Source organism: Granulicella cerasi, from assembly GCF_025685575.1.
Classification (GTDB): domain Bacteria; phylum Acidobacteriota; class Terriglobia; order Terriglobales; family Acidobacteriaceae; genus Granulicella; species Granulicella cerasi.
This window is the reverse complement of the sequence record NZ_JAGSYD010000002.1, coordinates 861621-919060: the sequence shown is the minus strand read 5'-3', so window position 1 is coordinate 919060 and position 57440 is coordinate 861621. Positions and strand designations below refer to the sequence as shown.

The window sequence follows — 57440 nt, the reverse complement described above, 5'->3', positions numbered from 1 at the left end:
TGCATCGGGTGCCATCCAGGTGGGTGTGCGATCTTGCCAGTCTGGATGCGAGCAGCGCTTCCAGCGTACAGCAGATGCGGTGAAAAGGTTGTCCTGGAGTTTGAGAGGCCGGTCGGCGGGGAAAGGTTGCCCGGTCGCTCGGGGCCAGCTAGCTGCCGATGAATCTGGCGTAGAGCGAGCGGGCCAGGGCGGTGTCCGTGGTGCCCTGAATGAGCGCACGACCGTCGGGGAACACGGTCAAGGTGTATTCCCCGTAGCTGAAACGCAGCAGCAGATCGTTAGAACGCACAGGGCCGAGCGGCTTCAGGCGTTCGGCGAGCGAGGCCAGCTCCAGCGGGCGGTGGTGCTCGTGGATCTGTACGGAGTTGCGCCCGCAGAGCGTGATGTGGGGGCGCGATTCGCCCGCCAGATAGCGGAAGTCGCGCGCGGCGCAGATCTCGCAGCTCGTGCGGGGCCTGGTTGTCTTCACCTCGGCGAAGTCGCCGGTCCAAAGGTCGTAGGAAACCAGCGTGCGGCGCATGAGCTGCGGCTGGCCGGTGAGAAACTTCAGCGCCTCGGTGGTTTGCAGGCTGGCGGCGAGGTTCACCGCAGTGGAGAGGATGCCGGCGGTGTCGCAGGTCTCGACTGGACCGGTGGGTGGGGCGGGGAAGATGCAGGCGAGGCAGGCGGTCGGCTCATAGGGTGCGGCTTGGTCGGCCTCGCGGCGCGGCAGGATGTTCATCGTCGCCGCATAACCGCCGACGGCGGCGGCGTAGATCCACGGCTTACCGGTGGAGACCGCGTAGTCGTTGAGCAGGTAGCGCGTTTCGAAGTTGTCCGTGCAGTCGAGCACGAGGTCGGCGTCGCGCAGCAGTTCGTCGATATTGCCCGGCACGAGATCGGCGACGTGCGCTATGACTTTGCAGTCGGAGTTGATGCCTGCGAGCTTCCGTTGCGCGGCGATCGCCTTGGGCAGCGCATCGCGTGCGTCTTCCTCATCGAAGAGAACCTGCCGCTGCAGGTTCGAGGGCTCAACGAAGTCGCGATCGATGAGGGTGAGCTGGCCGACGCCTGCGCGGGCGAGCAGTTGTGCGGTGGCCGCACCGGTCGCGCCGACGCCGATCACCGCGGCGCGGGCTTCGCGCAATCGCTGCTGGCCGCCCTGGCCGATGCCCGGGAAGAGAATCTGTCGGGAGTAGCGGTCTTGCAGGTCGTTGGCGGGCGAGGCAGGCATCTTCTTCAGTATACGAACCGTCCGGTGATCGCTGTCCGTGGAAGGAAGTGCGTTGGCTTGGCAGCCCGAGGAAAAAAAGTTGCATCCATACAGAGAACTATTGGTGGAGAGTTTCGCTACCTGCGTCAGCGCACTTGAATATCGGGTCGGGTAGCTTCACGACGTGATCTTTGCTACCGTGCGATCTGGTTCTATTGCCGCAGAGAAGGGAAACGGAAGAGCGGGTGCAGCAAGTGGGTCGAGTCGGGTATCGCGCAAGCGAGAGTGGACGTGTGGGCGAAGCGATGCGCTGGGTCGCATTCGCTGCCGTAATCGCGTGGCTGCTCGTTGCTGCGGTTCAGGCCTCGGCGCAGCAGACGGGCGTGGTGCCCTCAACTCCTTCCGCTGACCCGAACCCTCCTGCTGTGCCGAACGCACAGACCTCGCCGCAAGTACCTGCGCAAGTGCCGCAGGCGGACGTCACGACTCCTACGCAGAGTGATGCTTCCACGAAGAACGTAGGTAGCAACGGAGCGATCACCAACGTGCTTCCTGCACTGGACCACAGCGTCTGGTCGCAGGGCGGCAAGCGCGTCTCGGCGATCCAGTTCGATGGTGTTTCCTTCAGCGAGGCCGACAAGATTCGCGGTGAGCTGAAGCAGAAGCCCGGAACGACTCTGAACCCCGACGATGTGCGTACAGACCTTCGTCTGCTCTTCCGCTCGGGGCGCTACCGCGACATCAATGCGAACGCGAAGCAGAACGCGGACGGCTCAATCACGCTCATCTATACGGGCACGGCGCGCTACTACGTCGGTCGCGTCGAGGTGAACGGTATCTCTTCCGAGCGTCTTGCGTCGCTCGAGACTTTCGCGACGAAGCTCGATCCCGGCACGGCCTACACCGAGTCTCAGATTCCTGCGGCGGTGAACAGCATCATGGCGTCGCTGGCGGAGAACGGATACTTCGAGCCGCTGGTGGATGTCCGCACCACGACGGACGATGTCGGCGCGCAGGTGAATGCGACCTTCGTCGTCAATGTGGGGCCGCAGGCGCGCGTAGGTAAGGTTGCCGTGGATGGCAACGACCCTGGCATCAGCGTGGAGGATTTCCGCAAGAAGGGTTCGCTGAACTGCGGCCGCCTCTCGCGGCTCTTCAACCATGCCTGCACGCCCAAGGTGACGCGCGATACCGCGAGCACAGCCCTGAGCGGTGTGCGCGGCTATTACCAGAAGCGTGACCGCCTGGAAGGCACGATCAGCCTGCAGAAGCAGGATTACGTGGCGGCTCGCAAGCAGCTGGACTTTACCTTCCTCGCCAACCAGGGGCCGTCGGTGAAGGTCGTGATCAACGGCGCGAAGATCTCTAACTCGCGCAAGAAGCTGCTGGTGCCGATCTACGAGGAAGGCGCCGTCGATATCGATCTGCTGAATGAAGGCGCCTTCAACATCCGCGACTATATGCAGCAGCAGGGTTACTTCAACGCGCGCGATGAAGTGAAGCGCACCCAGAACGGTCCCAACGCTGAGACTGTGCAGTATGACGTGGACAAAGGTCAGAAGCATAAGGTCATCGACGTCAGCATCAAGGGCAACAAGTACTTCAGCATGGACACGATTCAGGAGCGTCTGCGCGTGAAGAAGGGCGATCTGTATCAGCGTTCCGGTGTGTATTCGACACAGCTGGTGAATGCCGATGTCGCTTCGATCGAATCGCTCTATCGGGCCAGCGGATTTACGCGCGTCAAGGTGAGTTCATCCGTCGCCGAACGGGACAAGGACCCCGCGGGAAATGCGTTGAAGATCGCAACGATCAAGGTGCTCTTCACGGTGGTTGAAGGCGATCAGCAGAAGTTCGGCGAAGTGAAGCTCGCGGGCGTCGACGCTTCGCGCGAGAAGGTCGTGCATTCGCTGTTGAGCACGGAAGAAGGCCAGCCGTTCTCGCTGATCACGCTCTCCGGCGATCGCGATGCGATCCTCAGTTACTACCTCGCGAATGGCTTCGAGCACGCGCGCATCGAGTTCGATCAACAGCCGCAGGCGGACGATCCTACTGCGACCGATGTGACGATGAACGTCACGGAAGGTCGTCAGGTGTTCATCGACAAGGTGCTGCTTTCAGGCCGTCGTTACACCAAGCAGTCGCTCGTGGACAAGCAGGTGCTGGTGCATGAAGGCCAGCCCCTCGATCAGTCCGCGTTGTTGCAGACGCAGCGCAACCTCTACAACCTCGCGCTCTTCAACGAAGTGAATGCGGCCGTGCAGAACCCGACCGGCCGCGCGCCGGAGAAGAACGTGCTGATTCAGCTGACCGAAGCCAAACGATGGGATGTGACGTACGGCTTCGGCTTCGAAGCGCAGACGGGCACTCCGCAGTTCGGCCCCACGCAGACAGGCCGTCGCGTAACGGCGGCGCAGAACGGCCAGGCCGGCGTCAGCCCGCGAGTGTCTGCCGACATCTCACGCATCAACCTGTTCGGCACGCAGAAGTCGCTCACGTTGCATACGACCTACGGCCTGCTGGAAAAGGTCGCCACGCTAAGCCTGAACAATCCGCAGTTTCTGGGCAAGCCGACTTTGACCGCGTCCGTAAGCGGCGGCTACTCCAACGTGCAGAACATCACGACCTTCCAGGCCTCGACGCTGCAGGGTGACTTCCGCGTGTCTCAGAAGTACGGCAAGGCAGACACGTTTATCTACGACTTCCAATATCGCCGTACGTCGGTGAACTCGAACAGTCTCGAGATCACGCCGAACCTTGTGGGACAGTTTGCGCAGCCTGTAACGGTAGGCGGCCCCGGCTTCACGTACTTCCACGACACGCGAGACCCCAGCCCGCTCGACGCGCAGAAGGGCGTGTACTACTCGGTGCAGGAGTTCTTCTCCTACGGATACTTTGGCGCGGAGTCGAACTTCAGCCGCACGGACCTGTCGCACTCGAGCTACTACACCTTCGGGAAGCACAAGTACACGATCGCTCGAAACACGCGCGTGGCTTTTGAGAATTACTTCGGTGGCTCGAGCGGAGTCAGCGATCTCTCGCAGATCAACCAGATTGCGAATTGCAGCGGTGATCAGTCCGACGCGAACAGCCTGCTGAATCGGAACGCAACCTGCAACCCGATTCCGCTGCCAGAGCGTCTTTATGCCGGCGGCGCCACATCCCATCGTGGCTTCGGCATCAATCAAGCGGGCCCGCGCGACCTCACTACCGGTTATCCGGTCGGCGGTTCCGGCGCCGTAGTGAACAGCATCGAACTGCGTATGCCGCCACCGACGCTGCCGTTCGTGGGACAGAGTGTTTCCTTCGTGCTCTTCCACGATATGGGCAACGTCTTCCGCAGCCCGCGGGACATGTTCTCGAGCATCAAGAACTTCCATCAGCCGAACGAGTCCACCTGCTCGGACCTGAGCCTGCCTGCAGGCGCGCCCGCACGTCAGCCCGGTGAATCCAACACGGACTACTACGGCCAGTTCGCGGGCAACTGCTCGTTCAACTATTACTCGCACGCGGTCGGTCTCGGCGCGCGCTACAAGACGCCCGTCGGCCCCATCCGTCTGGACTTCAGCTACAACCTGAATCCGCCGGTGTATCCGGTCTTTACGGATTACACGACGAACGGGCCGTACGTCGGTCACGGCAGCCACTTCAACTTCTTCTTTTCGATTGGTCAGGCGTTCTAGCGGCATGATGAAGCGACTCTTCCAACTCGATCGAATCACCGTCGCAGCGCTGCTCCCGCTGGCTCTTTGCGTGGGCTTCCACTCGTTCGCGGCGAACGCCCAGGGCGATCGGACGCAGGACAAACCGACCGTGAAGCAGGATGCGGCGCCGGAGATGCCGACCTCGCCGGGCGAGACGATCGACCGCGTGGTGGCGATCGTGAACAACGATCTCGTGCTGGACTCCGATGTGGATGAGGAGCGTCGCTTCTCGGCCTTTCTCACTGTTCGCGAGCCAGACAACGCCACGCGCGAGCGCATCATTCAGCGACTCATCAATCGTGAGCTGATCCTGCAACAGGCAAAGCTGCAGGCAGACATCGACATCAGCGATGACGACGTGAAGAAGAGCCTTGACGAGGTCCGCAAGAGCCTTCCCGCATGTAAGCAATACGCTTGCGAGACGCAGGCCGGGTGGGACCGCTTCCTTGCCAAGAATGGCTTCAATGAGGCTGACTTCACCACGCTCTGGAAGGAGCGGATGCAAGTGCTTGCCTTCGTGGAAGAGCGCTTCAAGCAGGGCATCCGCATCTCCGACACTGATATCGCGAACTACTACAACAACACCTTCGCGCCGCAGTATCGCAAGACCGGTGGCACGCCTCCGAAGCTCGCCGCTGTGCATGATCGCATTGCCGAAGTGCTACTGGAGCAGCAGGTCTCGGCGCTGCTCGGCGACTGGCTGAAGAGCTTGCGTGCGCAAGGACAAGTGGTTGTGGTTCACCCAGGGGAGGCCGCGCCATGAGCGACGATAAGAACCTGTCGCAGGGTACGCCCTCGTCTGTAAACACACCGCGCGTCGTGAAGCGGCGCCGTTGGCTGCGCTGGCTCGGATGGAGCTTCGCTTCGTTCGTGGTGCTCATCGCACTGCTGATCGGCGGGCTCAGCTGGTACACCACGACGGACGACTTCCAGCGCCGTGTCGGCAAAGAAGTGAAGTCGGTGCTCGAAGACGCTACCGGCGGACGCGTCGACATCGGCCACATTGCGTTCAGCCTGTGGCATCTCGCTATCGAGGTGGATGGGCTCGTCATTCACGGCAAGGAAGCGCCGACCGAGCTGCCGTATCTCTCTGCGGCGAAGATTTTCCTGCGCGTCAAGATCAATACCTTCCTCTCGCACACCGTGGGCAAGGGGCCGCAGTCGCACGTCGGTCTCAGCTTCCTGCGCGTCGAGCAGCCGAAGTTCCACCTGATCATCGACAAGGATGGCAACACCAACCAGCCGGTGCCCAAGACGCCTTCGACGAGCACGGAGCCGGTGCAGGACACGCTGCTTGATCTGCAGGCCGGCCAGGTTGAACTTGCCGACGGCCTCGCGGTCGTGAACGATAAGGCGATCCCGTTTGATATGGCGGCGCAGAACCTCAACGCCGAGGTTCACTACATCAGCAAGGACGATCGTTACGGCGCGACCGTGGATCTCGCCAACCTGCGCACGAAGATGGGTCCGCAGCCTGAGGTTTCATCGAAGCTGCATCTGACCGCGCAGATCGGCCGCGACATGATGTCGCTTGACAGCTTCGACTACCAGACCGGCGAGAAGACGCACCTCAGTGCCAATGCGAAGGTGACACACTTCGCTAAGCCAGAATGGCAGGTGGATCTCGGTGGCGCGCTTGAGCTGAAGCAACTCGGTTATCTCGTGAACCTCGAAGGCTTCAAAGCGGGCCTTGTGAACCTCGATGTTCATGGTCGCAACTGCGTGGTGGAGCCGCAGGTCGCGCAGCAGAACCCCCACTTCTGGCAACGTCACAAGAAGAAGCCGCTCCCGCCGGACATGAAGATGCTGCCGCCAGATCCCGATTGCAAAGCGGGCTATTTGCTGGCGGGCAACATCAAGGCGCACGGCGTCACCTACAACATTCCGAACGTGCGCGCGCATGACGTCGACCTTGCAGCACAGTTGCGTGTGACGCCCACCGAACTACTCTTCACAAGCATCACGAGCACGCTGCCTGGCGGCGGTCGTATCGGCGGTGATCTGAAGATTGAGAACTGGCTCGGCGAAGTGCCGAGCGACGCACCGAACGCTTCATCGACGGCCGTGGCTGCCGCGCAGACAGCGAACACTGCAGCGAAGGGCATCAACGCCAAGGCTCCGATCCAGTCGTTGAACATGACCGATGTGCCTGTGAACCATGCACACGCGTATCTCACCGTGACAGTGGCGGACATCTCGCTGCGCACCATCATGGAGATCACCGCGCCGGAACACTATGGCGACCTCGGCTTCGACACGTCGATCACGGGGCCTGTGAAGGTGGAGTGGGGTGGCCCGGTCAAGAACATCTCCGACTCCGTGCAGGTGCAGGCAGACCTCAAGCTGAAGCCGACGGGCCAGCGTGGGCGTGGATACCCGTCGAACATTCCGCTGAGCGGAGCCATTATTGGACACTACGACGGCGCAACCGAGGTCGTGCGTGTACAGACGCTGAACATCCAAACTCCGGCGACGACGCTCGATGCCAGCGGCATTCTCGGCGTCGCGGCGGGTGATCCGCAGACCAATCTGCGCGTCAATCTTGCTGCACACGATCTGGGCGAGTTCGACCAACTGTTCAAGACGCTCGGCCTCGATGCCAATGGCAAGAAGGGTACTGCGGCGATTCCTGTGGTGTTGCATGGTGCGTTGAACTTCAACGGCACCGCGCGCGGAGCGATCGCGAACCTCGACGTAAAGGGGCATCTCGACGCGGATAATCTTGCGGTGAAGATGGGGTCGCAGGCGGATGTCCACATTGACTCCGTGGTGGCGGATGCGGAGTACTCGCCGAACGCCGGACTTGCTGTGGCGACATCGACGATCAAGCGCGGTACGGCGGTCCTCAACGTTACGGGCAAGGTCTTCCCGCATCGCATCGTCTCCCGTCGCGGCGGGGTGACGTACGCGTGGGACAACCACATGACCGTCGACGCTGGCGTTAAGCTGGCCAACGCTCAGGTGGCGGACCTGCTCGACATGGCTGGCCAAAAGAGTGCCGTGCCGGTGACCGGAACGATCAACGTGGATGCGCATGTAGCCGGGCAGTTGGATAACTTCCACGGCGGCGGTAACGTTCGCGTGACGGATGGCGCAGCTTATGGAGAGAATTTCCAGCAGGTGAGCGTGGACCTCGCCATGCAGGGCCAGGAGGTTGACGCTACGAACCTGCTGGTGCAAGCGCACGGAATGCAAGTTACCGGTTCGGGCGGCTATAACCTGCAGTCCAAGCACATCAAGGCGGACCTCAACGGCAATAACATCACGCTGTCGAAGCTCGATACTGTGAAGGCCGCGAATGCGAATGTCGACGGTGTCGTGACACTACACGCACAGGTGGATGGCACGCCGACAGAGCCGAATCTTAAGGCGCAGGTGAAGGTCGCCAACATCACAGTGCAGGGCCAGCAGATCGGCCAGCTTGATCTGAATGCATCCAGCGCGGGCTCGCTCGTGAGCTATTCGCTGAACGCGAATGCGCTCGGCTCGCAGTTGAATGCGACCGGCAAGACTTCGCTGCTGGGTGAATACCAGACAGACGCCAAGCTGACGGTGGCGAACGTCGATGTTGCCAACATCATCAACGCGTTCTCGCCGGGATCGATCAAGGCGTCGTCGAAGATCAACGGCTATGTTACCGTGTCGGGGCCTGCGAAGAACCCGATGAAGCTCGCGGGCAACGCTGAGTTCACGCAGTTCTCTGTAACGCTGCAGGGCATTGAACTGAAGACTGCCGAGCCGCTTCGCCTCTCGTTGAGGAACGGCGTTGCGTCGCTGGATCAACTCCATATCGTCGGCCAGGATACAGACTTGCAGGCGTCGGGCACCGCGCAGGTCTTCGGTGACAACGACCCCAACGGCGGCAAGATCGACCTGAAGTCGAGCGGCTCGATCAACATGGGCATCGTGCATCTCATCGATGCGGATTATGTGACCTCGGGCAAGGTGTCCTTCGAGGTTGCAGCAGATGGTCGCATGAAGAAGCCCGGGCTCACAGGCCACGTGAAGTTCGACAACGTGGCCGCTGCGATGGCGGGTGTCCCGAATGGCCTGAGCCAGATGAACGGCACGATGGTCTTCACCGAAGGCCGCCTCGATGTGGAGAACCTCACCGCGGTGAGTGGCGGCGGCAAGATCACGCTGGGCGGTTCGATCCTTTATCAGAAGGGCCTCTTTGCGGACCTTACTGCGAAGGCGGACACCGTGCGTATTCGCTACGGCGGACTAAGCGCTACGGCGAATGCCGACCTGAAGCTGCAGGGCGGACCGAATGCACTGATCCTGCGCGGCAATGTGCTGATCACGCGCTTCAACGTAGGTGCTGACGTGGACTTCGCGGCGTTCTCCGGTACAGGTGGCGTGCAGTTGCCGCCGGATCCGACCGCCGCGTCGAACAAGCTGCGACTCGATGTTCACATTCAGAGTTCGCCACAGCTCGACTTCCAGAACTCTTACGCGAAGCTCGCGGGTTCGGTGGACCTGACGGTTCGCGGAACCGCTGCTGTGCCAAGCGTGCTTGGACGCATCACGATCACCGATGGATCGGCGACCTTCGCTGGCACGAGGTATCAACTTGATCGCGGAGTCATCTACTTCTCGAACCCCGTGCGCATTGATCCGACGATTGACCTCGATGTGTCGACCCGTGTCGAGAATTACGACATCACCATCGGCGTGCACGGAACGACGAGCAACTTGCAGCCGACGTATCGCTCCTCGCCGCCGCTGACGCAGCAGGACATCTTCAGCTTGCTGGCGCTGGGCCGTACGCAGGAAGAATCATCGCTCTACTCGCAGCAGCAGACGCAGTCGGGTACTGATCCGACAACGAACTCACTGCTCGGTGGCGCGCTGAACGCGACGGTTTCGAGCCGTGTGAACAAGCTCTTCGGCGGTGGCTCGGTGAAGATCGATCCGGCGTTCATGGGCACGCTTGGTAACTCTGCGGCGCGCATCACGGTGGTAGAGCCGATCACGAAGCAGATTACGCTGACCTTCGCGACGAACGTCAACCAGAGCGCTCAACAACTCATACAGGTGCAGTACCAGGTGAACGATAACGTCTCCATCGTCGCAACGCGCGACGAGTCGGGCGTCTTCTCGATCGTCTACAAGATCCGCAAGCGGTACAGATAAGCGGGGCACAGCTTCTACAATAGGAAGTGATGGAATCTGTGCTTCGCAATACGCGGGTAACGCTCGAAATGATCAAGTGGGAACACTCGATCTTCGCGTTGCCCTTCGCTCTTACGGCAACCGTGCTCGCGGCCGATGGCTGGCCGTCGCTGCGTGTGCTGCTGCTCATCGTGTGGTGTATGGTGATGGCGCGCTCAGCAGCGATGGGCTTCAACCGCTGGGCCGATGCAGAGCTCGACGCTGAGAACCCGCGCACGAAGATCCGCGCGATCCCCGCCGGACAACTCTCCAAAAGCTTTGTGCTTGCGTTCACCATAGTGGCCGCCGCGCTCTTCGTGCTGGGGGCCGCTCTGCTGAACCACCTCACGCTGCTGCTCTCGCCTGTGGCGCTGCTGGTAGTGCTGGCCTACAGCTACATGAAGCGCATCACGCGATGGTCGCACGTGGTGCTGGGTCTTGCTCTCGGTATCGCACCGGCCGCCGCATGGATCGCTGTGCGCGGTTCGCTTGACCCGCGCATCATCCTGCTGACGGCGATTGTCTTGCTTTGGGTCGGCGGCTTCGACGTGCTCTACGCCTGCCAGGACTTCGAGCATGATCGCGGCGCGGGGCTCAACAGCATTCCCGCAGCGTTCGGCCTCGAAGGCGCATTCTGGATCGCGCGTGTCATGCATCTCGGAATGGCTGCGCTGCTCTTCGTCATGTGGCACGCCTTTGCGCTGGGACCGATCGCGCTTGCGGGCGATGTCGCGGTGATCCTCCTACTCGCCTATGAGCACTCGATCATCTCACCGCGAGATCTGCGCCGGATGAACGCCGCATTCTTCACGCTGAATGGTGTGATCTCGATGGTCTTCTTCGTGGCTGTCGCTGTGGACGTCTTCGTTCGTCGCCTGCATCGATAAATTCGAGCATAAGAGAAACGGCCTGACGCTCGCGCGGCAGGCCGTTTCTTTTTCTACTGGAAAGCTTATGCGGCCCTATCGTCGCCCTTCACTGCATGGAGGACAGAGTCCTTCACATTCTGCGCCGTGGAGGTGATCTTCTCGCGGATGTCATGGCCGTGCTGTTCGGCTTCGCCTGCATGGCGAGCCTTGTAGTCGTCCACCTTGTCCTGCGTGGCTTCCTTAACGCCGCCCCATGCCTGTTCTGCGTGGCCCTTCACTTCCTGTGCCGCGCCTTCGTTGGCAACCTTCTGGTTGTCAGTGCCCTCGCCGAAGGCCTGCTTCACCTTGCCTGCGACTTCGTCGAACTTGCCCTTTACAGTGCTATCCGAAATGCTCATGACCCGACTCCTTCCAGTGCTCTGAAGTTTGAAGCGCCGCGACAACGCACTCTGCTGCCGCGGCGCTGTTGAGGAGCGTTCCCAGTCCAAGACAGGCAACGCTCGCGTAAGCCTTTTAGATTCCTCGACGACCCGAAAGCAGGTTGAAGATCAGCACGATGATCGCGAGGATGAGCAGCAGATGGATCCAGCTGCCGAGAACGTGAAAGCCGACGAAGCCGAGAAGCCAAAGAACGACGAGGATGATCGTGATTGTCCAAAGCATAAGTGTTCTCCTAATGTCGCGCGTTGTTGGCCCTGTAGCTCGCGCTTTGAAATTTGTCCGCCGTGTGCGCTTGCTCCGCGCATTGGCGTTCGCTATGGTAAGTTGCCGATAGCAGGTGCGAGGTTGTCCTTGTAGCGCAAGGATTTCTTTGCGTTTTGGAGAGAAGAAAAAGAGTGAGTGCTGGGCAACTAAAACGCGTCGCCATACAGGGCGAATTAGGCTCGAACAGCCACATGGCAACGCTGACGATGTTGGGCTCTGACGTCGAGGTAGTGCCGTGCCAGGTCTCGGCAGATGTGATCGCCGCTGTACTGCAGGGTGACGTCGACGGGGCGGTGCTGCCGATCGAGAATAGCCTGCATGGTTCGGTCGCCGAACACTATGATCTCTTCCTCACGCATCCTGTGCGGCCTGACCGCGAAATCTCGATGCGCATCGTGCATAACCTGATCGCTGCGCCGGGTGTGAAGCTCGAAGACATTCACACCATCCTCTCGCATCCCGTAGCGCTCTCGCAGTGCCGTCGCTTTCTTTCTGAGCAGAAGCAGGCGCGCGCCGCTTCGTTCTATGACACCGCCGGCAGCGTGAAGCATGTGATGGAGCAGGGGCTTCTCGATACCGCGGGCATTGCTCCCGCACTGGCCGCTCAGGTCTACGACGCAGAGATTCTCGTGCCCGGCGTGGAAGATCACGCAGAGAACTACACGCGTTTTCATCTGGTGCGTCGTGCAGAAGATGAAGTGCTGCTTGATGGCGAAGCGAACAAGGTGACTGCGGCTTTTGCGATTGAGCATCGTCCCGGTTCGCTGGTCGATGCTTTGCAGGGACTTGCGGCGACGGGTGCGAACCTGACGAAGATCGAGTCGCGCCCGGTGCCTGGCAAGCCGTGGGAGTACGTCTTCTACGTGGACTTCCGCTTTGATGGCGCTGACGTTGCGGAAGCCGCGCTGGCTTCGCTGCGTGAGCATTCGGCCATGGTCAAGGAGATCGGCCGCTATCGAGCGGCCGAGTCCTAGCAGGCGCGTGGGGATGGCCAAGACCTGCCACCCTCCCCGAGGACAGGCCTTGGCCACGGACGGCAGCACGACGCAAAAGCTTAGAACGCCGTGTGCACGATGTTGTGAACGACCAGACCGACCACGGCGATGGTCGTGAGCGCAGCGACTCCACCCACGCCACGGCAGTACGTGGTCACGCGGTCAACGCGACGCACAATCTCTGCCTGTTCCTGGTGGTGGTAGTTCGTGCCGTCCTCGTCGCCGAGGAAGAGCTGATCAGTTTCGTGATTGGTGAGGTTGGCGCGGTACACCATCAGAATGACGAATGCCGCGATCGAAATACCCCAGATCGAATAAGCGAAGGTTTGCATCGGAAGATCCCCACAGAGCGAAGTCTGGCCGGGATACCGGGTGCGTCAGAAGTTCGGCGCGCGAGGTAGGCTGGGCCGTGAAGCGGGGGAAGCATACGCCGCACTTCCTCCGCGTGTCACGACTTTTTGCAAAAAATCTCGCAGCCTAGTGGAAGTGCACATACGGCAGCGCGCGCGCTACGGTGACACCTACAATCAGCAGGGTCAAAGCAGCAGTGGCAGCGCCTGCACCGCGGCAAAACGGGTGGATCCAATTCACACGACGAACGATCTCTTCCTGCTCCTGATGATGGAGATTGCTGCCGTCTTCGTCGGAAAGGAAGAGCTCGTCCACCTCATGCTGAGTAAGGTGGGCACGGTAAACCATCGCGACCGTGAAGGCGGCGAGGGCGATTGCCCAAAGGGCTGTAGCGATTTGCATGAAATCCATGGTGGTCCCCCAGAAGCGAAGCGTTCTGGTCCGGGATACCAGGCGAGTCCGAGAACCGGGCTCGGGAGGTAAGGCGGGCCTTTACTACTAGGTGAAGACTACGCCCCCGCACAAAAGTTGCACAGTGATGCAAATCACCGCGTTGCGATGTCACGAAAGTGATTTCAGTCGGTCGCCCGGTAGACCCAGGGACTAACTGCGGAGAACGCGGAAGTACGTGACGGCGGCGACGATCATCACCACCCCGGTCAGCACCAGCAGCGACAGAATGAAGTACGACGCGTGGCGACGCGTCTTCTCCGTCGGCTGCGTGATGCCGAAGGTATTGATGAACGCGGAGGCCAGAAAGTCGAGGAATTGCATGGTGTTCGCAGTTTAGTCCTGTCGTGCATCCATCGGGAATCTCGCGCATCCGATAAACGAGATCAAAAGTCCGCTTGCCGCGCTACGAGCGCAGCGGTAGACTTGAAAAGAAGGTTTTTGGAGGTTTTTCCCTATGTCGACTGCATCTGTGACTCCTGAAGTGGTAACCGCACCCGAAGTCGTAACCGGCGCTCCTGCGAAGGGCCCTGTGGTTCTCACGGACTCGGCGGTCGCGAAGGTCAAGGAAATCATGGCGACGCAGGACCCGATCCCGGCTGGTCTGCGCATCGGCGTGGTCGGTGGCGGATGCTCGGGCTTCCAGTACTCGATGAGCTTCGAGAACGGCGCCGGCATGATGGACAAGATCGTCAACGTGGGCGACCTGAAGGTTTTCGTCGACGCGACCAGCGCGATGTACCTGAACGGCTGCACGGTGGATTATGTCGAAACGCTCGAGGCCGCTGGCTTCAAGTTCGAGAACCCCCAGGTGAAGTCGACCTGCGGTTGCGGTTCGAGCTTCAGCGTCTAATTGAAAACAAGATTTCAAGAGAATGGCTCCGCGGACGCGGGGCCATTTTCATTTCTGCTCCGTCTAAACTGGAACTAGCAATCGCTTCCAAGCAATGACCGAATTCATCGTAAAAATCGCCGACGAGCGCGGCCGCATCCTTGAGCAGACCCACGCCGCCGCAACGGCCGACGAGCTGCGCGCTCGCTTCACGCAAGCCGGCTACCTCGTTTACTCGGTCAAGCCACGGTCGACGCTCGGCATCGCACAGAAAAAGAAGGTCAAGCTCGACACCTTCCTGATCTTCAACCAGCAGTTCCTGACGCTGATCCGAGCGGGCCTGCCGATCCTCGGCTCTATCGACCTGCTGGCCAAACGCCAAAAGGACGAGAGCTTCGCCGCGCAGCTTGGCGACGTGGCCACCCGCGTGAAAACCGGAGAGGCCATCTCGCAGGCGTTCGACGCGCAGGGCTCTTTTCCGCTGGTCTACACCGTAACCCTGCAGGCGGGCGAGCGCTCCGGCAACCTTGAAGAGGTGCTCCAGCGATTCCTCGACTTCCAGCGAGTGTCGCTGACCTTCCGCAAGAAGCTGAAGGCGTCGCTGATCTATCCGACCTTCCTGATCCTGATGGTGATCGGTCTTTTCATCTTCCTGGTCACGTTCGTAGTGCCGCGCTTCGCGCAGCTCTATGATCAGCTCGGCACCAAGCTGCCCGGCCTCACGCTGCTGCTGCTCGAGATCGGCCAGGGCGCACAGCATTACGGCATCTACATCGGTGCGGTGGTCGCGCTGATTGTCTACGGCATCATCCGCTGGACGAAGACCGAGGGCGGTGCCACGCTGATCGATCGCGTGCGCGTGAACCTGCCGGTGATCGGGCAGGTGTGGCTGAAGTATCAGGTCGGCCTCTTCTCGCGAACGCTTTCCACACTGCTGCAGGGCGGCCTGCCGCTGGTACCCAGCCTTGAGACCGCGGCGCGCTCCATCGATTCACGCTCTGTGCAGAAGGCCGTATACTCCTCGGTTGAGAACGTGCGCGAGGGCAAGGGGTTGTCGATCAGCCTTGCAAACACCGGCGTTTTCCCGGCGCTCTCGATTGAAATGATCGAAGTCGGCGAGTCTACCGGCGCGTTGCCGCAGATGCTCAACTCCGTCGCCGAGTTCTTCGAGGAAGACGTGCAGACCTCGCTGGCCGCGATCATGAGCCTGATTGAACCGGCGATTCTGATCGTGATGGGCGTCGTCGTCGTTGTGATTTTGATCGCGCTGTATCTGCCGATCTTCAGCTTGAACGGTGTGGGCGGCGGCAGCTAGCCGTCGCGCTCACCGGAACTTATGGACAGGAGTCCAAACACCATGGCCGCAGCTCCTCCAATCCCGCAGCTTTACGACAACGATATGCTCACCGAGCCGGAGCGTGCGCAGCGACTCGCGCGCCGCTACCACGCGGAGTTCATCGACCTGAAGAACTTCAAGATCGAGCACGAACTCTTTAAGAGCGTGCCCGTTGACTTGATGTTCCGCTACAACTTCGTTCCGCTGGAGCAGAACGATAACCATCTCGCGATCGCGGTTTCTGACCCCTCGCGCCTGATGGTCTTCGACGAAATCGCTGGTCTGCTGGGTCGCCGCATCGTCACGCGCGTCGCAACGAACTCGCAGATCGCCGATCTGCTGAAGAAGACCGAGCAGTCGCAGCGTGTGCTCGACGAAGCCAGCGAAGGTCTGGCCTTCGATGTGCTCTCGAGCGAAGAGAACGCGGACGAGTCGATCTCGATCGAAAAGCTGACGGCCGACGACGACATTTCGCCGATCATCCGCCTCGTCGACACGACGATCTTCACCGCACTTGAGCGCCGCGCTTCGGATATTCATCTCGAAACCTACGACGACTCGTTGCTGGTGAAGTACCGCATCGACGGTGTGCTGCAACAGGCGATGGCGCCCATCGCGCGCGAGCATCACCAGACGATTCTGTCGCGTATCAAGGTCATGAGCGAGCTCGACATCGCCGAGCGCCGCGTGCCGCAGGACGGTCGTTTCCGCGTGCGCTACAAGGGCCGCCTCATCGATTTTCGTGTGTCGATCATGCCGACGGTGCACGGCGAAAACTGCGTACTCCGTGTGCTCGACAAGGAGTCGATGTCGGAGAAGTTCACGAAGCTCTCGCTCGACGTGGTGGGCTTTGCGGAGAAGGACCTTTCGCGCTTCCGCAAGTACATCAAGGAGCCGTACGGCATGGTGCTCGTCACCGGCCCGACGGGTTCCGGTAAGACGACGACGCTTTACGCGGCGCTGAACGAGATCAAGAGCGAAGAAGACAAGATCATCACCATCGAAGACCCGGTTGAGTACCAGATCCGCGGCATCACGCAGATTCCGGTCAACGAGAAAAAGGGCCTCACGTTTGCGCGTGGTCTGCGTTCGATTCTGCGTCACGACCCGGACAAGATTCTGGTCGGCGAAATCCGTGACGCGGAGACGGCGCAGATCGCCATCAACTCAGCGCTCACCGGCCACCTTGTGTTCACCACGGTGCACGCGAACAACGTGGTCGACGTGCTTGGCCGATTCCTGAACATGGGCGTGGAGCCGTACAACTTCGTCTCCGCGTTGAACTGCATTCTGGCGCAGCGACTCGTGCGTCAGATCTGCGAGTTCTGTGTGCGCCCGGTGCATTACACGGATGAAGAATTGATCGAGAACGGGCTTGACCCGGCCGAGTGGCGCGACGTCGTCTTCAAAGAAGGCCCGGGCTGCATCGAGTGCGGCGGCACGGGGTATCGTGGCCGATCAGCGATCCACGAACTGCTGGAACTCGACGACGAAATTCGCGAGATGCTGCTCGAAAAGCGTCCCGGCTCGGAGATCCGCAAGAAGGCCAAGGCCAAGGGCATGGCCTTCCTGCGTGACTCGGCGCTGGAGCGCGTGCGTGACGGCATCACGACGCTGAAAGAGATCAACAAGGTGACCTTCGTCGAGGCTGGACGATAGCCTGTACCGGTGCCGTGGAGGAAGCGCCGCAAGTTTTCCAAGCGGATGAAATAACGTCTCTTCTTCCACTGCGTCCAACGGACAAGAGCCCGAACAAAATCAGCTTTTGGCCGGTACACTAGACAGAGCCTTGATGAATTTTTTGCCCAAAGCCTCAGGAACGCGACCGCGCGCGGCATGTGAAATTGCGCCGCAGGGCGTGACCGCCGCACGGTCCGAGTCCGTGACAGCACCGCTGGCAGCGATCACTTCGGTGAAGCTCGAGCGCGGTGCCGTAACACCGTCGCTGAAGCCCGGAAATCTCGTCGATCGCGTGGCCGTGGTAGCCGCTCTGCGCAAGGCGTTTGACGCCGTGGGCGCGAAGCCGAACACGCGCAACGCTGACGTTACCGTGGTGATTCCCGATGGCGCTTGCCGCGTGCTGCTGCTGGAGTTTGAAGCGCTCCCCACGAAGCTGAGCGAAGCGCTTCCGCTCGTGCGGTTCCGCTTGAAGAAGCTGGTGCCGTTTGACGCCGATGATGCGATGGTGAGCTTCCAGGTGTTGAGCCACACCAAGCAACTCGTTCGCGTGCTGGCTGTGGCAATCCCGCGCGATGTGCTCGGCGAGTATGAAGGCGTTGTCCGCGAAGCCGGCTTCGAGCCGGGCGCAGTGTTGCCCAGCACGCTGGCGTCGCTGGCGGGGCTGGAGCCGGGACAGACATCTCTCGTGGTGAATGTCAGCGGCTTGAGCGTCACTACTGCGATTTCGCGCGAGGGCATTCTGCTGCTGCATCGCACGGTGGACCTCCATGCCGAGCCTGTGGGCGTGCCGATTCCGCCGGTGCCAGTCGCTGACGAGAACCTCGTGGCGCTGCCGCTGGTTTCGCTCGAAGACACGCAGGAAGAATGGGCCGCGCAGCAGCCGCTGCCGGAGCATGGCCGCAATCCTTATGCGCAGGAGCCTGCGCCTGTGCAGGCTTCGCCGTACGCCGAACCGAGCGCGCTGGCTGATCTGAACGCGGAGTTGCACAACGCGATCTTGCAGGTGCCGCCTGTGTCTGTGCCCGCCGTCGTGCATGAACCGGTGGTGGCGCTGCATGAGTCCCACTCGGCCGAGGCTCTGCCCGCTGAGGCGTTCGCGCTGGAAGTGGCGCAAGCCGTGAACGTGGCGGCTGCGTATTACGAGGACACGTTGACCGCCGTAGCGGAGACGATTCTGAGCGTGGGTATGTTGAGCGCGTCAGCGTTGCAGCGCGTGCTGGAAGCGCAGGGCGTCGCAAGTACGGATGGGCTGCGCGTGCAGGAGCTGGTCACTGCAGACGCGATCGGCGCTGATGCGGTATCAGCACGTGTGAGCCGCGGATCGCTGGCCGGAGTGCGAGGAGCGTTGCGCGGATGAAGGTTCAAGTCAATCTCGCAACACGTCCGTTTGTTGAGCTGCGGCCATTCTTTCTGCGCCTGCGCATCGTCATGGGCGCGCTCGGCGTGCTGGTGATCGCGCTGGGTATCTGGGCGCATGTGCAGTCGAAGAAGCTGCAGCGCGCCGAGCAGCAGATCGCCGCGGTGCAGGCCTCGACGAACAAGGTGCAGAGCGAAAAGGTCGCGGCGGAGAACCGCATGAAGCTGCCGCAGAACGCTGCGGTGCTCGACCGCGCGCACTTCCTCAATCAGCTTTTCCTCCGCAAGAGCTTCTCCTGGACCGCGGTGATGATGGACCTGGAAACCGTGTTGCCGACCGGGGTGCAGGTGACGGCGATCGAGCCGCAGGTTTCGCAGGAAGGCGATGTGATCATCCGCCTGCGCGTGGCGGGTGACCGCGACCGCGCGGTACTGCTCGTCCGTAACCTCGAACGCTCGAAGCGCTTCCTGCAGCCGCGTCTGAGCGGTGAAGCGACGCAGTCGAAGGAAGCTGGACGCAGCGGTGCGCCGGTGAACCCGGCCGTGCCTGCGGGCGTCGAGTTCGACATCCTCGCCAACTACAATCCGTTGCCGACGAATGAGCCTTTCCGCTTTACGAAGGCGAAGACTGATAGCAGCACGCCGGGCGTAACGGATGTCCCGGTCGCTGCGGGCCATGGGCCGACGCGTCATGTGGGCAATCACCGCGATGGCATCGTGCTGAAGCCGTTCGTTCCGCCGGCACGACCGGTGCAGGGAGGTGCGCGATGAGTTCTTCGACTCCGACGCTGCCGCCGAATAGTTCTTCGCTGGCAGGGCGCCTGCCCAAGCTGACCGAGCGCGCCAAGGCGCTGCTGACGGCCGTGAACCTGCACTACGCTGGCGTTGCCGCGTTGCTGGTGATCGTGCTTTACCTGATCATCCACCTCTTCGTGCTTTGGAATGCGCTGGACCAGAACAGCGAAACGGCACTCTCCGCCGCGCGGGCGCAGAGCAAGGCCGCAGAGATCGCAGCGCAGCCATTGCGCGGTCTCGATTCCAAGGTGGACCGCTCGACCGAGGACGCGGATGCGTTCTACGGCGCGCGTCTGCCGTACGCCTACTCGCAGGTGGCGGCGGAGCTTGGCGCACTGGCGAAGAAGTCCGGTGTACGCCTGACGCGTGTGCAGTACAGCCAACTGCCGCAGCTCTCGGGCAAGTATGCGCTCACCGAAGTCCGCATGGACGCAAGCGTGAGCGGCGACTACCGCCCGGTGGTGCAGTTTCTCAACGCGCTGGAGCGTGACCACACGTTCTTTGTGATCAGTGGCATCAACCTGACGGGCCAGCAGACGGGGCAGGTGAATCTTCGCATCCGCCTGATGACGTACCTGCGTCCTTCGACCGTGGATGAGTCGACGCGCGAACTGGTGATTCCGGGCAACGAAGCGAAGCCGAATGCGGGAGGTGCGCAGTGAAGCAGGGCGCAGAAAACCGCAAGAAGACGATCGCCGCAGGCGGCCTCGGCGCACTGGCGCTGGTGTGCATGATCTACGCGTACACGCAGTTGTTCGGCGGCAGCACGCCTGCGCCGACACCGCCGCCAACGATTACACCGGCGAAGCCAGCAGCGACTACGACTTCCACGAGCAGCAGCAGCGCCTCTGCCGCGCGCGGCAACAATACCGGCGCACCGGTAGCTGCGGGCGTTCCTGCAGAGAAGCTCGCGAGCAGCAGCAAGGGGCTCGACCCCTCGCTGGACGAAGAGGCGATGCTGCGCACGGAGTCGCTCGTCTACTCCGGTTCGGGCCGCAATATCTTCTCGCTGAACGCGATGGTGGAAGCGTTGCCGACGGACGTTCCGGCGGCTCGACCGAAGAAGGTGAAGCTGCCTCCTCCGCCGCCACTGGCTCCTCCGCCACCGCCGCCGACTTGCCCGCCGACGTGCCCGCCGATCAACCTGAAGTTCTTCGGTACGGAGAAGGACGCGCAGGGCCGGATGCTGGGCTTCTATACCAGCGGCGACGACGTCTACATGGCGCTCGAGGGCGAGATCATCGCACGCAAGTACAAGGTGAAGAGCGTAGGCTCGAGCCAGTCGATGATCGAAGACCTGGTAAACAAGAACACGCAGTCGATTCCGCTGCAACACTAAACGTTCTCATGCTGACTGAACGCCAACTCGCGCAGCGCGCACGCCCCGCGGATGCGGAGTCTGGCTTTCTGCTGCTCGCGGTGATCGTCGTGGCGGCGATCATGCTGATCACGCTGGCGGTCGCCGCACCGATCGTGGCGAAGGACCTCCGCCGCGATAAGGAAGTGGAAAGCGAGCATCGCGCGCAGCAGTATGTGCGCGCGATCCAGCTTTACTACCGCAAGAACAACGGCTATCCCGCTTCGATCAAAGCGCTCGAGAACAATAACAACATCCGCTACCTGCGCCAGAAGTACATCGACCCGTTGACGGGCAAGGCCGACTATCGGCTCATCCACCAGGGCGAGCAGAAGACGACGATCAAGAGCTTCTTCGGCAAGGACCTGAGCAGCATCGGAGGCGGTGGCGGCGGCCTTGGCTCGGCGGCAGGAATGACCTCTGGCGCCACGAGCGCGGGTACAAGTTCCTCGACAATCAGCGCGGGTGGCTTGGCGGGCGGCTTTGATCAAGCGACCATCGGCGGGAGCAGCGGCTCGACGGGCCCCAGCGGTGCTTCTGGAAGCTCTGGCAGCGGCGGGGGCATGTTCGGCGACAGTACGGGCGGCGTCATCGTCGGCGTGGGCACCTCGCGTTCCGGATCGTCCATCCTGACGCCCAACGCGCAGGAGACCTACGAGACGTGGGAGTTCTGGTATGACCCGCGCATCGAGCTGCTGAAGGCCAAGGTGAGCATTCTCGGCGGCGGCATGAGCTCGCAGTCTGCGACCGGCTTTGGCGGCAGCAGCGGTTCCACCGGCAGCACCGGCTCGACGGGATCGGCCTTCGGCACAAGCACCTTCGGAACGCCTTCAGGCAGTTCTTTCGGCGGCTCGTCCGGCAGCTTCGGCAGCGGCTCCAGCACAGGCAGCACACAGCAGTAAAGCTCTGCCGGACGAGCCAGCAGAGCTTTCATTGCGTTCAGGATGACAGTGCGTAGGGACGAGCTAGTGCTTGATGGCGAACATCAGCCAGCTGGCAAGGACCACGCCGCCGACAAAAAGCACAAAGCAGAACGCACCGAAGCGGATCATCATCTTCGGCTCGGAGCGCTGCGTGATGCCGAAGACCACCGACGTGAAAAGTGCGAAGAGCAGGACCGCAGAGAAGTGGCTGTGCATTAGGACGCCTTCCTTCCGTTGGCCAGCGAAAGAGCGTCTACGGCGGCGATCACGTTCAGCAGACCACCGGCAATGAGGAACTTGCCGCCGTAGTCAGCCATCGTATTCACAGCCGAGGAAGCTCCCCAGCCCGCACCCTTGGCAATGCCAAAGAGCACGCCGAGCCCAAGCTGTGCGACGAAGCAGAGCTTATCGATGATGGAGTCCGTGCCGAACGAGTAGACCTTGCCTTGTAGCGAGAGCCCCACGACGAACATGCCGAGAATGGAGACGAAGAGCAGCGCCGCGCGAATCGGCTTGCGAACGACGAGGTGTCCTGCGCCGGGGATCAGCCAGCCCGCGATCAGGGCAAGCGTGGGAAGCGAGGATTTTTCGCCCGGAATACGTTGAGCGATCTGCTGCGATTCAGTGGCCATCGCTAGGATTCTAGCAGTTAGCATCGAACTTGCTAAAGGAGATCGACGATGTTTGGATTCGGCAGGCCTGAGGTGAAGACCGTGGTAACGAGCGAGCTGGAGTTCGCCTACGAGGAGTATGGCGCGGAGAACGCCGATGTGGTGTTGCTGCTGCATGGCTGGCCGTACGATCCGCGCTCGTTCGACAAGGTGGCCAAGCCGCTCGCCAAGCAGGGACTGCGTGTGATCGTGCCCTATTTGCGAGGTTTCGGGCCGACGAAGTATCGCGACGCCACCATTGCGCGGAACGCGCAACAGTCGCGGCTCGGCGCGGACATCGTCGAGTTGATGGACGCGTTGCAGATCGAGCGGGCTACCTTGGTGGGCTATGACTGGGGCGGCCGCGCGGCATGTGTCGTGGCGTCGCTTTGGCCTGAGCGCGTGCGTGCGCTGATCTCGATGAACGGTTATACCGTGCTGGATCCGCAGACGCTGGCGACGAAGCTGCCGCGCACGATGGAGGAGTTGGCGCAGCAGTGGTATCGGCATGTGATGCAGTTGCCGCTGGGCGAAACCGTGCTGCAGGAGCGGCGCGTGGAGTTCACCAAGCAGTGCTGGGAGATGTGGTCGCCCAACTGGAAGTTCTCTGATGGCACATTCGCGGACGCGGCGGAGAGCTTCGGCAATGCGGACTGGATGGCAACGACGTTGCAGCAGTATCGCTGGCGCACGGCGATGATCGCAGGCGACCCCTCGTTGGAAGAGATGGAGGCGAAGCTCCGGAGCAAGCCCAGGATCGCTGTGCCCACGATCGTGCTCACGGGCGACGATGATCCGCTCTATCCGCTGTACACGACCGAAGGATTGGAAGCGCAGTTTGTCGGCCCGTATGAACGCGTGCTGCTGCGCAAGGTCGGACACTGTCCACCGTACGAAGAGCCGGACGCGGTCGTCGAGGCGACGCTTGAGGTGATGAAGCGATCGCGCTGATCGGCAAGGACGTCGGGTGCCCCACATCTGCGCTTGCTGCAGATGTGGGAGAGCGCTGATGTTCAGCTCGCGGAAGCTCTGCTCGCGGGAATCCTGCAGACTCACATCTGAGAAATCGAGATGTGGGGCACCCGTTTTACCGAGTTTTAGATCCGCACAAGTTCCGTTTGTCGCGGCCCGGTCACGACGGCCTTGCCGGGCCGCGTGATCATGTTTACCTCGCTGCGCACGCCGAACTCGCCGGGGAAGTAAATGCCCGGCTCGACGGAGAAGCAGGTGTTCGGCAGCAGCAGGCGTTCGTCGTGTGTCTCGAGGTTGTCGAGGTGCGCGCCGTTGCCGTGCAGTTCGATGGCGATATTGTGGCCGGTACGGTGCGTGAACCACTGGCCGAAGCCTGCCTCGCGAATCACGTTGCGGGAGGCATCGTCGGCTTCCCAGCCTGCGATGCTGCGGCCTTCCGCGTAAGCTTTTTCAACCGCTGCGATCGAAGCATCGCGAGCATCGCGCACGGTGTTGAAGATGAGCGTTTCGCGCTCAGTGGGTTCGCGATCGACGACGCCGGTCCACGTGATGTCGTACCAGATCGCGCTCGGATCATTCGCCAGCTTCGCCCATACGTCAATCAGCACGAAGTCTCCGCGCTGGATCAGGCGTGAGCTATCGCGCGTCGGCTCGTAGTGCGAGTCTGCGGAGTTCGGTCCTGCCGAACAGTTGGGGCCGTGGTCGGTGAAGAGGCCTTCGCGAGCGATGCCCTCAAGCAGGAAGTTCACGACGTCGATCTCGCCGATGGCGCGGCCTGCGCGCACGTCGTCTCCGATCTTCTTCCATGCAGCTTGCAGCACGCCATCGAGTCGCTGTTGCGCGACGTAGTGTGTGGCGATCTGCTCTTCGGTGAGCACTGCTTCGAAGACGCTGACGAGGTCCGCGGACGAGCGCACGTCCTTGCCGAAGGAGCGCACGAGTTCGACCGTGCCTGCATCGACCATCGCGACGTACATGATGGCGTTGCGCGGCGAGTATTGCATCGCCACGGTGCGCGCACCTCCGAGCATTGCAGCGAGCTTGGCCTCAAGCTCCTGCCACGACGAATACTCTTCCTTTGCGCCGGGCAGCGTGTCGAGCTTGCCGGGTTCGATGCGATGCACGAGCTTCTTCGGCTGACCGTACGCAGGCACGAAATAGAACCAGCGACGCGATACGAAGCTGTTCGCATCCAGTCCGAGGATGCGGTAGGCGATGGGGTCGCGGTGATGGTGGTCGTAGAAGAGCCAGCCGTCGAGGTTGTTGTCGCGAAGAGCCGTTTGCAAAGCGTCGAGATTCATAGCGTGTTCAGTATCTCGCGTTTTCATCCCGGGTGGCATGGTGTCGCGCACATCAGAGTGCCAGGGATCCGCATGTCCAGAGTTCCGGCGGGATTCGCGGATCGTTGAGGTGGAAGCGATCTTTCCAGCGTGTCAGTGATTCAGTGACGAGTATGTCAGGGAAGGTGTCGTTCTCTTTTCGCTGACGACTCGCGACAGCACTTTTACACACCAACGACAAACCCTGTGACGGCCATCACAGCGCCGCGCGCCAGGCAGCGCGATGCTTAGGTCACGGAGAACAGCGATGTCGTTCAACATTCTGCAAAAGAAGTCGGCTGGCAAAGAATCGTCCTGCAAAGGGAACTGCCCGGGATGCAAGAACGCTTTGCGTCGCGCGGTCGTTTGCCCGAAGGACGCGCCCTGCGCGGGCTACGGCACCTCGGAGGCATGCCCGCCGATGATCGTCTTCGCTGTCGCCGAGCAGGCGCTGCGAGCGCTGGCAGCAGCTACGTTGCCCGCGTTCGGCTCCAGCGCAAGGAGTGTGTATTCATGAGTTCCGCAGCAGTCACCGCCCCCCTTACTGTCGATCGGAATGAGCCGGCCGAGGCCGAGCTGAATTACCTGAACGCCTCGCACGGCGTGAAGAGCTGGTTGCTCACGCAGGACCACAAGCGCATCGCGTGGCTGTACCTGATGGGCGTCACGTTCTTCTTCATCATCGGTGGCCTGTTGGCCTTCATGCTTCGCCTTGAACTGCTGACGCCGCAGCCGGACATGATGTCGCTCGACACCTTCAACAAGGTGTTCACCATGCACGGCGTGGTGATGGTCTTCTTCGTGCTCATCCCTGCGATCCCTGCGGTGATCGGCAACTTCATCCTGCCGCTGATGCTGGGCGCAAGAGACCTCGCGTTTCCGCGCATCAACCTGCTGAGCTGGTACTGCTTCCTCGTCGCAGGGTTGCTGTTGCTGGGCACTGTGGCTGCGGGCGGTGTGGATACGGGCTGGACCTTCACAGCGCCGCTCTCGACACGCTTCGTGAACACGAACGTGATCTCTGCAGGCCTGGCAGCGTTCGTCGCGGGCTTCTCGTCGATCTTCACCGGCTTGAACTTCATCGTGACGGTGCATCGTATGAGAGCACCGGGGCTTACATGGTTCCGTCTGCCGCTCTTCGTGTGGTCGCACTACGCGGCGTCGATCATCATGGTGCTCGGCACGCCGGTGGTGGCGATTGCCATCGTGCTCGTCGCCCTGGAACGCCTGGTCGGTATCGGCATCTTCGATCCTGCGATCGGTGGCGACCCTCTGCTATTCCAGCACTTGTTCTGGTTCTACTCGCACCCGGCGGTGTATGTGATGCTGCTGCCGTCGATGGCCGTGATCTCGGAGATCATCGCCTGCTTCACGCGCAAGCGCATCTTCGGCTACACCGCTGTGGCGTTCTCTTCAGTTGCGATCGCCGTCTTCGGCTTCCTGGTGTGGGAGCACCACATGTTCATCATGGGCGTCAGCCAGTACTCGGCGCTCGTCTTTTCGCTGCTCACGATGCTGGTTGCGGTGCCTTCGGCCATCAAGACCTTCAACTGGCTGGCGACTCTTTATAAAGGCTCCATCACGTTCAGCGCGCCTCTGGTCTATGCGTTGTGCTTCCTCGGTTTGTTCGTTATCGGTGGATGCACGGGCGTATTTCTTGGGTCGCTGGGAATGGATGTGCACCTGACGGAGACCTACTTCGTCGTCGCGCACTTTCACTTCGTGATGGTGGGCTCGGTCATCATGGGTTACCTCGGGGGGCTCCATTTTTGGTGGCCCAAGATGACCGGGCGCATGTATTCGGAACCGCTGGCAAAGGTCGCCGCGATCATTATCTTCATCGGCTTCTTCTTCACCTTCGGTCCGCTCTTCATCGTCGGCTACCTGGGCATGCCGCGGCGCTATGGCATGTATCCGCCGGAGTGGCAGGTGCTGAATGTCTTCTCGACCGCAGGGGCGTCGGTGATGGGCATGGGATACCTGCTCACACTCTGCTATCTCTGCTGGTCGCTGAAGTACGGCAAGAAGGCATCGGCGAATCCATGGGGAGCGTATGGACTCGAGTGGACCGTGCCTTCGCCTCCGCCGGTGGAGAACTTCAAGGAGATTCCGATCGTGGTGCACGAAGCGTACGACTACGAGTACGCGCCGCAACCGGACCACGATCTCGTCGGTTAGCCCAAGCAGGGGAGGGAAACCTCCCCTGTATTTTTTGTCTTAGAGTGGAAAGCTGTTAGCTGAAATGCGCTTCAAGAGCTGGAAGATCACGAACTACAAGGCGACCGGGCAGCTGCTCGACCGAACCTTCCGCCGCAAAACGAGTGAGTGTACGCGTGACGGTTTCGCGCGAGATCCCGCACATCGAGCCGAGTTCCTCGTGCGTGAGCGGCATGGGGATCTCAACCGCGTTTGCCTTCGTGTCGTGGCCGTTGAGCTGCGCCAGCTCGAAGAGTAGGCTGGCCAGCTTGGCGCTCGCCGAGCCAGACAACGCAAGACGTCGCGCGCTGACGAGTGCTGTCTCGTACTCCTTCGCCGTGGCGTTGGCGATGTTCTTGCCCGCCTCGCGATACTTCTCCGCAAAGCGCAGGAACTCCGGCTTGCGGACGGACTTTACTTCGCAAGGCTCGAGCGCTTCCACCGTGAGCTTCTGCTGTGTGCCGCGGATCGCCGATGCCAGACCGAGCACATCCCCGGGGCCAGCCATACGCAGCAGCAGCACCTTGCCGTCGGCAGAAGACGCATAGAGCTTCAGGTGCCCCGCACAGACCATGTATACCTGCTCAGCCTCATCGCCTTCGTGCATCAACTGCTGACCTTTGCTAAGCACCACGTTGCGTCCCAGCCCCTGCAGATCGCGCAGGGCTTCGTGCGGCAGATGGCAAAAGCAATCCGGCCCGCGGGCAATGCAGGTAAGGCAATCTCGGCGTTGCAACGGCAAGGGGGAACTCCTGTCTCTATGCTAACGCGCAAGAAAAACGCCGCGATGGCTCGCGGCGTTTTTGTTTTGTAATGGTTCGTGAATTAGACGCTGGCTTCTGCCTTCTTGGCTTCGTCTTCAGCTTCCTTCGCCTTGGCGAGCTCGGCCATCTGCTGCTTCTTGAGGTCAGCAACGTTGTGGCCCAGATCGGCGGCCATCTTCTCGGTCGTGAAGGCCTCGATGATGTCGCCCACCTTGATGTCCTTGAAGCCGGCGAGATCGATACCGCACTCGACGCCCTGGCGGACTTCGGAGACGTCATCCTTGAAGCGCTTGAGGGAAGCGAACTTGCCCTTCCAGACCTCGGTGCCGTCGCGCAGTACGCGGACGCCCATGTCGCGCTTGATGAGACCATCGCGCACGACCGAACCGGCGATCTGACCGACCTTGGTGATCTTGAAGACGTTGAGCACTTCGGCGCGGCCTTCGTAGTTCTCCTTGTAGACGGTGTCGAGCAAGCCGAGCATCGCCTTCGTCATCTCGTCCTGGAGCTCGTAGATGATCGAGTGCAGGCGAATCTCGACCTTTTCCTGATCGGCGAGGTCCTGTGCCTTGCGCTCGGGGCGCACGTTGAAGCCGATGATGATGGCGTTCGACGCCGTCGCGAGCAGCACATCGGATTCGGTGATGGCACCGACGCCGGAGTGCAGCACCTTGACGCGCACCTTCTCGGTCGACATGCGGCTGAGGCTGTCGGCGAGTACTTCCACCGAGCCCTGCACGTCGCCCTTGAGGATAAGGTTGAGGTCCTTGACGCCCGCCATCTTGATTTGCTCGGAGAGGCCTTCGAGCGAGACGCGCGAGGACTTCGCAAGCTGAGCTTCGCGCTCCTTCATCGAGCGGTACTTGGCGATTTCCTTGGCACGGTCGCGATCGGCCATGACGAGGAAGGTGTCGCCCGCATCCGGGATCGACTCGAGGCCGAGGATTTCGACCGGGGTCGAAGGACCGGCTTCGTCGATAGCGCGACCACGATCATCGAACATGGCGCGGATCTTGCCGAAGGTGTTGCCGACGATGAAGCTGTCGCCCGACTTCAGCGTACCGTTCTGCACGAGGATCGATGCCACCGCACCGCGACCGCGATCGAGCTTGGCTTCGATGACCGTACCCACTGCGGGGCGGTCCGGCGTGGCCTTTTGCTCGTTCGTGTCTGCGACCAGGCAGATCATTTCTTCGAGGCCGTCGAGGTTCAGGCGCTTCTTGGCCGAAACTTCAACGAATTCGATGTCTCCACCCATGCTGGTCGCCTGAACGCCACGCGCAGCAAGCTGCTGCATGACCTTCGAGGGATCGGCTTCGGGCTTATCGATCTTGTTGACCGCCACGATCATCGGAACCTTCGCCGCGCGGGCGTGATCGATGGCTTCGAGTGTCTGGGGCATCACGCCGTCATCGGCCGCGACGACCACGACGACGATGTCGGTGATCTTCGCACCGCGAGCACGCATGCGGGTGAAGGCTTCGTGGCCCGGGGTATCGAGGAAGACGATCTCGCGACCGAACGCCGGCGAATCGGGCTTGGTGACGTGCACCTTGTACGCACCGATGTGCTGCGTGATGCCGCCGGCTTCGCCAGCCGCCACGTCCGTCGAGCGGATCGCGTCGAGCAGCGAGGTCTTACCGTGATCGACGTGGCCCATGATCGTGACGACCGGGGCGCGCGTGATTTCGACAAGGCCTTCGGTGTTCTCGATCAGGGTCTCGAGCGCTTCGTTCTCCAGCTGCTCTTCCACCGAGATGACGGTGGCGTCCGCACCAAACTGGCGCGCTACGTCCTTGACGAGTTCGCCGTCGAGCGACTGGTTCACGGTCACCATGACGCCGCGCATGAGCAGCGTGGCGATGAGGTCCTTACCGCGAATGTCGAGCTTTTCAGCGAGGTCCTTTACCGAGATACCTTCCGTCACCGTGATCTGCTTGGTGATCGGCACCTGGCCCATGGGGATCTGAGCTGCGCCGGAGCGCGGCTGGTAGCCCTTGAGAGCGACTTCCTTGTTCTTCTCGTAGCGTTGTCCGCCCGCACGGCCACGTCCAGCAGGACGAGCTCCGGGACGATTGGCTCCCGGTGCTGCCGGGGCATCCGCTGGCGGCAACATGCCACCGGGGCCTACGCCTGCGCGCGGGCCACCGAAGCCGGGGCGATTGCCAAAGCCAGGACGCGGCGGGAAGCCAGGACGGCCGCCGGGGCCGCCAGGGCCTCCGGGACCACCCGGGAACGAACGCGTCGGGTGCATCGGGCGACGTGCGCCAGGTGCGAGCGGCGGACGCGAGCCGGGAGGGAAGTTGCCTCCGGGACCGCCAGGGCCGCCTGCGCCGGGGCGCGGACGCTCAAAGATGGGGCGACGCACCGCCGCGGCTGCTCCAGGAGCGGCCGTGTAGGTGGGGCGCGGGCCGGTCTGCGGCATGATCACGCGACGAACCGGTGTAGCCGGGGCTGCAGGAGCCGCCGGTGCCTCAGGCGCTGCTGCGGCTGCCGGAGCTTCCACGGGCGCGGTCGGTGCTTCCACCGCAGGCGCAGCGGGCGGCGCTGCCACTACGGGCGCTGCCGGTGCTGCGGGACGGGGAGCCGCTGCCGCCGGAGTCGCCGCTGCGGGCGCAGCCGGAACGGCTGCCGGACGCACGACCACGACCGGGTTTGCGGGCTGCTTGCTCGCGATTGCCGGTGCTGGGGAGATGATGTTCGGTCCCTCGCGACGGGTCTGCGGCATCACCACGCGGCGCACAGGTGCGGCCGGTGCTGCGGGCGCAGCAGGAGCCGCGTTCACGACGGGCGCAGGCGCTGCCGGAGCGGCCACCACAGGCGCTGCCGGAGGAGCCACCGCCACGGCGGGACGCACGACGCCAGCGGGGGGAGCTGCCACCACCGGACGAGCCGGGGGAGCAACAGCCACAGCCGGACGCGGAGCCACCGGGGGCGCATTCTTCGCGGCCTGTTCGGCCTGCTTGCGCTCCAGGATCGCCTTCAGCGCGTCGCCGGGCTTGGAAACTTTCGAGAGGTCGAAGCCCTTATCGTTCGCAGGAGCAGCGGTTTTCGCTGCAGCCGGACGCGAGCCGCGGGTCAGATAGCCACGGACCTTTTCGGCTTCGTCTTCCTCAATGGACGAGGAGTGGGTCTTCTTTTCGGTAACGCCAACGGCGGTCAAGGCGTCGAGAATCGACTTGCTCTTGACTTCAAGCTCACGGGCGAGATCATTGATACGAACTTTGCTCATTCAATCCTTGTTGGGCCGCGCGGTTCACCGTGGGCCGACTCTTCGGCGCTAGCTGGTCATAGAAAACCTTGTCGTTGAAGAGTGTCGAGGTGGCGTTGGTCACAAACAACGCTCGCCTCTGCTTACATTATCGCGCGAACGTTGCAAATTTGTTAGTGCCTGTTTTATCGGGCAGCGAAGATTGCGTCTTCGCTGCCCGATTTTGTGGAACTTTACTCATCGATTCCTTCGCTCGAATTCTCCTGAGCGTCGTCGACAAGCTGATCTATGGTGTCGTTATTCAGTTCAATTTCGGCTTCGCGAGCATCCGCGTCGTCATTGGCATCGAGGCGCGAAGCCTGATCCTCTGCGTCGGCGATCTCTTCGGTTGAAACCGTGTCTACTTCTTCTACCGAACCGTTTTCAGCGCCTTCAGCGGCCAGGATCTCTTCAGGGGTCTGTGACATAGATGTCTCCTCGACCTCGTTGGATGCAACTGCGGCAACCGGAGTCGCCGGACGCTCTTCCGCGGCGACTTCAGGCCTCGCTTCGCCTTCTTCGTAGTGTCCGAAGTAGTGGCGCACGGCGGTTGCGATCTTGGTCACCGACTTCTCGCCAATGCCCGGAACCTCGCCGAGCTCTTCCTCGGTCATGTCGGCCACGGCTTCCACGGTCGTGATGCCAGCGGCGATCAGCTTTTCCATGATGGCGTGGTCGAGTTCGGTCACCTGCTCGATCGGCGTCGACGGACCGCCGCTCATCGCCTGCATCTGCTGTTCGACTTCCTGGCGCTTCTCTTCCTCGCTCTTGATGTCGATCTTCCAGCCCAGGAGCTTCGCCGCGAGGCGGACGTTCTGGCCCTTCTTGCCGATGGCGAGCGAAAGCTGCGTGTCGTCCACGATGACTTCAAGCTGCTTTTCCGCCAGATCGGTGATCGAAACGCGCGATGCCTTGGCCGGCTGCAAAGCCTTCTCGGCAAAGGTCGTGATCTCGTCCGAGTACTCGATGATGTCGATCTTTTCGCCGCGGAGTTCGCGGATGATCGACTGCACGCGCATGCCCTTCATGCCGACGCAGGCGCCGACGGGGTCGACGTCCTTATCGCGGCTCTGTACGGCGATCTTGGTGCGCTCGCCGGCTTCGCGGGCGATCGCCTTCACGGCCACGGTGCCGTCGTAGATTTCCGGCACTTCGGACTGGAAGAGGCTCTGCACCAGCGCAGGAGCGGCGCGGCTCACGATGACCTGCGGGCCCTTGGCGGCGCGGTCCACGCGAAGCAGTACGACGCGAACGCGCTCGCCGACGGCGAACTGCTCAAGGCGGCTCTGCTCACGCTTCGGCATACGGGCTTCCGCCTTGCCGAGGTCGAAGATCACGTCCATCGGCTCGAGGCGCTTGACGGTCGCATTGATGATTTCGCCGGACTTGTCGCCATATTCGAGGAATACGGTGTCGCGCTCTGCTTCGCGCACCTTCTGGAAGATGACCTGCTTGGCCATCTGCGCGGCGATGCGGCCGAGCGGGGAGGTGTCCTTATAGAAGCGCAGTTCGCCGCCGACTTCGACCTCGGGCGCGATTTCGCGCGCGGCGTCGAGCGTCAACTGGTTCTCGGGTTCTTCTACCTGCTCTTCGCCTTCGACGACGGTCTTGTAGACATAGGCGCGGATTTCGCCGGTCTCGCGGTCGAACTCACCGCGCATGTTCTCGGTGGTCTTGTAGAACTTGCGCGTCGCCAACGCGATGGCGTCTTCCACGGCCCCGACCACGATCTCCGGGTCGATGCCTTTTTCGCGCGAAAGCAATTCGATGGACTGATAAAGAGGGCTTGCCATTTTCGAGGGTTCAGGGCTCAGGGGCCAGGGGTGAGGGAACGCGATGTACTCGCTGGACCCTGGGCCCTGGAACCTGGACCCTTGCCTTTCTTAGATTTCGGCGACGAGGTGCGCCTTTTCCACGTTGTGCAGAGCGATGGATACCGTCTGCGAGGTGCTGGATTTCTTGGCCTTCCCCTTCTGCTTTACGGCAGAAAGGTCCAGCGTAAGGTCGGTGCCGTCGAAGGCGGTGAGTCGGCCGGTGAAGTGGCGGTTAGCCTCGACAGGAGTAAAGGTTTGCAGCTTCACGATCTGGCCGTTGAAGCGGGTCCAGTCGGCGGGCTTGAGCAGCTTGCGCTCAAGACCCGGGGAGCTGACTTCGAGGGTGTACTCGGTCGTGCCGGGGATGAGCTCCTCGACATCGAGCACGGTGCCGAAGTCCTGCGCGAAGGCCGCGCAATCCTCATGCGTGGTGCCGGAGAGAACTTCGAGCGGCACGCCCTTGGGCAATAGTTCGGCCTGTTCGGGATCCTCGGCCTGCGCGCGCAGAGCTGCGCGACCGGCCTCGTCCTTTTCGACGAAAACACGCAGAGTGCGATGCTTGCCACCGCCCGCGAACTCAACTTCGACGACCTCCAGGCCGTGCGAAGTCGCGACTCGTTCTGCGGTGGCGCGAATTGATTCCAGCGAAATTGCCATAACGTCAGACTCGACTTTTGATGCGGTTATGGGCCGGGGCGTGATGCGCTGAGGCCAGTTCAGGGCAAATAAAAAAGTGGGCTTTCGCCCACTCCACTTCCGCCGACTGCCGGTGCGCTCACGGTCAGGGCAGAAAGGAATCATCTGCTGTATTTAGTGTAGGCCGGTTTGTGGGGGAAGGCAAGATCGATTGCGACAGCTCGGAGTATCATTTCCTTGTTTCCTTACTTTCCTCCGGAGGCAACGGATGCTCGCGAAGAAGACGATCAAGAACCAGATCACGCTCCCCAAAGCTGTTATCGCGCGCTTCGGCAAGGTCGAGTACTTCGAGGTGAGCACGGATGGCGAGTCCATCGTGCTGAAGCCGATGCGCCCCAGCCGTCTGGATGAGGTGAAGGCAAAGCTCGAGCAGCTTGGCATCACGGAGTCCGATGTCGCTGACGCCGTGATGTGGGCGCGCGAGTAAACATGCCGCGCCGCGTCGTCTTCGACACCACAACCGTCGTGTCTGCGCTGCTGTTTCGCGGGGGCCGACTCGCTTGGTTGCTGGCGCATTGGGAGTCAGGCGATTGCGTGCCGCTTGTTGCAACGGCTACGGCGGCGGAGCTCACGCGAGTGCTGGCGTATCCCAAGTTCAGGCTGTCGGCAGAGGATCAACGCGAGTTGTTGGCGCAGTATCTGCCGTTTTGCGAGGTAGTGGCAGAGGTCAGCTCTTGTCCCATCCACTGCCGTGATGTGAAGGATCAGCCATTCCTCGATCTCGCGCACACGGCGCATGCGGAACTGCTCGTGAGCGGCGACAGCGACCTGTTAGCCCTCGCGGGGCAAACGGCGTTTGTCATTGAAACGCCAGAGTCTTATCGCAGCCGGGTCGAAATGCTCTAGAAGCAAAACGGCGCAGAGCGTGAACTCTGCGCCGTTCGCGGTTGTTGCGTTGCCTACTTCGCTGCCGCGACCGGCTCCTTCGGCTTCACATACGTGTCGAGCCAGCGCTCCATCTCCCAGAGCATGTGGTCGACGCTTTCCTTGGCGCCGTAGTGGTGCGGCTCCAGCGGAAGGAAGACGAGGCGCACCGTGGCGCCCTGGCCCTTCAGCGCGGCGTAGAAGCGCTCGCTCTGGATGGGGAAGGTGCCGGTGTTGTCGTCGGCCTCGCCGTGGATGAGCAGGATCGGTGTCTTGATCTTGTCCGCGAAGGAGAACGGCGACATATTGAAGTACACCTGCGGGGCCTGCCAGTAGGTGCGGTCTTCGTTCTGGAAGCCGTAGGGGGTGAGCGTGCGGTTGTAGGCTCCCGAGCGGGCGATGCCGGCGCGGAAGAGGTTCGAGTGCGCGAGCAGGTTCGCTGTCATGAACGCGCCGTAGCTGTGACCCATGACGCCGACGCGCGTCGGGTCCACCACGCCGAGCGAGCTGGAGTAGTCGATCGCAGCCTTCGCGCTGGCGACGAGTTGCTCGACATAAGTGTCGTTCGGCAGCGCGTCGCCTTCGCCGATGATGGGAATGGAGGTGTTCTGCAGCACGGCATAGCCGGTCTGAGTGAAGAACACCGGCGTGCCCCAGCCGAAGGTGACGAAGCGATTGGTCGAGCCGGAGACCTGCGAGGCTGCGGCGCGCGTCTTGAACTCGGCCGGATAGGCCTCAAGCAGCGTAGGCAGCGCGCCCTGGGATTTGTCGTAGCCCGCCGGTGTCCACAGTACGGCGGAGAGGTCGACGCCGTCGGCGCGCTTGTAGTGCAGCAACTGGCGCGTCGGCATGGCGATGCCCGCGTAGGGCGAGGGGAAGTGCGTGACGGCGATGGGGGCGACGCGGCCCTTCATCGTCTGCACGAAGTAGTTCGGCGGCTCGGTCTGCGATTCGCGGCGGACGAGCACGCGGTCGTCGCCGAGCAGGGCAATGGGCTCGGTGAAGTATGGATCGGCAGCGCGGCTCAGGATCGTCGGCTTGCCGCCATCGACCGGCAGAGTGGCGACGAAGGGGTAGTCGCCCTTGGGGCTGGCGCCGGGTGAGAAGAAGTAGATCGCCGAAGCGTCCGGCGTCAGCGCGAGCACGCGCTTGCCAGCGGCGTTCGGCACCGTCACCGGCATGCCGGGCGAGTGGTAGCGGTCCTGCGAGGAGCCTTCCCAAAGCGTTTTGGTCTTCGCTGTGCCGTTGGTGGAGGGATCGAACGAGAGCATCGCGGCTTTGCGGTCGGCCCAGCGCGAAACGGCGATGAGCGCGAGGTGATCGTTGCCCCAGACGATGCGGCGTGCGGGGCGCATGGGCAGCTCAAGCAGCACGGTGGGCTGGGCCACGAAGGGCGCGTCGAGCTTCATGATGCGGTCGCGAATCTCGACCTTGGTGCGAGGGTCGCCACCGTCGGCGGCCTCGTCCCAGACGAGCGTTGCGGGGGCGTCAGAGCGCCACTCGTAGCTGCGCGGGCCGGTCGGCACGGCATCGCGGACGATGGGCAGGTTGTCGATCACAGGGCGGTCGTTGAGGTGGATCGTCTTGCCGGTCTTCAGCTCCACAAGCTCGGTGAGCATAGGGAAACGTTCGTACGGCACGGTGTAGCTGAACGGGCGATGCACGATGCTGACGAGCGCGTACTTGCCGTCCGGCGAGACCTCGACGTTGTCCAGCACGGCGGACTTGAGGATCGTCTTCGGCGCGCCGCTGAGCGGGATTTCGGTAAGCTGCGCGGTAGCGTAGTACTCGAACTGGTCCTCGTCATCCGGCGTGGCGAGCATGTCTTCGTAGGTCGGCGCAGGCGTGGCCTTGCCGAGGTTTTCGCTGACGTGCGGGCCGGTGGGGACCTCACTCGGCTTGGGCGCGGCGGGGCGCGCGGTCGGCACGGTCTTGCAGAGCAGACCGGTGCTCGCGGGCATCCATTCACACGGCGAGCCGTTCAATACAGAGTTCAGCTTGAGCGTTGCGGCGAGCGGATGCGCGGTCGCGGAGGCGACGTCGACGATGTAGAGCTTCAAGCCGGGCGCGGTCTTCGCGGTCTTTTCAAAACGCTGCACGATGGCAATGTGCTTGGAGTCCGGGGACCAGAGCACGTCGGTGACCTTCAGCGGCGTGGGCAGGCCGGCGATCTTGCGCGCGGGGCCGCCGTCGAGCGGCTGGAAGCTGAGCGCGGTACGGTAGCTATCGACCGAGGGGCTGTAGGTCGTCGGGTTGAAGCGCAGACCGGCCAGGCGCATGCGCGGCTCGGCGACCTCGGCGATGGTTGGGTAGCCGTCCGGCAGGCCGATGAGCAGCAGCTTGCGGTCCGGCGAGAGCGACGCGGTCGGGATCGGCTGTGCGCCGACGAGCTTTTCGATGGCTTCGGGCGGCTTCTGGTACTTGATGGCCGTTTGCGCGACGGCGGCGGAGGCAGCGATGGCTGCAGCCGCGAGTGCAAGATGCTTGGGCTTCATGCAGAGGGTCCTCGGAAAAATGGTGGTGCAGGAGAAGACGATTGATGCGTGCGGAAAGTTTAGCGGAGAGTGCTCGTCTATCGCGAATCCGAGATCGAAGGTTCTCGCTCTTAAGAATCACCTGACGGGGCACGAAAACCGTGGCGAACCTTCGCGCCCTTTGCGTCGAGTCTCGTCTTCCGGCCGAGTTCGTGACGCTCAGAGAAGCCTCGACGCAAAGAGCGCTACGGTCGCAGAGACACGCCACGGGGGCAGTGCCATGCGTGAAGATTCGATCAATCCGGCGAGTTCCGTACCGCGTTCTGCACCGGGATTTGGCAACCTTATTTGCTTCGCCTCGCAAACAGGCTTAAGATCAACTTTCAATCATGATCGAATTCCCGGTAGTGGAAGCTCTCACGTTTGACGATGTACTCCTTGTTCCTGCGTATTCGGATGTTGTGCCGACGCAAGTAAGTACAGCCGCCCGCCTCAGCAAGAACATCACCCTGACCACACCCCTTATGTCCGCCGCTATGGACACGGTCACGGAGTCGCGCATGGCGATTGCCATCGCGCAGCAAGGCGGCATGGGCGTGGTGCACCGCAACCTCACCATCGAGCAGCAGGCCGTGGAGATCGACAAGGTGAAGCGCTCGGAGTCGGGCATGATCGTTGACCCGATCACGATCGAGCCCGAGCAGCAGATCTCGGCTGCGCTTGAGATGATGCGCCGTTACAAGATCTCCGGCGTGCCGGTGACGAAGAGCGGCAAGCTCGTCGGCATCCTCACCAACCGCGATCTTCGCTTCGTCTCGCGCACGGACATTCCGATCTCCGAGGTGATGACCAAGGAGAACCTGATCACCGTTCCGGTGGGCACGACGCTTGAGCAGGCGGAAGAGATTCTGCATCAGCACCGCGTCGAGAAACTGCTGGTGGTCAACGACTCGTATGAGCTCAAGGGCCTCATCACGGTCAAGGACATTCAGAAGAAGTTGAAGTACCCGAACGCGTCGAAGGACGCGCAGGGTCGCTTGTTGGTGGCGGGTGCGATTGGCGCGACCGGCGACTTCCTCGAGCGCGCTGCAGCGCTGGTGGAGATGCGCGCGGATGCGCTGGCGATCGACTCGGCGCACGGCCACTCATCGCGCGTGCTCGAAGCGGTGAGCGAGGTGAAGAAGCGCTTCCCGGAGATCACGCTGCTTGCGGGCAACGTGGCCACCTACGACGGCACGATGGCGCTGATTGACGCGGGTGCGGATGCGATCAAGGTCGGCATCGGCCCAGGTTCGATCTGCACAACGCGCATGGTGACCGGTGCAGGTATGCCGCAGATCACCGCGATTTCAGAGGCGTACAAGGCGGCTTCGAAGCACAACGTGGCGGTCATCGCGGACGGCGGTATCAAGTATTCGGGCGACATCACCAAGGCCATCGGCGCGGGCGCGAGCATCGTGATGATGGGCTCGCTGTTTGCGGGTGTGGACGAGTCACCAGGCGAAACGATTTTGTACCAGGGCCGCTCGTTCAAGGCGTATCGCGGCATGGGTTCGCTGAGCGCGATGGCGCAGGGCTCGGGCGAGCGCTACTTCCAGGGCAAGGAAGATATGAACACCGGCGAGCGTGTCTCGCTGACCTCGAAGGAAGGCACGCCGGGCGGCAACCGCCTCGCGAAGTTCGTGCCGGAAGGCATTGAAGGCCGCGTGCCGCACCGCGGACCGCTGGAGTCGATGGTGTACCAGCTTGTCGGCGGTCTCCGCTCGGGCATGGGCTACCTCGGTTGCGCGACGATCGAAGAGCTGCAGAAGAATGCGCGCTTCATCCGCATCTCCGGCGCTGGTCTGCGTGAGTCGCATGTGCATGACGTCGTCATCACGCGCGAGGCGCCGAATTATCACGTCGAGTAACGTAGTTGTACGTTGTAAGTTCTACGTTGTAAGTGCAGAGGCAGGCCGTTTCGGTCTGCCTCTTTTCTTTGTGGTTCGCCTATCGCGAGTTGTCATCCTGAACGTAAGTGAAGGATCTGCTTGTCGATGGCAGTTGCGAGGACGATCGTGGGATGAGTATGCCGTGGCGTGATCATGGCGTCCTTCGCGCTCTTTGCGTCAGGGCTTTCTCCGTGCAGTGGAGGAGATCTCAAGCGAAGAGCTTCGACGCAAAGAGCGCGAAGGACGCGAAGGGACGCTACGGCTGCCGTGCCTCACTTGCGGGCGTACCGAAACAAGCGACAAGCAGATCCCTCGCGATGCTCAGGATGACAGTGCAAAAAGGAAGCCGACCCTGACGAGTCGGCTAATCCCTTTGCCTAAACCCTCGCTTTACCCCGCGAGATAAAACTCAGCCACCTCAAGATCGCCCGGCTGCGTGACTTTGAAATTGCGAGAGGAGCCCGGCACGACCATCACCGATACGCCAGCGCGCTCGAGCAGCGATGACTCGTCCGTGCCTTGGAATTCATCGCGTGCGGCTTCGTCGAACGCCTTGCGCATGAGCGGCACACGCGCGCCCTGCGGCGTTTGCGCATGGACGATAATTTCGCGCGGAATGGTCGCGGTGATGAGCGCGCCGTCGGCTGTCTTCTCCACCTGCTTGATCGTGTCGATCGCGGGCATGCCGACGATCGCCGCGCCGTGCTTTTCGATCGCTTCGATCGTCTTGGTGACCGTAGCAGCATCGATCAGCGGACGCACCGCATCATGCACGAGCACGATGTCGTCGTCCGAGCTCGAGGGCAGCGCGGCGAGCGCGTTGGCGACCGAATCCTGACGCGTGTCCCCGCCGGTGACGACGTGGACGCGGTCGGTGAGGCCGTGCTCGGTGAGCAGTTCGTTCATGCGTGGCTTCTCACTCTCGCGCACGGCGAGGTAGACGCCCGAGACGCGCGGCACGGCGAGAAATGCCTTCACGGAGTGCACGAGGATCGGCAGACCCTTGATGGTGAGGAACTGCTTCGGCGCATTGCCTGCGGAGGCCATGCGGGTGCCGATACCGGCGGCGGGGAGAATGACGAAAACGCTCATGGGAGAGCCAGTGTAGCGCAGGGTACAGGGTTTAGGGAGTAGGGAACAGGGTTCTACTGTTTCCGCAGCATCATCTCGACTGAGTGCTTGAAGCCGAATTTCTCGTAGATGGGCTGGCCGAATCGCGACGCATGCAAGGTGATAACGCTTGCACCGAGTTCGTGCGCGGCATCGACGGCGGCTTGCAGGATTTGCTTCGCAAGTCCGCGCCCACGCGCTTCAGGAGCGGTATAGAAGTTCAGCAGATAGGCGCGGAACGGCTCATCGTGCATCCAGTGCGGCGGGAAGGGCATGAGATAGACGCCGCCGCCGGAGAGCACGCGGCTGTCTTCCTCGAGGAACAGCCCAACGTAGGTGCCATCGGCCAACGCTGCGCGCACCCACGGCTCGAAGGCGTGGTCCATCTCGTTGAGGCGCTCTTCGGTCGTGAAGTCATTGTCCGCGAACATGAGGTGGCGGTGCTGGGTGATGAGGGAGGCATCGTCTACGGTCGCGCGGCGGAGAGTCGGCATCGCTTTATGATATCGGCGCGACGCTCGTTGATCGGCAGCAGAACTCAGCCTTCTGGCTGGAGCAAAGACTTCTGCGCTGGTTTGAATTCGCCCATGACTCTGGCCGGGAAGGCATGCACCCCAAACTGAAAGTTTCTGCAACTCGTGTACTTGGCGTTCATTCCCTTCCAGCCATCAGGGAGCCTATCCACGCGCAGAGCAATAGCATCGTAGAGCGTGAAGGTGACGCCGTAGATCGAACCGATGCTTGCAACCGCGCCTGCGTGCGCGCGGACGGGTAGGTGGACGTTGGAAATTGAGCGATCTCCGTTGCCCCAGGCAAAAAGATAGAAGTACGGGAAGTCACCTCGTAGATCAATAGGAGCCTCGTCTTCGAGAGTGCGGTGGATTTTTGGCTCGGCGCTACCGATTAAACACTTTTGGCAATGTTCACTCGGATCGAAGTCGCGAACGTAGCGTCCCCATATCGCTCCGAAAGGATAATTCGCCGTCTTGAGTCCACTGACTACGAGTCGCACACTTTTCTCCTGGCATGGAGGCTACCACTCATTGGCGTTCAGAACGCGTGCAAGGCGATACCCTGATAGCGATGGCTAAGGGAACGATCATGCTGCCGCTGGATGCGGCGTTGTTGCGTAAGGGCGAGCGGGTTTGCTGTGCGGTGTCGGGTGGGGCGGACTCTACGGCAATGCTGCTGGCGATGGTGGAGGCAAACGCACGCAAGGAGTCGCTGGGCATCGAGCTGAGCGCGGCGCATGTGCATCATGGGTTGCGCGGCGCGGAGGCCGATGCGGATGAGGCGTTTGTGCGCGAGCTTTGTCAGCGGCTCGGTGTGCCGCTGACTCTGGTGCATGTCGATACGCCTGCGCGTATGGCGGACGAGGGTGAGGGCCTCGAAGAGGCGGCGCGGAATCTGCGCTATGAAGCGCTGCGTGGTTTGCCCGTGGATGCGATCGCGACGGCGCATCATCTTGATGATCAGGCCGAGACCGTGCTGATGAAGCTGCTGCGCGGCGCGTGGACTGAGGGGCTGGCGGGCATCGCGCCTGAAGTGCAGGCCGATGGCCCGAGGACGATCCGCCCGCTGCTGCGCGTACGCAAGGCGGAGATCTTGGAGTTCCTCGAAGCGCGTGGGCAGGCTTGGCGGGAGGACTCCACGAACCGCGATCTATCGCTGACGCGCAACCGCGTGCGGCATGACTTGCTACCGGTGCTGCGGCAGTTCAACCCGCAGATCGACGCGCTGCTGGCGGGCATGGCCGACGTGGCGCGCGACGAGGAAGCGTACTGGCAGGATCAGCTTCCTCCGCTGCTGCGGCAGATGGTGCTGCCAGGCAAACCGGTGCGCGGCGGCGGCCGGGCCAGCTCGACCGCAGTGGGTTCGGCGAGCTGTGCGCTGGAGATTGAGCGGCTGAAGGCACTGCCCGCGGCGATGCGTCGCCGGGTGCTGCGCGCGGCGGTGCGCGGGCTCGGCCATCGGCTGACGGCGGAGGAGACGGCGAAGATCCTCGCGCTGGCGGGATTTGGCGGCTATCCCGGCGTGCTCGGCAAAATCGGCTCCAGGCTGGAGTTGCGTGAGGGGTTGCGGGTGGAGCGCTCCGCGCGAGAGTTGCAGATCAGCCGTCAGGGTTAGCGAGACAATATTTCGGCAGCAGCAGCGTCTTCAGAGAGGGAAGCAGACGGAAAACGAACGGGGGAGGCGCTTTATCCCCCGCAAGCGGCATCAAATTCCGGGATTTTGCCGACGCGACAGGCGTAGAATGATGGGACTTGCACCTCCGCACCGTTCGTCGTCAGTCGGCGTCTAACTAGAGTGCGGAGCCAGCGAGACCCGCGCCGGAAGGGCAGCGGTTTCGCGAGCAGGGAAATGAGGAACGGGTTGAATTCAACAGTCAAACATCTGCTGATCTGGGTACTTACGGTCACTTGCCTTCTGGTGGTGTGGCAGTTCGTTTCCAAGAACATTAGCGCGGGACGCAGCCAGGCCATCAGCCTGACGACTCTGCAGGCCGACGCAGACGCCAACAAGATCGCGGAAGTTACCGTGAACGGCACCGAGGTCAACGGCAAGTACAAGGACAACAAGGGCGCCTTCACGACGACCATTCCTGCCAACTACCCTGACCTTTATAAGGACCTGCAGCAGCACGGCGTCAACGTCACGATCAAGGACCAGAGCGGCAACCTGTGGGTGGGCGTTCTACTGAACATCGCGCCGATCGCTGTGATCCTCGCGCTGTTCCTCTTTATGATGCGCCAGATGCAGTCGGGCGGAAACAAGGCGATGAGCTTTGGCAAGAACCGCGCTCGTCTGCTCTCGATGCAGCAGAAGAAGGTGACGTTCAAGGACGTTGCCGGCGTGAGCGAAGCCAAGGAAGAGCTGAAGGAAATCATCGAATTCCTGCGTGAAGCGCAGAAGTTCCAGCGCCTCGGCGGACGCATTCCCAAGGGCGTGCTGATGGTCGGACCTCCGGGCACGGGCAAGACCTTGCTGGCACGCGCTGTTGCTGGCGAAGCGAATGTTCCGTTCTTCTCGATCTCCGGTTCTGACTTCGTCGAAATGTTCGTCGGCGTCGGCGCAAGCCGCGTGCGCGACTTGTTCGAGCAGGGCAAGAAGAACGCTCCGTGCATCATCTTCATCGACGAAATCGATGCAGTCGGTCGTCACCGTGGCGCTGGCCTCGGCGGTGGACACGACGAGCGCGAGCAGACGCTGAACCAGCTCCTGGTGGAGATGGATGGCTTTGAGTCGAACGATGGCGTCATCCTGATTGCCGCAACCAACCGTCCCGACGTGCTCGACCCTGCGCTGCTGCGCCCGGGCCGTTTCGATCGCCGCGTGATCGTTGATCGTCCGGACATCCGTGGCCGCGAAGAAGTGCTGCGCGTGCATGCGAAGAAGGTTCCGCTGTCGGAAGATGTCGACCTGCCGATTCTTGCTCGCGGCACACCGGGCTTCTCGGGTGCTGATCTGGCGAATATGGTGAACGAGGCCGCGTTGACGGCAGCTCGCTTCAACCGCAAGAGCGTCCACATGTATGACTTTGAGGTCGCCAAGGACAAGGTGCTGATGGGTGCGGAGCGCAAGAGCATGATCCGCAGCGCTGACGAACTGAAGACCACGGCGTACCACGAAGCTGGCCATACGCTTGTCGGCGCGCTGCGCGATCATTCGCATCCGCTGCACAAGGTGACGATCATTCCGCGTGGCATGGCGCTCGGCGTTACCGTGCACCTGCCTGAGGACGACCAGCATCAGGTGACGCGCGATCAGCTGGAGACGCGCCTTGCCATGATGATGGGCGGCCGCATCGCTGAGGAGATCTTCCTCAACCAAATGACGACCGGCGCGAGCAGCGATATCGAGCGCGCCACGTCTCTGGCACGTGCGATGGTTTGCGAGTGGGGCATGAGCGCACTCGGCCCGATGTCGTTCGGCAAGAAGGGCGAGCAGGAAGTGTTCCTGGGCCGCGATATCGGCCAGTCGCGCGACTTCTCGGACGAGACGGCACGCCAGATCGATGCCGAGGTGAAGCGGTTTGTGGATGAAGCGTACAAGAGCGCTTACGACATCCTGAACTCGAACCACGACATCATGCACCGCATGTCGAACGCCCTGCTGGACCGCGAGACGTTGGACGCGCACGAGATCGAGTTGATCATCGCTGGCAAGGAACTGCCGCCGGTGAAGTCGGCTCTGGCCTCTGCAGGCGGCGACAACGATACGCAGGAAGTGCTGAAGCCAGGTGGCGGCGGACGCACGCCGGGCTTCGGTGAGAGTGCACACAATCCTGCATAAACGCAGGCCGGAAGCATAGGAAGCAAAGGCGATCTTCGGATCGCCTTTCTTCTTTTTGTGGCAACGCGGTTGTGGCATAGTTGGTCTACGACGGTTCCCTCAGGAGGAACGATGTTGACGCGCCCAAGAGCTTGCTGGCGGCTTTTCTATCTGCTTGCGGTACCGCTTGTCCTCGCTGGCTGTGGGGGAAGCGCATCCTCTGGCGCGTCCGACCCGGCGTTGCAGCTGGTGATCACGAAGCAGCCAGCGGATGTCAGCGTTCCGATGGGGCTGCCCGCCACCTTTACGGTCGTTGCCGGAGGTCAGTCTCCCTTTCAATATCAGTGGATGAAGGCTGGAGTCGCTATAGCTGGCGCAACGTCGAGCAGCTACTCCACCCCTGTTACGGCTTATGCAGATGATGGTGGCAGCTTCTCAGTGCAGGTAAGCGGAGGGAACACCAGCCTCACAAGTAACGTTGCTCACCTCCACGTCACGGCACGAGCGCCTGCTGCGGGTGATCTTCGGTTTGGCTCGGTGGGGTCGGCGGAGACTGTGAATGGGTATTCCGTGGCTGCAGGTGGCGTCCCACTTCCGATTGGCTGTCCTGTGCCTGGAGGAGGCGCCATCGCTTACAGCTACGGTGGCTTCGGCACGCCCCTTCAAATCGGCAATAACGCATGCACGTGGGCGTATCAACTGATGGGGCTTTCGAGCACGGTGCGCACTGTGTACAGCGTGGCTGCACTCGCACAACTTGACGCGACTCTTTCGGATCCCTTTGGTGCCACGCTGCCCGCAGCGACGGATTCTCACGCGATCGTGTCGTCGGTTCAGGTCCCGTCGACCTACAGCTCTTTTGCCGCTTACAGCTATCGCTATGATTCGCAGGGGGCACCGTATACACGATCGGAGCAGACAGTCAGCCTGTCAGCGTTTCCCATGGCGGCAGCGCAAGAGGCACTGAATGGCCGCGTGATCACAGCGTTCTATCTCGTGGGTTCTAACGTGACCTACTTCGCGTATGCGTGGGCGGGAGACGCAACCGGCCAGTACGAAACCGACGTGATTACAGCGACGCTTGGCACCGTCTCGGACGCGGTGAAAGGACTGGCTGCGAAGGGCTACATTATCACTGCCAGCACAACCGGTCAGGCTGCTGACGGAAGCGGCGTTTGGCTCGTCGGAACGCGCTTCAAGAACGATACAACTCCACGGCCTGTTCTCGTGCAGGACGGTGGGGTCGATACCTTAGAGGCCGGCGGCTATGCTGTGGTGGTGTACGCGCAGGATTTCAACGGCGGAGCCTCAGGCGTGCATTTTATTGGTGAAAGATAGGCGTGCGAATGAACGACAATGGAGGAGATGAATCGTTCACTCGTCTCCGCATCCTTGTGCGTTGCGCTCGCGTTGCCGCTCGCCGCGCAGACCGGTTCCAGTACGAACACGACACCGGGTTCGGCACAGGCAGCGCAGCGTGCGCGCAAGCTCGACACGCTGGCGCCGCCGACGAAGGATGACACGCTGCGTGGACCGTACGGCGAGTTTCGCGCGAACAACGATCTGCTGAGCTACAGGCTCGATCTGCGCGTGGATCCCACGGACAAGTTCATCAAGGGTACGAACACGGTGCGCTTCCGTATGTTGAAGGACGCGACGCGCGTGCAGCTTGAACTAACGCCGCAACTCGCGATCGACAGCGCGACGATGGACGGCAAGCCGCTGAAGGTGACGCGCGACGAGCGTGAGGTGTGGATCGACTCGCCGACGACGCTGCAGGGCGGTAAGGTCTACAGCATTGCCCTCGCGTGGAGCGGGCACCCGGTGACGCAGGGGCGCTTCGGCTGCTTCTCCTTCGACAAAGACAAGGCGGGCAAGCCGTGGATCACGACCGCTTGCGAAGAAGAGGGTGCAAGCACCTGGTGGCCCAACAAGGACCAGTGGCGCGATGAGCCGCAGGAAGGCATGGAGATCAACGTCGCGGTGCCGAACGGGCTGATGGATGTGTCCAATGGCCACTTCGTGGGCTCGAAGGACCTCGGCGATGGCTACACCGAGTGGCGTTGGAAGGTAAGCTACGGCATCAACAACTACGATGTTGCGCTGAACATTGGCGAGTATGTGCACTGGTCGATGCCGAAGCACGGCAACACCGCACTCGACTTCTACGTGCTGCCCGAGAACCTCGAGAAGAGTAAGGTGCAGTTCGCGCAGGTACCCGAGATGCTCGATGCGTATGAGCATTACTTTGGCGAGTATCCGTTTGCGAAGGACGGCTACAAGCTCGTCGATGTGCCGTATGCGGGTATGGAGCACCAGAGCGCGGTGGCATACGGCAACCACTATGCGAACGGCTACTACGAGCGCGATTGGACGGGCGTCGGCATCTCGCCGAAGTTCGACTTCATCATCATCCACGAGAGCGGACACGAGTGGTTCGGCAACGCGATCACGGCCGCCGACAAGTGCGACATGTGGATCCATGAAGGATGGACAACGTACCTCGAGTTGCTCTACGTGGAGTATCGCTGGGGCGAGGCTGACATGCTGAAGTATGCGGGCGGCCTGAAGCCGAAGGTGCATAACGAGCGGCCGATCATTCCGCCGTGCGGCGTGAACGCGGAGCCTCCGCAGGACCAGTACTTCAAAGGCGCATTGATGATCAACACGCTGCGCTCGATGGTGGGCGATGACGCGAAGTGGTTCGCCGACATTCACGACTTCTATCAGCAGTTCAAATATCAGCAGATCACGACGGACGATGTAGTGGCGTGGTGGTCGAAGCGCACGGGCATGGAGTTGAAGCCGTTCTTCGCGGAGTACCTGCGCCACGCGGCTGCGCCTGCGTTGGAGTTGAAGTTTGCTGACGGCAAGGTGAGCTATCGCTATAAGGCAGAAGAAGCGAAGTTCGCTATGCCGATCAAGGTGGGCGATGCCGCGCATTGGAACGTGATCACGCCGGTGGCGGGTGAGTGGAAGTCCATGCCTTGGACGAAGAGCAAGGACGCGTTTGGCGTAGATACGGACGAGTACTACGTGAACGTGGTGAAGGAGTAAGCGTGGCGAAGAAGAGTCTTCTTGCAGCGGTTGGAGCGGCGCTGCTGATGATCACCGGATGCGGCTATCACCAGGTAGGCGCGGCGACGCGTTTGCCTGCGGGCGTGCAGACGATCGCGGTGCCGGTGTTTCGCACGAAGGTGCAGTCTTATCGCACGGAGAGCGTGTTTACTGAGGCTGTTGTGCGCGAGCTGAACACACGCACACGTTATCGCGTGTTGACCTCGAGCGGTGATGGCACCTTCGACGGTGCAGAGGGCGACGCAGTGCTGCGTGGGACGATTGAGCAGGAGACCGTGGCCCCACTGACGTATGACCCGAACAGCGGACAGACGTCGAGTTATCTTGTGACGATCGTGGCGAGTGTGGAGGTGAAAGGGCGCGATGGTCATGTGCTCTATCGCAACAACGCGTTCGGTTGGCACGAGCAGTATCAATCGACGCAGGATCTTTCGAGCTTCGTGCAGGAAGACTCGGCGGCGGTGCGACGCATTGGACATGATTTTGCGCAGGCGCTCGTAAGCGACTTGCTCGAGAGCTTCAAGTAAGGGTTGTGACGATGGAGATTACAAAGGGCCTCAAGAGTTTTGCGGCGGTAGACCGCTTCCTGGCAGAGGTGGCTGGCGATGCGCGCCGCGCGGGTTATGTGTTGCTCGGCGATGAGGCGTATCTGCAGCAGCGCGCGCGCCGCGGCTTGCTGGACGCGTTGCTGCCACGCGAGCAGCGCGAGTTCTCGCTGCATGACATCGATCTTTCCAGCGAGATGACGATCTTCGATGCGCTGGATCTGGCACAGACGCCGTCGCTGATGGCTCCGTTTCAGGTGCTGTTCATTCGCAACTTGAAGTCACTTTACGGGCGTGGGCAGAAGAAGGAAGAGTTCAAGGCGTTGGACGAATACTTCCGCAGGCCGAACCCCGGCGCTCTCCTTGTGTTTGTGGCGGACCATATTTCGTTGCCGCAGGATCTGCGCCGCATGGACATGACCGAGAAGGAGCGCGCGGAGAAGATCCGCGAGACGCTCGGCGACGGTTGTGGCGTGATCGAGTTGCAGCGCGTGAGCGCTGAAGATGCAACGACCTGGGTGCAGCGCGCGTCGCAGGCGAAGGGTGTGGAGTTCAGCGCAGACGCTGCGCATGAGCTTGTCGATTCGCTGGGCGCAGACATGCTCGCGATCGAGAGCGAGGTGGAGAAGCTGACGCTGTTTGCCGGCGCGCAGGGCAAGCAGAAGCTGGACGTGCCGGACATTGAGGAGATGGTGTCGGCGGCCAAGCAGCGCGGCGTATACGAACTCACCGATGCGATCAGCCAGAAGGATGCTCCGCGCGCTCTGGCGTTGCTGCATGGCCTGTTGAATGCTTCGGAAGGCGGTGATGATGCGGCCATCGGGCACGTGTTCACGCTCGCGAAGACGTACCGGCAGATGCTGGTGTTGAATGAGAATCGCGTGACGGACCAGCGTGCGATGTGGCAGGTGCTGTGGCCGGGCTTCCGTGTCGCTCCGTTCGCTGCCGACCAGTTGATCGCACAGGCGAGGCGTTATCGTGACCGCGCGGAGTTGCGTCGCGGCCTGCGCTGGATTGCGAAGGCGGACATCGAGTTGCGTTCGAGCCCCCCTGACAAGCGCCTTGTGCTTGAACGCTTGATCCTACGTCTGGTAGGGCGTGAGCGAGCGATCGCTGTCGAAGCGTAGCAACGAGCATCCTGCGCGATGGGCTTAGCGCAGAGGTTTGCGCTTACCGTAGATCGCGGGAGAGTCTGCGCTGGGTACGGCGTTCGGGTCTTCGAGTTGCTCTTTAGTGACGAGCGGCGCCGTGGCGCCGGTGATGCGAACCGTATAGCCGCCACGTGTCGCGATCTCGATGTGGTGCACGCCGGCGACGTCGCGATGTGGCCGGGGATAGCTGACGATGTAGCGTGCGCGGAGCAGGCGGAAGATCTCGCTGATGTCGGCGCCGAGGACGTCCGGTTCGCTCGCCATGACGAACCCGCCCGTGCCGGCAGCAAGCTGATCGAGCTCATCGTTCATCCCGTCGGTAGCGTAGGCATGCGGCGCGTTCAGGGTCTGCAGCGAGAACGGCAGCCCACGGTTGTTCATCCAGAAGTGAACGCGATCGCGAACGCCGACGACGGCGATTCCGCTGGTGGCTAAGAAGTCCCGCACGGTGGATGCATCGGATTTGCTCCGGCCATCGTCGCCCTGAGAGACGACAAGCAGAACGCGACGACCCGGCTGGTGTTGAAGCCAGGAGGCGATTGTCAGCTCTGCGTCGCGGAGAGGCAAGCGAGCGTGGCAGTCGCGTTTGCCGTTCGCGGGGTGAAACCCTTCGCGGTGTCGAAGCTGGCCGATCAGGCTATTGATCTGCGCTGCGGTGGGGTTGCTGAACGACGGTTGTGTCTCAAAGACGGAGCAGTCGACCGCGAAGATGCGCAGGCTGTCCTGAGGCTTCAGCAGCGTGGGAGCAAGTGCTGCGAACTGCTCGATGAAGGCGTTGAGGAAGGGAGTTTGCGAGTTGGCATCTTCCAGCAGCACCGCAAGTTCCATCGGATCGTCACCCTCCACTCGCAGGTCGGTGGGATGAAACGACTTGCCGGAGTCGAGCGAGAGATCGATGTCTTCCCGCCGCAGATGTTCCAGCGGCTGCGCGTCCTTATCGAGGATCAACGCAGCGAACTGGATGCGGTCGGTGTAGACGTGCAGTGTGTAGCCGGGATCCTCGGCCTGCGCAAAGGCTGGCGCAGAGGTGGCCAGCAGGAAAAACAGTTTGCAGAGGGCGCGCTTCACGCGATTAGTATCGCAAATGAAAGCGGTTCTGAGGAGAACGAAGCGGATGCGTTTGTGGCGTGGCGGATTGGCGTTAGTGGCAGTGAGTTCTATGGGGATGGCGCAGCAGCCGGCGAGCGATCCTGCGCGCGAAGCGGTGACGTTTTTCAGCGCGCATGCGGACAAACACGAGTACCGCATTCCGATGCGCGACGGCGCGAAGATGTATGTGAAGGTATGGGCGCCGAAGGATGGCTTCACGGACAAGGGCCCTTATCCGATCCTCATCACGAAGACGCCGTACAGCTGTGGCGACTACGGTGGCACGAAGGAGATTCCTCATGTCACTGCGAACCCGGCGCTGCTCCGCTCGGGCTACATCCTTGTCTGCGAAGATGTGCGCGGCCGCTGGGCCAGCGAAGGCACGTGGCAGGAGATGACGCCGTCGCATGATGGCAAGGGCATTGATGAGTCGACCGATATGTCCGACACGGTTGATTGGCTGCTGAAGAACGTGCCGAACAACAACGGTCGCGTTGGCATCATGGGCATCAGCTACGGCGGCTTCTACACGGCAGCGAGCATCGTAGACTCCAACCCGGCGATTAAGGCGGCGAGCCCGCAGGCGCCGATCATCGACCTCTGGATGGGCGATGATGCGTATCACGGTGGAGCGTTCATGCTGAGCGCGAACCACTCGTTCTATGCGCCGTTCTTTCGTCCGCAGACAACGCCGATGACGAAGCCCGAGCCGCCGACCTTCGACTTTCCGACGCAGGACATGTATCAGTACTACCTGCGCATGGGTACGATCGCGAACCTCGACTCGCCCGCTGGAGGCACGAACGCTTACTTCCACGACCAGGTGACGCACACGGCTTACGGCCCGTACTGGCAGGCGCGCGACATTGGCAGCCACATGCACGGCGTGAAGGCGGCGGTGATGAACGTCGGTGGATGGTTTGACGCAGAGGACCTTGCTGGGCCGGTGCATGTCTTCCACTCCATCGCGAAGCAGAGCCCTGAGGCCGCTGCGAACACGCTGGTGGAAGGCCCGTGGGTGCACGGTGGATGGGCGCGCAGCGATGGCTCGCGTCTTGGCGATATCGCATTTGGCGCGAAGACGGGAGTCTTCTACCGCGAGCAGATTGAAGCGCCGTTCTTTGAGCATTATCTGAAGGACAAGCCGTGGGACGGTCTGCCAAAGGCGTATGTGTTTGAGACGGGCTCGAACGTCTGGCGCAAGTATGCAGCGTGGCCTCCGCAGGGGGCTGTGGCGAAGACGCTTTACTTCCAGCCCGGTGGCGGGCTCGCCTGGAGCGCTCCGAAGGAGAAGGTCAGCAGCGATAGCTATGTCAGCGATCCCGCGCATCCTGTGCCGTTTACGGCTTACGTTACGGGCGCCGACGTGCCGCAGCGTTACATGGATGATGATCAGCGTTTTGCGCTGACGCGTGGCGATGTGATCGCGTATGAGACCGAGCCGCTGACGGAGGATATTACGATCGCCGGCCCGGTGTCGCCGCGGTTGAAGATCGCGTCTACGGGTACGGACTCGGACTTCGTGGTGAAGCTCATCGACGTCTTCCCCGAGGACTACAAGACGAACGAAGAGTTGCCGGTGAACAGCAAGCGTTCGCAGGCGCCGGAGATCTTTTTGCAGGGCTACCAGATGCTGGTGCGTGGCGAACCATTCCGAGCGAAGTATCGTGACTCGTGGACGGAGCCGAAGGCCCTGACGCCGGGCAAGGTCGCGACGGTGAACTTTACGATGCAGGATGTGAACCACACCTTCCTGAAGGGCCATCGCATCATGGTGCAGGTACAGAGTTCGTGGTTCCCGCTGGTGGATCGCAATCCTCAGACCTTCATGGATATCTCCAAGGCAAAGCCGAGCGATTTCGTGAAGGCGACAGAGACGGTGTATCACCAGAGCGATGCGGCAAGCGGCGTGGAAGTGCTGGTGTTGCCACAGACCAGGTAAGCAGCTTGAAAAGAGGCGCTGGGTTTCGCAGGGGATGCGAAGCTCGGCGCCTTTTGCTGTTGCTGCGGATGGTTCGGCGGGATGGCGTTTGCGCCTGCGGCTGACGACAATAGCCACATGGGCCAGGAGAGCAACGCCGCGCTGCTGAAGGAGTACGCGATGCATCTGCGCGTTGAGCGTGGACTGAGTCCGCTGACGTGCAAGTCGTATGCGAAGGACCTCGAGATGTATGCGGAGTTCCTGGAGCAGTATGAGCGCACGCTCATAGCTGCCCAGCAGGATGACGTGAGCGCGTTCATGCAGCACCTCCGCGAACACTCGCAGGAGTCGCGCTCGGTGGCGCGCAAGCTCAGCACGTTGCGTGGTTTCTATCGCTGGCTACTGCGGGATAAGCGCATCGCGCATGATCCGACGATCAATATTGAAAGCCCGAAGGCGTGGAAGGTGTTGCCGAAGAGCCTGCCTGCTGCCGATGTCTCCGAGATGCTGCAGAAGACTGCTGCCGCAGCGAACATGCCTGACGCGGATGGCATCGCGCTGCGCGACCACGCGATGCTGGAGTTGATGTATGCCGGTGGCTTGCGGGTGGCTGAAGTTGTCACCCTGCGCGAAGAGGACCTGCGGCTCGCTGTACAGAGTGTGCAGGTGCGCGGCAAAGGTGACAAGGAACGCATTGTGCCTATTCATGCTCGTGCGGTGCGCGCCTTGGAAGAGTATGTACAGCGTGGTCGGCCTGAGCTCGTGCGGCGCGCGAAGGCGAAGAGCGGATTGCAACGCGCGTTGTTCTTGAGCTCACGCGGCAACGCGCTGAATGCGACAACGGTCTGGAAGTTTGTGCATACGCTGAACTCGCACGCGAGCCCGCATAAGCTGCGGCATTCTTGCGCAACGCACATGGTGGAGAACGGCGCAGACCTGCGCTCGGTGCAAACGCTGCTGGGCCACGCGGACATCGCGACGACGCAGGTGTACACGCACCTTGCGATCGATCGGCTAAAGCAGGTGCATCGTCAATTTCATCCGCGCGCACGGCGCGGTGCTCCGTCGGAGTCCGCGGTATGAGCACGTTCACTTCGCTTGCGGAACGCTACCTGGCGATGCTGCGCGACGAGCGCGGAGCGAGCGATCATACGCTGCGCGCGTACCGCCGAGAGGTGGGTGCGTTCGCAGAGTTTCTTACCGAGATGCTTGGGGCGGACGGCGATGTGCGCCGCGTGGAGCACACGCACATTCGCACGTATATGGCTTTGCTGTTTGAGCGTGGCCTGACGAAGGCGAGCGTAGCGCGGGCGCTAGCGGCGGTGCGTAGCTGGTTCAAGTGGCAGGCGCGCATCGGAGCGATTGAGCAGAATCCTGCGTTGCTGGTCTCTACGCCGAAGCTGCCGAAGCATCTGCCTCGCGTGCCGAGCATGGAAGAGGTGAATGGAGTGCTCGATTCGCTTTCCGCTCCTTCACCGAAGAGCGCGCTCGACGTGCCGGGCGACGAGGAAGAAGCGGCTGTGTGGCCGGAGCGCGATCGTGTGATCTTCGAACTGCTCTACGGTTGCGGCATCCGAAACTCGGAGCTCTGCGGGCTCGACCTCGATAGCGTGCTGTGGCGCGATGACGCTGTGCGCGTTTTTGGTAAAGGCCGCAAGGAACGCATCGTTCCGCTGGGGGACGCGGCTGCGGAGGCTTTGCGCAAGTATCTGCCGCAACGTGCAGAGCGGCTACAGCGTGCAGGCAAGGGCAGGATGGTAGAGGCAGGGGCGCTGCTGCTGAACGCGCGGATGCGCGGAGAGTGTCGCCTGACCACGCGCAGTGTTGGCCGCATCGTGAAGCGCATTGCGGTGCACGGCGGACTTGCCGCAGACGTTCATCCGCATACGCTGCGCCATGCGTTTGGAACGCACATGTTGGAAGAGGGAGCCGACCTGCGAGCGATTCAGGAGATGCTCGGGCATGAGCGCCTCTCGACAACACAACGCTATACGCAGCTGACGGTGGGACAGGTGCAGCGAGTGTATGAGCAGACCCATCCCCGCGCGAACGGCAACGACTAGCGCCTAGGCCTGACGCTGCGCCTTGGAGGCCTCGCTCCACTGCAGGGCAGCGGAGTGGATGCGATTGCGGCCAGCATCCTTGGCGGCGTAGAGCGCTACGTCAGCTTCCCGCAGCAACTCATCGCGATGCTCGATACCAACGCCGGGGTAGGTTGCCACTCCACCGCTGAGCGTGGTGAAAGCGTTCGGCACGTGCTCGTCGTCGTTGAACGCAGGCGAACCTGCGAGCTCCACCATGCGGCGAATACGCTGCGCGACCTTGAGTGCGACGGCATGGGAGGTATCGGGCAAAAGGATGACGAACTCTTCGCCGCCGTAACGTGCGGCGAAGTCTTCCTTGCCACGCAGCGACTGCACGAGCAGCTGCGAGACACGACGGATGACTTCGTCCCCGTAGAGATGTCCCTGCGTGTCGTTGACGTTCTTGAAGTGGTCGATATCGAACAGCACCACGGAGAGTGGCTTGCTGGTTTCGACCGCCTGGTTCCAGAGGTCTTCGAAGCGGGAATCAAAGGAGGCGCGGTTCGCCAGGCCCGAAAGCGAATCCTGCGAGCTGAGCAAGGCAAGCTCGCGGTTCAACGCGACGAGCTTCTCGCGCTGCAGGTCAACGCGCAGCGCTGAGAGGAAGCTGAGGCGTTCTTCGCGCTCCATGCTGAAGCCTGCGAGCAGAATGAAGAGCTCACCCACGACGATGGGACGGATCGTGAAGATCGCCTGCGGAACCGTCATGATGTGTGTGGCGTGGATGGACCACAACTGCATCGCGAACAACGTTGCCGTCGCAAAGACCGCGTAGGGAAAGCGCAACTGCGCCAGCACGACGATCATCAGCAGAGCGACGAGCGTGTTTACCTGCGATACCGAAGACAGCACCGGCGACAGATTGCGATAGAGAATGAGGTTGGAGCAGACGATCGCGATGGCGATCGACACCACATTGAGCTCACGGACAACACGACGCGCATGGAAGTGCAGCGTGCTCGAAAACGCGAGCCACAAGGTGACCAGCAGACGCACCGCTAGTGCAAATCGGAAGTTCGAATGCAGATGACGGAAGTCGCTGAGGATCAGCAGGTCGTACATGAAGAGAATCGTCCAACCCAGCCACAAGCGGCGGCGCGCATGACGATATCGAGTCGACACGTCAAAGATCGCTTCGAGTTCTGGCTCAAAGCGCAATCCGGAGGCCGGCTTGTTGCGCAGCCTTGCGGTCGCGCGTTCAATTGGTTCCAGTTTCAGTGCCAGCTTGTTCACTAGATTGGTCGCTTCTCAGTAATGTCTATTCATAACCGTAGCGTCAGGGTTTTCTAGACTCCATCATACGTTTGGGGGAGAGACCGGAGGAAAACAGTGTTACTGTCTTACCCCGCTACATTTTTCATCTCACGCACTAATAACGTGGGAGTTTTGGGTCAATCACTTTCGCCCAGAGGTCAATTCCGCCCGCTACGGAGCGTGCGTTGCTGAAGCCCTGCTGTTGCAACCAGTTAGCCACGGAAAGCGAGCGTGCACCGTGGTGGCAGAGCACTGCGATGTGCTGGTCCTCGTCCAGTTCATTGAACGCCCGGGAGGGAACCTCCTGCATGGGCATCAGCTTGGAGCCAGGAATATGGGTGGTTTCGTACTCCCAGCCTTCGCGTACGTCCAGTACGAGAGGGGGATGCGCGCTGGCCAGTTGGGCCTTCAGTTCGTCGACGGTAATCTCGAGTTCCATACCTAATAGGATAGACGCCTAGCGCGTCACAGCGTCATAGGGCAGGCTGAGAATGAATGCCGTGCCATGATGCCTGGGGTCGCGAGAGGTGCGGACGAGGAGTTTACCGCCGTGGCGCAGCATAATGTCCTGCGACACCCACAGCCCCAGGCCCGTGCCGCTGTCCCCCTTGGTCGTAAAAAACGGCTCGAAGATGCGGCGCAGATGCTGCTCGGAGATGCCAGAGCCGGAGTCCGCGATCATAATCTGCAGCCAACGTCGGTCGTCGCGCGTTAGTTCGCGCGAACGCAGGCAGAGCGTCCCGCCGCTCGGCATGGCGTCGATGGCGTTGCCGATCAAGTTCGCCAGTACCTGCCGGATTTCGCCCTCGAAGCACTGGATCGCCGCCGTGGCGCGCAGCTTCTTCTGCAGGCGAACGCTGCCGTTCACCAGGCGACCGTGGTAGAGGCTCAGCGTCGTGTCCAGCAGCTCGTTGGCGGTGGTCTCCGTGGGGCTGGTGGGTTGGCGATGGAAGCGCAACGTCTGATTGGTGATCTGCGACATGCGCTGGAGTTCGCTGTCGGCACTGCGCAGATAGCCGCGAGCCTCATCGAAGCTCTCGCTGGTTTCCGCGAGGAAGATCAGGTTCGTCACCGCTTCGAGCGGGTTATTGATCTCGTGCGCGATGGAGGAGGCGAGCCTGCCGACTGCGGCGAGTTTGTCGTTGCGAATCAGTGCAAGCTCGGCGCGCTTCTGCTGCGTAATCTCGAGCGACGCTGCGGTGATGCCGGTGATCTTGCCTTCGCCGTCGTGAACGGGGAAGTAGCTGACCAGCCAGTAACGGAAATCGTCGGGATCGTTGATCAGCGTGCCTTCGAGCGGAAAGTTGACGATGGGGGGGCCACCCTGCGCGACCTGATCGAAGAGTTCCCGCAGGCCGGGGATCGGGGCCATCTCCATCAAGGTCCTGCCCAGAACGTCCTCCGGCTTCAGCCCAAAGAAGGCTGCCTGCCGGTCGTTCAGGCGGAGGTAGTGGTAGTCGTCCAGGTCGAAGAGCGCGAGGCCGATTGGCGCCGTGCGATAGATCGATTCGATCTCGGAGCGCTGCTTGTCGATTTCGCTATGGCGCCGGATCAACTCCTCGCGCTCTTTCTTCAACTCGCGCAGCGTGCGGGTGCGTTCGATGGACTCCCAGCAACGGTTGGCGACGGAGAGAACGATCTCCACCTCTTCTTCGCTCCAGCGACGGGGCTCGATGGAGTGGATGGCCATGGCTGCGGTGAATTTGCCAGCCTTGAGAAGGCCGACACACACCACTGAACGGATCTGCGCTGCGCGGAAGTTTTCCCGCACGTCGGCCAGCCTCGGATCGGTCTCGGAGTCCTCGACGACGAACGCCTCGCCGGCCCGCATCGCGGCTAGACAATCCGCCGAGAAGTCCTCAAAGCGATAGCGTCCCACCATCGAGGGGACACCGTGGTTGTAGTCGCCAAAGAGGTTGAAAGTGTTCTGATCGCCTTCGACGTCGGCGTAAGCGCAGCGATTCACCGCCAGGTGCTGCCCGAGGAAGGTGGCAGCGCGGCGCACGATCTCTTCGGGGTCGGTGAGCGATCGCAGTGAGCCATTGATGCGCCCCAGCAATTCCTCGCGCTCTTGCATAAACGCGAGTTGACGACGCAGGTCGTCGAGCTCGTTCTGGTTTGCGTCGGTTTCGTTCACACTTAGGACTCGGTATCTAGGATGGCCAGCCGGGTGGGAGGGTTTGCTGCGCCCCCGCATTTTACCGGCGCACGCCGTCTTCCGACCCGGTCGGAGCGGGGTTTCTCCGGACATCGATGCCGTGGTCCAACGTGATGCGCGTGGCATCGCGCCCCACGAGGAGGCGACCC

Annotated in this window: 50 protein-coding genes (1 of these 50 only partly in view); 28 read left to right on the top strand and 22 right to left on the bottom strand. The window is 61.7% G+C overall.

The features are described from left to right. Positions 1-148: 148 nt before the first annotated feature. Positions 149-1213, bottom strand: a complete 1065-nt coding sequence (locus tag OHL11_RS09395; RefSeq protein WP_263371230.1) for a ThiF family adenylyltransferase — start codon at positions 1211-1213, stop codon at positions 149-151. Positions 1214-1446: 233 nt separating this feature from the next. Between OHL11_RS09395 and OHL11_RS09390 the strand changes: the two genes are divergently transcribed. From OHL11_RS09390 to OHL11_RS09375, 4 genes are read left to right on the top strand one after another with little or no spacing between them, the layout of a single operon-like run. Then, positions 1447-4875: a POTRA domain-containing protein gene (locus tag OHL11_RS09390; RefSeq protein ID WP_263371229.1), complete on the top strand. Its 3429-nt coding sequence runs from the start codon at positions 1447-1449 to the stop codon at positions 4873-4875. Between the two features lie 4 nt (positions 4876-4879). Beyond that, positions 4880-5659, top strand: coding sequence for a peptidylprolyl isomerase family protein (locus OHL11_RS09385; protein ID WP_263371228.1), 780 nt, complete (start codon positions 4880-4882; stop codon positions 5657-5659). Then, on the top strand, positions 5656-10032 hold the full coding sequence (locus OHL11_RS09380) for a translocation/assembly module TamB domain-containing protein (RefSeq protein WP_263371227.1): 4377 nt from the start codon (positions 5656-5658) through the stop codon (positions 10030-10032). Before OHL11_RS09385 ends, OHL11_RS09380 begins: the two co-directional genes overlap by 4 nt. A 29-nt stretch (positions 10033-10061) precedes the next feature. Beyond that, positions 10062-10937, top strand: coding sequence for a UbiA-like polyprenyltransferase (locus OHL11_RS09375; protein ID WP_263371226.1), 876 nt, complete (start codon positions 10062-10064; stop codon positions 10935-10937). A 65-nt stretch (positions 10938-11002) separates the two neighbouring features. Here OHL11_RS09375 and OHL11_RS09370 read toward each other — a convergent pair whose 3' ends face one another. Then, positions 11003-11317: a CsbD family protein gene (locus tag OHL11_RS09370; RefSeq protein ID WP_263371225.1), complete on the bottom strand. Its 315-nt coding sequence runs from the start codon at positions 11315-11317 to the stop codon at positions 11003-11005. Positions 11318-11432: 115 nt separating this feature from the next. Next, on the bottom strand, positions 11433-11582 hold the full coding sequence (locus tag OHL11_RS09365; RefSeq protein ID WP_263371224.1) for a lmo0937 family membrane protein: 150 nt from the start codon (positions 11580-11582) through the stop codon (positions 11433-11435). Positions 11583-11755: 173 nt separating this feature from the next. Here OHL11_RS09365 and OHL11_RS09360 point away from each other — a divergent pair, with 173 nt between their 5' ends. Next, positions 11756-12598 carry a prephenate dehydratase gene (locus OHL11_RS09360; protein ID WP_263371223.1) on the top strand — a complete coding sequence of 281 codons (843 nt, stop codon included), beginning with the start codon at positions 11756-11758 and terminating at the stop codon, positions 12596-12598. An 80-nt stretch (positions 12599-12678) separates the two neighbouring features. On the opposite strand, the gene OHL11_RS09355 is transcribed toward OHL11_RS09360, so the two are convergent. From OHL11_RS09355 to OHL11_RS09345, 3 genes are all read right to left on the bottom strand, one after another. After that, on the bottom strand, positions 12679-12951 hold the full coding sequence (locus OHL11_RS09355) for a hypothetical protein (protein WP_263371222.1): 273 nt from the start codon (positions 12949-12951) through the stop codon (positions 12679-12681). A gap of 145 nt (positions 12952-13096) precedes the next feature. Beyond that, the gene (locus OHL11_RS09350) at positions 13097-13372 is read right to left on the bottom strand and encodes a hypothetical protein (protein WP_263371221.1); all 276 of its coding nucleotides are present in this window, start codon (positions 13370-13372) and stop codon (positions 13097-13099) included. 201 nt (positions 13373-13573) lie between these two features. Next, positions 13574-13744, bottom strand: coding sequence for a hypothetical protein (locus OHL11_RS09345; protein ID WP_263371220.1), 171 nt, complete (start codon positions 13742-13744; stop codon positions 13574-13576). Between the two features lie 133 nt (positions 13745-13877). On the opposite strand from OHL11_RS09345, the gene OHL11_RS09340 reads away from it, so the two are divergent. The 8 genes from OHL11_RS09340 (at position 13878) to OHL11_RS09305 (ending at position 21678) form a co-directional block, all read left to right on the top strand. Beyond that, positions 13878-14273: a HesB/IscA family protein gene (locus OHL11_RS09340; RefSeq protein WP_263371219.1), complete on the top strand. Its 396-nt coding sequence runs from the start codon at positions 13878-13880 to the stop codon at positions 14271-14273. Between the two features lie 94 nt (positions 14274-14367). Next, positions 14368-15567 carry a type II secretion system F family protein gene (locus OHL11_RS09335; RefSeq protein WP_263371218.1) on the top strand — a complete coding sequence of 400 codons (1200 nt, stop codon included), beginning with the start codon at positions 14368-14370 and terminating at the stop codon, positions 15565-15567. 42 nt (positions 15568-15609) lie between these two features. Continuing rightward, entirely contained in the window at positions 15610-17247 is a 1638-nt protein-coding gene (locus tag OHL11_RS09330) for a GspE/PulE family protein (protein WP_263371217.1), read from the top strand. A gap of 133 nt (positions 17248-17380) precedes the next feature. Continuing rightward, positions 17381-18625, top strand: coding sequence for a type IV pilus biogenesis protein PilM (pilM, locus tag OHL11_RS09325; RefSeq protein ID WP_263371216.1), 1245 nt, complete (start codon positions 17381-17383; stop codon positions 18623-18625). Further along, the gene (locus OHL11_RS09320; protein WP_263371215.1) at positions 18622-19395 is read left to right on the top strand and encodes a PilN domain-containing protein; all 774 of its coding nucleotides are present in this window, start codon (positions 18622-18624) and stop codon (positions 19393-19395) included. Before pilM ends, OHL11_RS09320 begins: the two co-directional genes overlap by 4 nt. Beyond that, a complete protein-coding gene (locus OHL11_RS09315; RefSeq protein WP_263371214.1) occupies positions 19392-20081 on the top strand; it encodes a GspMb/PilO family protein in 690 nt (229 codons plus the stop codon). The genes OHL11_RS09320 and OHL11_RS09315 overlap by 4 nt, the downstream gene beginning before the upstream one ends. After that, positions 20078-20758, top strand: coding sequence for a hypothetical protein (locus tag OHL11_RS09310; RefSeq protein ID WP_263371213.1), 681 nt, complete (start codon positions 20078-20080; stop codon positions 20756-20758). Before OHL11_RS09315 ends, OHL11_RS09310 begins: the two co-directional genes overlap by 4 nt. Positions 20759-20766: 8 nt before the next feature. After that, positions 20767-21678: a type II secretion system protein gene (locus tag OHL11_RS09305; protein WP_263371212.1), complete on the top strand. Its 912-nt coding sequence runs from the start codon at positions 20767-20769 to the stop codon at positions 21676-21678. Between the two features lie 63 nt (positions 21679-21741). Here OHL11_RS09305 and OHL11_RS09300 read toward each other — a convergent pair whose 3' ends face one another. Next, complete coding sequence (locus tag OHL11_RS09300) at positions 21742-21915, bottom strand: hypothetical protein (RefSeq protein WP_263371211.1); 174 nt, start codon at positions 21913-21915, stop codon at positions 21742-21744. Then, positions 21915-22331 carry a DUF6677 family protein gene (locus tag OHL11_RS09295; protein ID WP_263371210.1) on the bottom strand — a complete coding sequence of 139 codons (417 nt, stop codon included), beginning with the start codon at positions 22329-22331 and terminating at the stop codon, positions 21915-21917. The genes OHL11_RS09300 and OHL11_RS09295 overlap by 1 nt, the downstream gene beginning before the upstream one ends. A 48-nt stretch (positions 22332-22379) precedes the next feature. Between OHL11_RS09295 and OHL11_RS09290 the strand changes: the two genes are divergently transcribed. Next, positions 22380-23300, top strand: coding sequence for an alpha/beta fold hydrolase (locus OHL11_RS09290; RefSeq protein WP_263371209.1), 921 nt, complete (start codon positions 22380-22382; stop codon positions 23298-23300). 146 nt (positions 23301-23446) lie between these two features. On the opposite strand, the gene OHL11_RS09285 is transcribed toward OHL11_RS09290, so the two are convergent. Then, positions 23447-24622, bottom strand: a complete 1176-nt coding sequence (locus OHL11_RS09285) for a M24 family metallopeptidase (protein WP_263371208.1) — start codon at positions 24620-24622, stop codon at positions 23447-23449. Between the two features lie 286 nt (positions 24623-24908). On the opposite strand from OHL11_RS09285, the gene OHL11_RS09280 reads away from it, so the two are divergent. Then, positions 24909-25157 (top strand): hypothetical protein, encoded by a 249-nt coding sequence (locus OHL11_RS09280; protein ID WP_263371207.1) that lies wholly within the window; start codon positions 24909-24911, stop codon positions 25155-25157. Then, complete coding sequence (locus OHL11_RS09275; RefSeq protein ID WP_263371206.1) at positions 25154-26818, top strand: cytochrome c oxidase subunit I; 1665 nt, start codon at positions 25154-25156, stop codon at positions 26816-26818. Before OHL11_RS09280 ends, OHL11_RS09275 begins: the two co-directional genes overlap by 4 nt. A 55-nt stretch (positions 26819-26873) precedes the next feature. On the opposite strand, the gene OHL11_RS09270 is transcribed toward OHL11_RS09275, so the two are convergent. The 4 genes from OHL11_RS09270 to OHL11_RS09255 all read right to left on the bottom strand — a co-directional run bounded on the left by OHL11_RS09270 (position 26874) and on the right by OHL11_RS09255 (position 33321). Further along, positions 26874-27578 carry a Crp/Fnr family transcriptional regulator gene (locus OHL11_RS09270; RefSeq protein ID WP_263371205.1) on the bottom strand — a complete coding sequence of 235 codons (705 nt, stop codon included), beginning with the start codon at positions 27576-27578 and terminating at the stop codon, positions 26874-26876. A gap of 83 nt (positions 27579-27661) precedes the next feature. Further along, positions 27662-30832: a translation initiation factor IF-2 gene (infB, locus tag OHL11_RS09265; RefSeq protein ID WP_263371204.1), complete on the bottom strand. Its 3171-nt coding sequence runs from the start codon at positions 30830-30832 to the stop codon at positions 27662-27664. A gap of 212 nt (positions 30833-31044) precedes the next feature. Then, the gene (gene nusA, locus OHL11_RS09260) at positions 31045-32643 is read right to left on the bottom strand and encodes a transcription termination factor NusA (RefSeq protein ID WP_263371203.1); all 1599 of its coding nucleotides are present in this window, start codon (positions 32641-32643) and stop codon (positions 31045-31047) included. 90 nt (positions 32644-32733) lie between these two features. Then, on the bottom strand, positions 32734-33321 hold the full coding sequence (locus tag OHL11_RS09255; RefSeq protein ID WP_263371202.1) for a ribosome maturation factor RimP: 588 nt from the start codon (positions 33319-33321) through the stop codon (positions 32734-32736). A gap of 247 nt (positions 33322-33568) precedes the next feature. On the opposite strand from OHL11_RS09255, the gene OHL11_RS09250 reads away from it, so the two are divergent. Both OHL11_RS09250 and OHL11_RS09245 read left to right on the top strand, forming a co-directional pair. Then, positions 33569-33787, top strand: a complete 219-nt coding sequence (locus OHL11_RS09250) for a hypothetical protein (RefSeq protein ID WP_263371201.1) — start codon at positions 33569-33571, stop codon at positions 33785-33787. Between the two features lie 2 nt (positions 33788-33789). Then, positions 33790-34206, top strand: a complete 417-nt coding sequence (locus OHL11_RS09245) for a putative toxin-antitoxin system toxin component, PIN family (protein ID WP_263371200.1) — start codon at positions 33790-33792, stop codon at positions 34204-34206. A gap of 53 nt (positions 34207-34259) precedes the next feature. Here OHL11_RS09245 and OHL11_RS09240 read toward each other — a convergent pair whose 3' ends face one another. Next, positions 34260-36719: an alpha/beta hydrolase family protein gene (locus OHL11_RS09240; RefSeq protein WP_263371199.1), complete on the bottom strand. Its 2460-nt coding sequence runs from the start codon at positions 36717-36719 to the stop codon at positions 34260-34262. Positions 36720-37087: 368 nt separating this feature from the next. Between OHL11_RS09240 and guaB the strand changes: the two genes are divergently transcribed. After that, entirely contained in the window at positions 37088-38608 is a 1521-nt protein-coding gene (guaB, locus tag OHL11_RS09235) for an IMP dehydrogenase (RefSeq protein WP_263371198.1), read from the top strand. 411 nt (positions 38609-39019) lie between these two features. On the opposite strand, the gene ispD is transcribed toward guaB, so the two are convergent. The 3 genes from ispD to OHL11_RS09220 are packed head-to-tail and all read right to left on the bottom strand — an operon-like array spanning position 39020 to position 40751. Continuing rightward, the gene (gene ispD, locus OHL11_RS09230) at positions 39020-39721 is read right to left on the bottom strand and encodes a 2-C-methyl-D-erythritol 4-phosphate cytidylyltransferase (RefSeq protein WP_263371197.1); all 702 of its coding nucleotides are present in this window, start codon (positions 39719-39721) and stop codon (positions 39020-39022) included. Positions 39722-39774: 53 nt separating this feature from the next. Next, positions 39775-40233, bottom strand: a complete 459-nt coding sequence (locus tag OHL11_RS09225) for a GNAT family N-acetyltransferase (RefSeq protein ID WP_263371196.1) — start codon at positions 40231-40233, stop codon at positions 39775-39777. A gap of 44 nt (positions 40234-40277) precedes the next feature. Beyond that, complete coding sequence (locus tag OHL11_RS09220) at positions 40278-40751, bottom strand: hypothetical protein (protein ID WP_263371195.1); 474 nt, start codon at positions 40749-40751, stop codon at positions 40278-40280. A gap of 71 nt (positions 40752-40822) precedes the next feature. On the opposite strand from OHL11_RS09220, the gene tilS reads away from it, so the two are divergent. The 6 genes from tilS (at position 40823) to holA (ending at position 48761) form a co-directional block, all read left to right on the top strand. After that, positions 40823-41866, top strand: coding sequence for a tRNA lysidine(34) synthetase TilS (tilS, locus tag OHL11_RS09215; protein ID WP_263371194.1), 1044 nt, complete (start codon positions 40823-40825; stop codon positions 41864-41866). Positions 41867-42112: 246 nt separating this feature from the next. After that, positions 42113-44032, top strand: coding sequence for an ATP-dependent zinc metalloprotease FtsH (gene ftsH / locus OHL11_RS09210; RefSeq protein ID WP_263371193.1), 1920 nt, complete (start codon positions 42113-42115; stop codon positions 44030-44032). 111 nt (positions 44033-44143) lie between these two features. After that, positions 44144-45349 (top strand): immunoglobulin domain-containing family protein, encoded by a 1206-nt coding sequence (locus OHL11_RS09205; protein ID WP_263371192.1) that lies wholly within the window; start codon positions 44144-44146, stop codon positions 45347-45349. Between the two features lie 27 nt (positions 45350-45376). Beyond that, the gene (locus OHL11_RS09200; protein WP_263371191.1) at positions 45377-47068 is read left to right on the top strand and encodes a M1 family metallopeptidase; all 1692 of its coding nucleotides are present in this window, start codon (positions 45377-45379) and stop codon (positions 47066-47068) included. Positions 47069-47070: 2 nt separating this feature from the next. Then, positions 47071-47616, top strand: coding sequence for an LPS assembly lipoprotein LptE (gene lptE / locus OHL11_RS09195; RefSeq protein WP_263371190.1), 546 nt, complete (start codon positions 47071-47073; stop codon positions 47614-47616). Between the two features lie 11 nt (positions 47617-47627). Further along, entirely contained in the window at positions 47628-48761 is a 1134-nt protein-coding gene (holA, locus tag OHL11_RS09190) for a DNA polymerase III subunit delta (RefSeq protein ID WP_263371189.1), read from the top strand. A gap of 24 nt (positions 48762-48785) precedes the next feature. On the opposite strand, the gene OHL11_RS09185 is transcribed toward holA, so the two are convergent. Further along, positions 48786-49853 (bottom strand): vWA domain-containing protein, encoded by a 1068-nt coding sequence (locus OHL11_RS09185; RefSeq protein WP_263371188.1) that lies wholly within the window; start codon positions 49851-49853, stop codon positions 48786-48788. A gap of 46 nt (positions 49854-49899) precedes the next feature. Between OHL11_RS09185 and OHL11_RS09180 the strand changes: the two genes are divergently transcribed. From OHL11_RS09180 to OHL11_RS09170, 3 genes are all read left to right on the top strand, one after another. Further along, a complete protein-coding gene (locus OHL11_RS09180) occupies positions 49900-51816 on the top strand; it encodes a CocE/NonD family hydrolase (protein WP_263371187.1) in 1917 nt (638 codons plus the stop codon). A gap of 81 nt (positions 51817-51897) precedes the next feature. Continuing rightward, on the top strand, positions 51898-52878 hold the full coding sequence (locus OHL11_RS09175) for a tyrosine recombinase (RefSeq protein WP_263371186.1): 981 nt from the start codon (positions 51898-51900) through the stop codon (positions 52876-52878). Beyond that, positions 52875-53858 (top strand): tyrosine recombinase XerC, encoded by a 984-nt coding sequence (locus OHL11_RS09170; RefSeq protein WP_263371185.1) that lies wholly within the window; start codon positions 52875-52877, stop codon positions 53856-53858. Before OHL11_RS09175 ends, OHL11_RS09170 begins: the two co-directional genes overlap by 4 nt. 3 nt (positions 53859-53861) lie before the next feature. Here OHL11_RS09170 and OHL11_RS09165 read toward each other — a convergent pair whose 3' ends face one another. From OHL11_RS09165 to OHL11_RS09150, 4 genes are all read right to left on the bottom strand, one after another. Next, on the bottom strand, positions 53862-55112 hold the full coding sequence (locus tag OHL11_RS09165) for a GGDEF domain-containing protein (RefSeq protein ID WP_263371184.1): 1251 nt from the start codon (positions 55110-55112) through the stop codon (positions 53862-53864). 136 nt (positions 55113-55248) lie between these two features. Beyond that, positions 55249-55572, bottom strand: a complete 324-nt coding sequence (locus tag OHL11_RS09160) for a rhodanese-like domain-containing protein (RefSeq protein WP_263371183.1) — start codon at positions 55570-55572, stop codon at positions 55249-55251. A gap of 18 nt (positions 55573-55590) precedes the next feature. Beyond that, positions 55591-57270, bottom strand: coding sequence for a sensor histidine kinase (locus tag OHL11_RS09155; protein ID WP_263371182.1), 1680 nt, complete (start codon positions 57268-57270; stop codon positions 55591-55593). Positions 57271-57331: 61 nt separating this feature from the next. Next, on the bottom strand, positions 57332-57440 hold the 3' portion of the coding sequence (locus tag OHL11_RS09150; RefSeq protein WP_263371181.1) for an MBL fold metallo-hydrolase. 869 nt of this gene lie beyond the right edge of the window; the window shows 109 of its 978 coding nt (coding positions 870-978); its start codon lies beyond the right edge, outside the window — the gene reads right to left on this strand; its stop codon occupies positions 57332-57334.

Bases quoted from the DNA above. Each gene is read 5' to 3' on its own strand.
- OHL11_RS09395 (WP_263371230.1), bottom strand. From the start codon at position 1,213: ATGCCTGCCTCGCCCGCCAACGACCTGCAAGACCGCTACTCCCGACAG.
- OHL11_RS09385 (WP_263371228.1), top strand. From the start codon at position 4,880: ATGATGAAGCGACTCTTCCAACTCGATCGAATCACCGTCGCAGCGCTG.
- OHL11_RS09380 (WP_263371227.1), top strand. From the start codon at position 5,656: ATGAGCGACGATAAGAACCTGTCGCAGGGTACGCCCTCGTCTGTAAAC.
- OHL11_RS09375 (WP_263371226.1), top strand. From the start codon at position 10,062: ATGGAATCTGTGCTTCGCAATACGCGGGTAACGCTCGAAATGATCAAG.
- OHL11_RS09370 (WP_263371225.1), bottom strand. From the start codon at position 11,317: ATGAGCATTTCGGATAGCACTGTAAAGGGCAAGTTCGACGAAGTCGCA.
- OHL11_RS09365 (WP_263371224.1), bottom strand. From the start codon at position 11,582: ATGCTTTGGACAATCACGATCATCCTCGTCGTTCTTTGGCTTCTCGGC.
- OHL11_RS09355 (WP_263371222.1), bottom strand. From the start codon at position 12,951: ATGCAAACCTTCGCTTATTCGATCTGGGGTATTTCGATCGCGGCATTC.
- OHL11_RS09350 (WP_263371221.1), bottom strand. From the start codon at position 13,372: ATGCAAATCGCTACAGCCCTTTGGGCAATCGCCCTCGCCGCCTTCACG.
- OHL11_RS09345 (WP_263371220.1), bottom strand. From the start codon at position 13,744: ATGCAATTCCTCGACTTTCTGGCCTCCGCGTTCATCAATACCTTCGGC.
- OHL11_RS09340 (WP_263371219.1), top strand. From the start codon at position 13,878: ATGTCGACTGCATCTGTGACTCCTGAAGTGGTAACCGCACCCGAAGTC.
- OHL11_RS09335 (WP_263371218.1), top strand. From the start codon at position 14,368: ATGACCGAATTCATCGTAAAAATCGCCGACGAGCGCGGCCGCATCCTT.
- OHL11_RS09330 (WP_263371217.1), top strand. From the start codon at position 15,610: ATGGCCGCAGCTCCTCCAATCCCGCAGCTTTACGACAACGATATGCTC.
- pilM (WP_263371216.1), top strand. From the start codon at position 17,381: ATGAATTTTTTGCCCAAAGCCTCAGGAACGCGACCGCGCGCGGCATGT.
- OHL11_RS09320 (WP_263371215.1), top strand. From the start codon at position 18,622: ATGAAGGTTCAAGTCAATCTCGCAACACGTCCGTTTGTTGAGCTGCGG.
- OHL11_RS09315 (WP_263371214.1), top strand. From the start codon at position 19,392: ATGAGTTCTTCGACTCCGACGCTGCCGCCGAATAGTTCTTCGCTGGCA.
- OHL11_RS09305 (WP_263371212.1), top strand. From the start codon at position 20,767: ATGCTGACTGAACGCCAACTCGCGCAGCGCGCACGCCCCGCGGATGCG.
- OHL11_RS09300 (WP_263371211.1), bottom strand. From the start codon at position 21,915: ATGCACAGCCACTTCTCTGCGGTCCTGCTCTTCGCACTTTTCACGTCG.
- OHL11_RS09295 (WP_263371210.1), bottom strand. From the start codon at position 22,331: ATGGCCACTGAATCGCAGCAGATCGCTCAACGTATTCCGGGCGAAAAA.
- OHL11_RS09290 (WP_263371209.1), top strand. From the start codon at position 22,380: ATGTTTGGATTCGGCAGGCCTGAGGTGAAGACCGTGGTAACGAGCGAG.
- OHL11_RS09285 (WP_263371208.1), bottom strand. From the start codon at position 24,622: ATGAATCTCGACGCTTTGCAAACGGCTCTTCGCGACAACAACCTCGAC.
- OHL11_RS09280 (WP_263371207.1), top strand. From the start codon at position 24,909: ATGTCGTTCAACATTCTGCAAAAGAAGTCGGCTGGCAAAGAATCGTCC.
- OHL11_RS09275 (WP_263371206.1), top strand. From the start codon at position 25,154: ATGAGTTCCGCAGCAGTCACCGCCCCCCTTACTGTCGATCGGAATGAG.
- infB (WP_263371204.1), bottom strand. From the start codon at position 30,832: ATGAGCAAAGTTCGTATCAATGATCTCGCCCGTGAGCTTGAAGTCAAG.
- nusA (WP_263371203.1), bottom strand. From the start codon at position 32,643: ATGGCAAGCCCTCTTTATCAGTCCATCGAATTGCTTTCGCGCGAAAAA.
- OHL11_RS09255 (WP_263371202.1), bottom strand. From the start codon at position 33,321: ATGGCAATTTCGCTGGAATCAATTCGCGCCACCGCAGAACGAGTCGCG.
- OHL11_RS09250 (WP_263371201.1), top strand. From the start codon at position 33,569: ATGCTCGCGAAGAAGACGATCAAGAACCAGATCACGCTCCCCAAAGCT.
- OHL11_RS09245 (WP_263371200.1), top strand. From the start codon at position 33,790: ATGCCGCGCCGCGTCGTCTTCGACACCACAACCGTCGTGTCTGCGCTG.
- OHL11_RS09240 (WP_263371199.1), bottom strand. From the start codon at position 36,719: ATGAAGCCCAAGCATCTTGCACTCGCGGCTGCAGCCATCGCTGCCTCC.
- guaB (WP_263371198.1), top strand. From the start codon at position 37,088: ATGATCGAATTCCCGGTAGTGGAAGCTCTCACGTTTGACGATGTACTC.
- ispD (WP_263371197.1), bottom strand. From the start codon at position 39,721: ATGAGCGTTTTCGTCATTCTCCCCGCCGCCGGTATCGGCACCCGCATG.
- OHL11_RS09225 (WP_263371196.1), bottom strand. From the start codon at position 40,233: ATGCCGACTCTCCGCCGCGCGACCGTAGACGATGCCTCCCTCATCACC.
- tilS (WP_263371194.1), top strand. From the start codon at position 40,823: ATGGCTAAGGGAACGATCATGCTGCCGCTGGATGCGGCGTTGTTGCGT.
- OHL11_RS09205 (WP_263371192.1), top strand. From the start codon at position 44,144: ATGTTGACGCGCCCAAGAGCTTGCTGGCGGCTTTTCTATCTGCTTGCG.
- OHL11_RS09200 (WP_263371191.1), top strand. From the start codon at position 45,377: ATGAATCGTTCACTCGTCTCCGCATCCTTGTGCGTTGCGCTCGCGTTG.
- holA (WP_263371189.1), top strand. From the start codon at position 47,628: ATGGAGATTACAAAGGGCCTCAAGAGTTTTGCGGCGGTAGACCGCTTC.
- OHL11_RS09180 (WP_263371187.1), top strand. From the start codon at position 49,900: ATGCGTTTGTGGCGTGGCGGATTGGCGTTAGTGGCAGTGAGTTCTATG.
- OHL11_RS09175 (WP_263371186.1), top strand. From the start codon at position 51,898: ATGGCGTTTGCGCCTGCGGCTGACGACAATAGCCACATGGGCCAGGAG.
- OHL11_RS09170 (WP_263371185.1), top strand. From the start codon at position 52,875: ATGAGCACGTTCACTTCGCTTGCGGAACGCTACCTGGCGATGCTGCGC.
- OHL11_RS09160 (WP_263371183.1), bottom strand. From the start codon at position 55,572: ATGGAACTCGAGATTACCGTCGACGAACTGAAGGCCCAACTGGCCAGC.